We start from the raw sequence: 57,671 nt of genomic DNA, 5'->3' as shown, positions 1-57,671 counted from the left end.
GGCCGCCCCAACAGCACCCGCTCGGTGGTCGCCTACCAGGAGGCCAACGACTCGGTCGGGCCGAAATGTCATCCGTCGACCCAGTGGAGCGGCGGTGCCTACGGCGACGCGTCGGCGTGGTCGGCGCTCGGTCCGCTCGCGTTGATGTGGAATCGCGGTCTGGCGGTGGTGATCTCCGACATCGGCAACGATGCCGACCCGAAGCCGCATGGCGTCTTTGCCGGCCGGTACGCGGGAATGGCCCTGCTCAACGGGCTGCGCGCGGCGTACCACGTCGGGGCCGCCGGGTTGAACCCGGCCAAGCCGGTGGGGATCTTCGGGGTCGCCGGCGGTGGTGTCGGGGGTGCCTTCGCCGCAGAGTACGCGAATCACTATGCGCCGGAGATCAACCTGAAGGCGACGATGGTCGAGGCCCTGGCCGCCGACCAGAAGAACTTCATCACGTTCGCCGACGGCGCACTCGGGTCCGGTTTCGTGATGGCCACCCTGCTCGGGCTGGAAGCGCAGTATCCCGAGATGCGGATGAACAGTCATCTCAATCCGGCCGGGCGTGCGCTGGCCGACTACTACCGGGCGAGTTGCCAGACCTATGCCTACTTCATGGCGCCGTTCCTGCCGATGCGATTGCTGTTCAACGGAAATCGGTCACCGGCCGACATTCCGGCCTTCCAGCGGGTATACGCGCAGAACAACCTCGGATACGGCGACGCACCACGCGGCAAGATGCTGGTGACCTCCTGTGCCAGTGACGACTCGTTCATGGTGGTGACCCCGGCCTCCGACTCGAAGAAACTGGTGTCGCGCTACGCCGCCCAGGGAGCCGATGCGCAGTACTACGGGCTGCAGTGCGGCATCGACACCTTCATCACCGACATGTACAAGTGGGGCACCGAGCTGTTCGGTATGCACACCGTCGATTGGCTTGCCACCGAACTGAATTCGTGAATCTCCGTCGCCGACGGCCCGCTCAGTCACGCCGCCGGCCCGCTCAGTCACGCCGCCGGCCCTGCGGTCGCCGGACCGGTCACCACCGAAAGGAAATCCCATGCTCGGAGATCTCGCGCTCGACCCCGACACCATCGCCACCATCGCCGGTCCGATGGCCAACGGGGTGCTCTACATGTTCACCTGGGGAACCGTCTACAACTGGGGCGCCGCGCTGCACGCGATGGCGGTGGCGGCCGGCCTGGCGTGAGTTCCGGCGGGTGTCGTCGACACCCGCCGCCGGTCACGAACCGGACAGGCCGAAGGCGTTCAGGACCGTTGTGGCCCAGATCTTCTGGCCCTCGGCGTTGGGATACACGCCGTCGGACAGCAGCGCGTCGAGCTGTGCCTCGTCGGTGGGGAATGCGGAGTAGACATCGATCACCTGGATGCCCTGGGCGTCCATGGCCGCGGCGAATCCCTCGAGCTGGCCGGCGGTCGATCCGTCGGACTGCGGATTCTGCTTGAACGCCACGAGTTTCGCGTTCGGGTACTTCGCCCGGAGTGCGTCGATGAGCGGCTGGAGTTGCGGTGCGAGCGGCGCCGACGTGTTCTCGGTGTGGCCGAAGTCGAGCATGATCAGGTCGGGAGTGACATCGGGTGCGATCAGGCCGTCGAGGTGGTCCACCGCGTAGGCGGCGGTGAGTCCGGCGGCACTGCCGTTCCAGAACCCGACCTTGCCGTTCGGTCCGTTGCCGAGTCCGATCATCGGTCCGTATGACGAGGTCGACTCATCCCAGAACTTGGTGGCCACCCCCTTGTCGAAGGTGGTCGCGATCGCGGTGCCGAGTTGCGGGGCCCATCCGTTGGGATCGGAGCCGGTCGCATCGCCAAGGAGGACAAGGGTTTTCGACACGGCGGGATCGGCCTGCAGGCTTGCGGTGAAGGCGCGGGTGGCCGATTCGGTGGCCGGGGCGGGTGTCGGCGTACCGGACGTCGGTGATGCCGATGTCTCCGTAGCCGATGTCTCCGTGGCCGAGGTGGCCGAGGCGGATGTGGCCGTCGATGTCTCGGAGGCGGCCGTGTCGGTGCCGGTGTCCGGCGTCGCGACGTTGACCCCGACGATGGAGGCGACCACCACGGCGCCGGCCACCACGGTGATCGCCGGTCCCGCCCACTTGCGTGCCGTCGCCGACTTGTCGCCCTGCGACGCCCTGTCACCCTTCGAAGCCCTGTCACCCTGCGAATGTGTCACGAGATTCCCCCAACGGTCTCCGTCCCGCAACCGAGGTGGATGCGGGGCGAGATCACCCTAACGGCCATCGGCCGTTCGCGCGCATGTCGGCAGCCGTTCACCCGGAACGGCGCCGACAGCGGTCACGAAACAGGTTGTGCCATCAGGGTTTCTGGCACCAGCCGAGCGCGGTGGGCGCCGGGTGTGAGCTACCTCATAGGGGTGTGCCCGGGGTCAGTCGGCGGCCGCCGGCGCCAACCAGATCGCCGAGTTGGCGGGCAACATCACCGGCGCCGACACCTCTCGGCCATGCCACGGGGTGTCGTCGGTGACGACCGAACCGAGGTTGCCCTGGCCCGAACCCTCGTACGCCGCCGAATCGGTGTTGAGCACCTCGACCCACTCACCGGCCACCGGCAGGCCCACCCGGTAGTTGCTGCGGTCGGAGCCGGAGAAGTTGAACAGGCACGCCACCACCGATCCGTCCGAGCCGTATCGGAGAAAGCTGATGACGTTGTTGGCGGTGTCGTTCGCGTCGATCCACTCATACCCTGACGGTTCGGTGTCCTTGCTGTAGAGGGCCGGGGTCGCCTTGTAGATGCGGTTGAGATCGGTGACCAGCGCCGAGATACCCGAATGCAACTCGCCCTCCCATCCGGTCATCTGCTGCCAATCCAGGCTGCGGTCCTCCGACCACTCGCCGGTCTGGCCGAACTCCTGTCCCATGAACAGCAGTTGTTTACCGGGATGCGACCACTGGTAGGCCAGGAACACGCGCACACCGGCGGCCTTGGTGAACGAATTCCCCGGCATCCGGCTCCACAGCGTGCCCTTGCCGTGGACCACTTCGTCGTGCGACAGCGGCAGCACGAAATTCTCGCTCCACGCATACATCATCGAGAAGGTGATCTCGTGGTGATGGAAACTGCGGTGCACCTGGTCGCGTCCCAGATAGCCCAGGGTGTCGTGCATCCACCCCATGTTCCATTTCAGGCTGAACCCCAGGCCGCCGAGATCGGTCATCCGGGTCACCCCCGGCCACGCCGTCGACTCCTCGGCGATGGTGACCACACCCGGGAAGTGTTTGGCCACGGTGGCATTGGTCTCCTGGAGGAACTGCACCGCCTCGAGGTTCTCGCGTCCACCGTAGATGTTGGGTCGCCAGCCACCCGCCGGGCGCGAATAGTCGAGATACAGCATCGATGCGACCGCATCCACCCGCAGGCCGTCGATGTGGAACTCGGCGAACCAGAACAGGGCGTTGGCCACCAGGAAGTTGCGGACCTCGTACCGCCCGAAGTCGAAAATCAAGGTGCCCCAGTCGAGTTGCTCACCCCGCATGGGGTCGGCGTTCTCGTAGAGGGCGGTGCCGTCGAACCGCGCGAGGGCCCACTCGTCCTTCGGGAAATGGGCCGGCACCCAGTCGACGATGACCCCGATCCCCAGCGAGTGCAGATGATCCACCAGGTAGCGGAAATCGTCGGGCGTACCGAATCGGGCGGTCGGCGCATAGTACGAGGTGACCTGATAGCCCCACGAACCGCCGAAGGGATGCTCGGCGACCGGGAGGAACTCGACGTGGGTGAAGCCCTTCTCGATCAGATAGTCACCGAGCTGATCGGCGAGCTCGCGGTAACTCAGACCCTCACGCCAGGAGGCGAGATGCACCTCGTACACGCTCATCGGTTCGCTGTTCGGTGACGACGCCGCGCGCCGGGCGATCCACTCGTCGTCGGTCCACGTGTGGTACGACCGGGTCACCACCGAGGCGGTCGCGGGCGGCACGTTGGTGCCCTGTGCCATCGGGTCGGCCTTCTCCCGGATCACCCCGTCGGCGCCGTGAATCCGGAACTTGTACTGGGTGCCCTCACCGACGTCGGGCAGGAAGACCTCCCAGATACCGCTGCTGCCCAGCGATCTCATCGGCGCGGTGCGTCCGGTCCAGTCGAAGTCGCCGATCACGGCGATACCGTGCGCGTTGGGCGCCCAGACGGTGAACGCGGTTCCGGTCACCTCGCCGTCGGGCGTCGTGTACGACGCGTGCCGGGCCCCGAGGATCGTCCACAGTTCCTCGTGCCGGCCCTCACCGAACAGATAGGTGTCGGTCTCGCCGATGCTGGGCAGAAAACGGTATCCGTCGGCGACGACGAACTGGTTCGTGCCGCCCGCGCCGTCGGGGTAGTCGATGCGATACCGGTAGTCGATGAGGCCCTCGATCGGCACCGCCACCACGAACAGGTCATCGGTCTGTGCCGTCATCGGGTATTCGACACCACCGATGATCGCGGTCACCGACTCCGCGTTCGGCCGCAACGTGCGCAGGATGGTGAATCCGGTGCCCGTGTCGTGGGCGCCGAGGAACGCATGCGGATCCGGGTGCGTCAGCGTGTCGAGTCGGTTCAGATCGTGATCGGAGGCGAACGGGTCGGGCAGGCCGCAGGCGGGGGAGGCGTTGGTACCCGTCGCCGGTTCGGTGGTGGGGGTGTCCGGGTCTTCCGGGGTGTGGGTCACGGTGTCCTCATCGAATCCGGTAGGAGAGTTGTTCTGCGGCAGCATGATCGAGCGGTGGCAAGGCGAGGATGTGGGCGACCGCCCGGGACGGGACGAGTTGGACGAAGTTGGCCTGCCCCCAGGTGTACTCGTCGCCGGTGACCTCGTCGCGGACGTGGAAATGGTCCTGCCAGTCGAAGCCGAGAGCGGGCATGTCCAGCCACAGGGTGGACGACTCGGTGCCGAACGGATTGAGGTTGACCACCACCAGAACGCGATCACCCGAGACGGCATCGATCTTCGAGTAGGCGATCAGTGCCGGGTTGTCGACGTTGTGGAAGGTGATGTTGCGCAACTGCTGCAGGGCCGGATGCCGACGGCGGATCGCGTTGAGTGAGGTGATCCACGGTTCCAGCGACTCACCGCGCGACGAGGCCGCCTTGAAGTCGCGGGGGCGCAGTTGATACTTCTCCGAGTCGAGGTACTCCTCGCTGCCCTCGCGGACCGCCCGGTGCTCATAGAGTTCATACCCGGAATAGACGCCCCAGGTGGGTGCCATCGTCGCCGCGAGCGCGGCACGCAACGCGAACATGCCGGGACCACCGTGCTGCAGGCTCTCGTGCAGGATGTCGGGGGTGTTCACGAACAGGTTGGGACGCGCCTCGTCGGCACGTGCGGCCTGCTCGCGGCCGAATTCCTCGAGCTCCCACTTGGCGGTCTTCCAGGTGAAGTACGTGTAGGACTGCGTGAAGCCGAGACGGCCCAGACCGTAGAGGCGGGCCGGTCGGGTGAACGCCTCGGCCAGGAAGAGTACCTCGGGGTGGCGTTTCTTCACCTCGATGATCAGCCATTCCCAGAAGTTCGGCGGTTTGGTGTGCGGATTGTCGACGCGGAAGATCTTGACCCCCAAGGAAATCCAGTGCAGCGTCACCCGCAGGATGGCACCGTAGATCCCGGCGCGATCATTGTCGAAGTTGAGCGGATAGATGTCCTGATACTTCTTAGGCGGATTCTCCGCATAGGCGATCGTGCCGTCCGGGAGGACGGTGAACCAGTCGGGATGCTCGATCGCCCACGGATGATCGGGCGCACACTGCAACGCCAGGTCGAGTGCGATCTCCATGCCCAGTTCGTGGGCACGTCCGATGAAGTAGGTGAAGTCGTCGGTGGAGCCGAGTTGTGGGTGGATCGCATCGTGGCCGCCGTCGGCGGAGCCGATTGCCCACGGCGAACCCACGTCCTCGGGACCGGCGATCAGAGTGTTGTTGGGGCCCTTGCGATTCACGTGGCCGATCGGGTGGATCGGCGGCAGATAGACGACGTCGAAACCCATGTCCGCGATCCGCGGCAGATCCTGCGCGGCGGTCAGAAACGTGCCGTGGACCGGGTTGCCCTCGTTGTCCCAGCCGCCCGTCGACCGCGGGAACATCTCGTACCACGAACCGAACAGGGCGCGTCGACGATCGACCCAGACGCGGTGGTTGCGACTCTTGGTGACCATTTCGCGCACCGGATTCCGGTGCAGGAGCGTCGCGACCTTCTCCGACAGCGCCGGGCGCACCCGGGCCGCGATCTGCGGTTCGTCCGAGCGCAACATCCAGATCGCCTCTTCGAGGTGAACGCGATCCGACGGTGGGAGCTGATCGTGGGCGACGTCGAGAATCCGGGCGCCGATCTCCAGATCGTTGGCCAGATCGACGGTGCCCTGGCCGGCCTCGATCTTCTTGACGATGCCGGACTTCCAGGTGGTGAAGGGGTCGCTCCACGCCTCGATACGAAACGTCCAGAAGCCCTCGAGATCGGGGACGAATGCCGCGTTGAACTGATCCGGTTCGATCGACGGCGTCATCCGAACCTCGAAGATGCGTCGTCTCGGTCCTTCGATCCGCAGGGTGGCGCCGAGGGCGTCGTGCCCTTCGCGCCACGCCGTGGCGCTGACCGGAACCAATTCGCCCACAACGGCTTTGCCCGGATTCGCGCCTGCCGATACGAGTGGTTGGATGTCGTCGATGCCCATCCGGCCGATCACTCGCGGCTCCCTTCTCACGCAGGCCGCGACTCCGGCCGGATGCGTCGTTGCTGTTGAACACCGTGTTGGGCGCGCCCACCGGCGACCGCGCCTGAACTCATTGTGACGTGGTTGCGGGCCGTGCGTCCGGAGATCAGCGTACGGGCACCGCGGTCAGCCTGCCGAGTGCCGAACGCACCACCGCCGGATCGGTGGTCCGCCAGAACGGCGGCAGGGATGCGGCCAGGTATCCGCCGTAGCCCGCGGTGGCCAGACGCGAGTCGAGCACCGCGACCACACCCCGGTCGTCCACCGATCGCAGCAGCCGGCCGGCGCCCTGGGCGAGGAGCAGTGCGGCATGGTTGGCGGCGACCGAGAGGAAGCCGTTGCCACCGCGGGCGTCGACGGCGCGTTGCCGCGCGGTCGACAACGGGTCGTCGGGCCGCGGGAAGGGGATGCGGTCGATGAGCACCAGACTCAGCGACGGGCCCGGGACATCGACCCCCTGCCATAGTGACAGCGTCCCGAACAGGCAGGTCGCCGGATCCTCGGCGAAACGCCGCACCAGCGTCGAGGTGGTGTCGTCACCCTGACACAGGATCGGCACCGAGCAGCGGTCGGTCATGGCGTCGGCGGCCTCGCGGGCGGCGCGCATCGACGAGAACAGTCCGAGGGTGCGTCCACCGGCGGCGGTGATGAGCTGCTCCATCTCGTCCAGGGTCCGCGGGGCGAGCCCGTCACGCCCGGGTCGAGGCAGATGCCGGGCGACGTAGAGGATCGCCGAACGCGGATAGTCGAACGGTGAACCGGCGTCCATCCCGGTCCATCGCACCGGCCCGGAATCCGATGGCGCCGTCTTCCCGGTGGCGGTGACCTCCCGCGCCGAACCGGTCGATGCCCCGCCGTTGATGTTGCCGGCGTCGATCTTGCCTGCGTCGATCTTTCCTGCGTCGATGTCGTCGGCGGCCGGGGTGTCGGCGCCGCGCCCGGCCGCCGGCAGTCCCCAGGTGGCGGCGAGGGCGTCGAAGGAACCGCCGATCGTCAGGGTCGCCGACGTCAGGATCACGGTCGCGGTGCTGAACAGCGTGGCCCGCAGCAGACCACCCACCGACAGCGGGGCGATGTGCAGCACCGGACGTGTCGTCGCCGACGCTCCCCGTCCGACCCGTTCGGCCGCGACCCACACCACGTCGCGCCGCTTGGCCACGTCGGGTTCGCCGAAGGTGTCGAGCAGGCGGACGATGGTGTCGTGCAAGTCGTCGAGGCCGGTCAGGGCCGCCGACCGCGCGGCGGCGTCCTCACCGCTCATCCCGGTGCCGCGCACCGGCCCGATCGCCGAGCGGGCTGCCCACAGGCGGTCCCGCAACGCGGTCAGCATGGTGCCCGCCGACACCGGCAGTCGCGTCCACTCACCCGGCGGACACTCCTCGAGCAGCGCACCGACCTGGTCGCCGGCGCCGAGCAGTGCGTCGGTGGTCTCCTCGTCGATGAGTTTGCCGACGCGGCGCGACAGGTTGGCCACGGCCGCCGCCGACACCTCGGCGGTGCTGACGGCGGTGATCCGGTCGACGAGCTCGTGCGCCTCGTCGACGATCACGACGTCGTGTTCGGGCAGGATGTTGGCCGGGCTCATCGCATTGATGGCGAGCATCGCGTGATTGGTCACCACGACGTCGACCTGGCCGCTGGCGCGCCGCGCGCGTTCGGCGAAGCAGTCCTCGGCATACGAGCAGTTCGCGGCCCCCAGGCATTCGCGAGCCGACACACTCACCTGCCGCCATGAGCGGTCGGAGACCCCGGGGGTCAGGTCGTCGCGGTCACCGGTCTCGGTGTCGGAGGTCCATTCCCGCAGCCGGGTCACCTCGCGGCCGGTCCGCGACAGTTCGAACGCGTCGAACAGTTCGGTGTCCGGCTCCTCGACGGTGCCCGCGTGAATCTTGTGCAGGCACAGATAGTTGGCGCGGCCCTTGAGGATCGCGAAGGTGGGCCGCCGGCCGAGCGGACCGGCCAGCGCGTCGGCCAGTCGCGGCAGGTCGCGTTCGACGAGTTGGCGTTGCAGCGCGATCGTGGCGGTCGAGACGATGACGGTGTGCCCGCTGGCGACGGCATGACGGATCGCCGGGACCAGATAGGCCAGGGATTTGCCGGTGCCGGTGCCGGCCTGCACCGCCAGGTGTTCACCGACGTCGATGGCGTGATCGACGGCGGTGGCCATCCGCACCTGCCCGTCGCGTCGGGCACCGGACACGGCGGTGACGGCGGCGTCGAGAAGATCGGTCACCGAGGGGAGTTCAGGCATGAGTGAGTCTGTCAGGTGTGTCGCGGCGGTGGACGTCGATGACGGCGGGCTGTGGATGGATGATCAGGATCGGGCGCCACCGTAGAGCAGGTCGCCGGACACCTCGACGCCCGCCGCCCGCATCTCCGCGAGCGCGGCGGCCGCCGTGTCGGCGGCCACCGCGGCGGTGAAGTTCAGCAGCACTCGGGTGCGCAAACCGGCCTTCGCGGCGTCGAGGGCGGTCGCCCGGACACAGTGATCGGTCGCGATCCCGACCACATCGACGGACTGGATGCCCTTGTCGCGCAACCAGTGTTCCAAGGTCACGCCGTCGTCGTCGGCGCCCTCGAAGCCGGAGTAGGCGGCCGAGTACTCGCCCTTGGAGAAGACGTCGGCGACCGTCGAGGTGTCCAGGCCGGGGGAGAAGGCGACGCCGTCGGTGCCGACGCGGCAATGCGGTGGCCACGAGTCGACGAAGTCGGGTTTCTCGGAGAAGTGCGAGCCCGGATCGATGTGGTAGTCGCGGGTGGCCACCACCGTCGAGTACTCGCCGAGGATGGTGTTGATCGCCTGGGCGACGGCGTTGCCACCGGCCACGCCCAGTGCGCCACCCTCGCAGAAATCGTTCTGGACGTCGACGATGATGAGGGCGTCGGCGGCGGTGTCGGAGGTCGGGCTGGACATGGCTCTCCTCGGGGCTGGAGGTCGGACGTCGGACGGAGCTCACACGCGAGTGTGGCTCACCCGGGCGGCGTGGGGAGGACGAAACGGGTCGGGACGGCCGGATCGCCGTGGGACAACCCGAGACCCTCCCAGGGCAGACTCACCAGGCCCCGCGCGAGATGGTCGCGGGAATCGGTCAGCGTCGGCAGCTCGTCGACCGGCTTGCCGTCGCGGACCAAGGGGATCTGCAGATCCCGTGGTACCAGTCCGGGGGCGGCGGGAGCGGGTGTGCCGGTGCGATAGACGAGTTCCTCCACGATCGTCCCGCTGGGCCGGGCGATCCGGATCGCCGTCTTGGCACCGCCCTGCGATTCCTTGTGGCTGGACCGTTTGGCCACCGGGATGCCGTCGACCTCGACGAGTTTGTAGACCATGCCGGCCGTCGGTGCGCCGGAACCGGTGACCAGCGACGTGCCGACGCCGTAGATGTCGACGGGCTCGGCCCGCAGCGACGCGATGGCGTACTCGTCGAGGTCACCGGACACGACGATCTTGGTCTTCGTCGCGCCGAGCGAGTCCAGTTGCGCGCGGACCTGGCGGGCCAGGACACCGAGGTCGCCGGAATCGATGCGGACCGCGCCGAGTTCGGGACCGGCGACGGCGATCGCATTGGCGACGCCCTGGGTGATGTCGTAGGTGTCCACCAGCAGGGTGGTGCCGACGCCGAGCGCCTCGATCTGGGCGGCGAACGCGGCCTTCTCGTCGGGTCCGTCGGGGCCGGAGAATCCGAGGGTGAAGGCGTGCGCCGCCGTGCCGGCGCTGGGCACGCCGTAGGTCCGTGCCGCCTCGAGATTCGACGTCGCCGACAGGCCGGCGATGTAGGCGGCGCGGGCCGAGGACACCGCGGCTCGTTCATGGGTGCGCCGGGATCCCATCTCGATGATCGGCCGGCTGCCTGCCGCGCTCACCATGCGCGCCGCCGCGGAGGCGATCGCACTGTCGTGGTTGAGGATCGACAGGATCAGGGTCTCGAGGAGCACTCCCTCGACGAAGCTCGCGCGGACGGTGAGGATCGGCGAGCCCGGGAAGTACAGCTCGCCCTCGCGGTAGCCGTCGATGTCGCCGGAGAACCGGTAGTCGCGCAGCCAGGCGACGGTGTCGGCGTCGCAGAACTTCTCGATGACCGCGATCTCGTCGTCGCCGAACCGGAAGCGGGCGAGTTCGTCGAGGACGCGACCGGTGCCTGCGACGACACCGAACCGGCGGCCGTCGGGCAGACGCCTGGCGAACACCTCGAAGACACATTGTCGATGGGCGATCGGCTGGCGCAGCGCAGCCGAGACCATGGTGACCTCGTAGTGATCGGTCAGCAGGGCGGTGTTGTCCACGGTGGTGATCCCTTACCCTTGGAGGTATGGCGCCTGACGTATTGCGTGCGCACGAGGCTACTCCGGGTGGTGCGGCGGTCGCGGAACCGACCGTCGCCGAGAACGTCGCCGATCTCGACCGGCCCTGGATGACGATCGTCTGGGACGATCCGGTCAACCTGATGCGCTATGTGACCTTCGTGTTCCAGAAGATCTTCGGCTACTCAGAATCCCGGGCCAATCAACTGATGATGCAGGTGCACACCGAGGGCAAGGCCGTGGTGTCCAGCGGGGATCGCGACAAGGTCGAGTCCGACGTCCGGAAGCTGCATGCGGCCGGCCTGTGGGCCACGATGCAGCGCGACTGCTGAGCGCGGCCGGGATCACACGTGCGCACCTGGAAACGTCAGGGTCGTGGTTCGCGTATGCGGATCTGTTCCAACCTCGACCGCAACGAGGTCGAGCTGCTCACCTCGATGGTCTCGTCGATGATCGATCTCCTGCATGAGCGGGAGTCGAGCGCACCGACCGACGATCTCGCGGAGCTCACCGGAATCCGGACCGGGCATTCCGCGCCGCCGGGCGATGTGACCCTGGGCCGGTTGCTGCCGGACTTTCATCGGCCCGATCAGGAACGCGAACTGGCCGCCGACATGGTCAACGGCGATCTCAACGCGGCGCTGCGCAGCATCAACGAACCCAAGATCATCGACGCGAAGATGGCCGCGGCCAAGACCCTGCTCGATTCGCTCCCGCCCGGCGGTGGCGACATCGCACTGACCGAGGCGCAGGCGCTGGACTGGCTGACCGCACTCAACGACGTGCGACTCGCGCTCGGCGCGATGCTGGGGATCTCCGAGGACACCCCGGATCAGTTGCCCGAGGGCCATCCGCACGCCGCGCATCTCGACGTCTACCACTGGCTCACGGTGATGCAGGAACTCCTGGTGGAGTCGTTGATGTGAGTGCCGCGGCCCCTGCCGGTGGCCCCGGCGACGTGCCGGTGAGCCGTCGGGGAGATCGCCTCACCGACGTCGCCGGGATCACCGTCGGCCATCATCATCGCCTCGACGACGACGTCGTCGTCGGCGGAGATCGGCCCGGCGATCGGCCCGGGTCGGGCTGGGCCACCGGGACCACGGTCGTCCGCATCGCCGGTCCGGACCCGCGGGCCGCGGTGGACGTGCGTGGTGGTGGGCCGGGGACGCGTGAGACCGACCTGCTCGACCCGTCCAACACGGTGACCGTCGCCCACGCGATCGTGCTGACCGGCGGCAGCGCCTACGGGCTCGCCGCCGCCGACGGCGTGATGGCCGAGCTGGAACGTGCCGGTGTCGGACTGCCGATGGACATCCACGGCCACGTCGTGCCGATCGTGCCGGCGGCGGTGATCTTCGATCTCCCGGTGGGCGGCTGGGATCGTCGTCCCGACGCGGGATTCGGCGCGGCCGCGACACGCGCGGCGGCGCAGGGCTTCGCGATCGGAAGTGTCGGAGCCGGAACCGGCGCCCGCGCCGGCGGCCTGAAGGGTGGTGTGGGTACCGCGAGCCGGGTCATCGACGCGGGCCCGGCGGCCGGCGTGACGGTCGGTGCGCTGATCGTGGCCAATCCGGTCGGGACGGTGATCGATCCGGCAACGGGATTGCCGTGGGGCATCGGCGTCGCCGATCTCGAGCGGTTCGGTCTGCGGCAACCGACTCCGGCGGACATCGGTGCGGTGGCCGACATCGCCTCCAAGGCAACGGTTCTCAACACGACGATCGGCGTGGTGGCCACCGATGCGGCACTGAGCCCGGCGTCTCTGCGACGGATGGCGGTGGCCGCGCACGACGGCCTGGCCCGCGCGATCGTGCCGGTGCATTCACCGCTGGACGGCGACACCATCTTCGCGGTGTCCACCGGGGCCCGCCCGGTGGAACCGTCGCCGCTCATCCCGCCGGGGATGAACCCCGAGGCCGCCGTGCTCACCCAGGTCGCCCAGGTGGCGGCGGAGGTGACGCGCGATGCGGTCTGGCAGGCGGTGATCGCCGCGCGGCCGGTGGCCGGCATTCCCGCCTACGCAGACGTGGTGCCGTCGGCATTGCGCTGACGGCACCACGAGTGCTGGATGGGTCGGGGAGTGTCAGTCGTGCCCGGTGGTGCACACCCAGGTGTAGATCTCCCCGCCGCCCGCGGCGTAGAGCGCGTTGGACTGGGCGGTGTAGAGGCTCGAGCCGCGTCCGTAGCCCCAGTAGTCCGGCGACGAGGCGACCGCGCCGCAGCCGTTGACGAAGTCGACGACGACCTTGCAGCCGTACCCGCACGCGCCGAGCGCAGCGGCGTCGGCCTCGGCGTAGGAGTCGTAATCCCAGGCGCGGCCGACGGTGCCGTCGGAGATGTTCAGCGCGATGGCGCCGTAGTAGTTGCCGTACGCGTGGGCCGGTGCGGTCTCCAGCGCGGCGGGGGCGACGACGGCCGCACCCACCGCGCCCACTGCGGCCGCAGCGGCGACGAAGCGCTTGCGAATGGTCATGGCTTTCTGCCTTTCGTGGGTGGGTGTCAGGCCGGCACGCGGGAGGCGTCGGCCGGGTTCGGCGGTGTCGAGGCGCTCGGCGTCACGATCTGCGACGGCTTGCTCACTTCGACGGTGTCATTCCACTTCGACAGCGTGATCGTCATCGACGAGTTGGGGACCGGCGTGATGGCCACCCGGGCGAGCTGATTGTCGGCGGTGATCCACACGGTGATCGGGACCTGCGCATTCTGATTGGCGGTCACGTTGACCCCGGTCAGCGGTGCCAGGGTCATCGCCGCGACGGTGCCGGTGACCTGGGTGGCCTGCACCCCGTCGACCTCGGCCGCACCGGTCTTGGTCGGGTTCTGGATCTGCCGGAGAAGATTCGCCAGCCCCTTGTCCGGATCCAGTACCACCGACACGTCGTAGATGGACCGGCCATCGCCGTAGTCCACGAATCCCTCATCACCGATATCGGCGTAGAGATGCTCGTCGACGTAGACGAACGGGGCCTTCACCTCGGTGGTACCGAGCAGCACGGTCGCGGTGCCCTTGGCCGCCATCTGCGGCTTGGTGGTGACGTCGGCCTCGACCGCCTTGGCGGTCAGATTGGGGATGGTCCCGGTCACCACCAGGTTCAGGTGGGCGCCGGTCAGGGCGGCGGTCGAGTCGGCGGCGGCACTGACCAACGCGGCCGGATCGGTGATCGTCGAGGTGGCCGTCGTCGAACCCGACGAACCACTCTCGGAGCCCGACGAACATCCGGTCAGGGCGAGGGCGGCGGCGATACCCGCCGCGACGGCTGCAGTGGCAACACGCTGGGCACGTTGCATGAAATGGCACTCCTTTTCTGTGGTCCCCGAGGCCGGTGGTCGATGTGAGAATCCGGCACCGCAGATCGAGGTAGGCACACGCTACAACGGGCCCCTGCAGGTCAACCCCCTTTGTGGATCGGATGGATGACATGCGTTCGGAGGACGGGTCGGCGAGGTGATCGGAACGGGTGATCGACTCACGCGGTGACGTCGAGAGGCCGTCGATTCGTGGTCGCACGGAATAGCCCGGTCGCCGGCGTCGTTGATGTCCGGCGGACATTGCCTGCCCGCCGGGGCGGGCCCGGAGGATCGCGGCGGAGGACGAGTCGGTGTTGAGGATCGGTCGGGACCTGGTGGATCAGATGATCGCGCACGCGCGCGCCGATCACCCCGACGAGGCGTGCGGCGTCATCGCCGGCCCCGAGGGTTCCGACGACCCGCAGCGGTTCATCCCCATGGTCAACGCGGAGCGCTCGCCCACCTTCTACCGATTCGATTCGCTCGAACAGCTCAAGGTGTGGCGCGAGATGGACCGCAATGACGAGGAACCGGTGGTCATCTACCACTCACACACCGCGACCGAGGCATATCCCAGCCGCACCGACATCTCCTACGCGAGTGAACCGAACGCCCACTACGTCCTGGTGTCCACCCGGGAGCCCGATACCGCGCAGGTGCGCAGTTACCGGATTCTCGACGGGGTGGTCACCGAAGAAGAGATCGAGATCAGGAGCTGAAGAACATCATGGCCGTCACCGTTTCCATCCCCACGATCCTGCGTACCCACACCGGTGGTGAAAAGCGGGTTGACACAAGCGGATCCACCTTGTCGGAGGTGTTCGACAATCTGGAGTCGGCCAACCCCGGCATCCGCGACCGTCTCGTCGCCGACGGCAAGCTGCACCGTTTCGTCAACGTCTACGTCAACGACGAGGACGTCCGTTTCTCCGGCGGACTCGACACGTCGATCGACGACGGCGACGAGGTGACCATCCTGCCCGCGGTCGCCGGCGGAGCCGGAGTGCGGTTTCCGGCCGGCGGAGCACGCTGAGGCGTGGCGCGCTACGAGTCGCTGATCGCCTCGGTCGGCAACACCCCGCTCATCGGTCTGCAACGGCTCTCGCCCCGGTGGCACGACTCCGACGACGGCCCGCATGTGCGATTGTGGGCCAAACTCGAGGACCGCAATCCCACCGGTTCCATCAAGGACCGTCCGGCGTTGCGCATGATCGAGCAGGCCGAACGCGACGGTGTGCTGACGCCGGGCGCGACGATCCTGGAGCCGACGAGCGGAAACACCGGGATCTCGCTGGCGATGGCAGCGAAGCTCAAGGGCTATCAGCTGATCTGCGTGATGCCGGAGAACACCTCGGGGGAACGTCGATCACTGCTGCGGATGTACGGTGCGCAGGTCATCTCCTCGCCCGCCGCGGGTGGTTCGGACACCGCGGTCCGGGTGGCCAAGGAACTCGCGGCCGACCACGACGACTGGGTGATGCTCTACCAGTACGGCAACGAGGCCAATTGGCTCGCGCACTACGAGGGCACCGGTCCGGAACTGTTCGCCGATCTGCCCGAGATCACCCACTTCGTCGCCGGTCTGGGAACCACCGGAACCCTCATGGGGGTGGGGCGGTATCTGCGTGAGCGGGTGCCGGGCGTGCAGATCGTGGCGGCCGAACCCCGCTACGGGGACGAGGTCTACGGCCTGCGCAACATCGACGAGGGCTTCGTCCCGGAGTTGTACGACGACACGGTGCTGACGCGTCGGTTCTCGGTGCAGGGTGTCGACGCGGTGGCGCGGGTGCGCGAACTCATCGACACCGAGGGGATCTTCGCGGGCGTCTCCACCGGCGCGATCCTGCAGGCGGCGCGCGGCGTCGCACGGCAGGCCATCAAGAAGGGCGAACGCGCCGACATCGGGTTCGTCGTCCCCGACGCGGGATGGAAGTATCTGTCGACCGGGGCGTACGACGGTAGCCTGGAGGAGGCCGAACAGGCCCTCGAGGGGCAACTCTGGGCGTGAGTCCTGTGATGGCCGCCCGCAATCGGTGAATGAGGAGGACATGACCGTCACACCGCCGACCGCGACCCCACGCGCAGGCCGACCGCTGTGGCAGCGATCGGCCATCGTCATGGCGGCCATCGTGGCCCTGCTGGTGGTCATCGAGGCCATCGACGCGGCCACCCGCTATCAACTCGATGATGCGGGTATCGAGCCGCGGCAGATCGACGGTCTCGACGGCATCCTGTGGGCCCCGTTCCTGCACGCCGATTGGGAACACCTGTGGGCCAACCTCATTCCGGGCATCGTGCTCGGCTTCCTGGTGCTGATGACTCGGCGGTTCCTGATCGTGACGGCCATCGTGTGGGTGATCTCGGGACTCGGGGTGTGGCTGATCGCGCCGCCGTACACGATCACCGTCGGTGCGTCGGGGATCATCTTCGGCTGGCTGACCTTCCTGCTCGTGCGCGGCCTGTTCAACCGGGACTTCTGGCAGGTGTTGCTGGGTATCGGTCTCTTCCTCGTCTACGGCTCGGTGCTGTGGGGAGTGTTCCCCGGCACGTTCGGGGTGTCCTGGCAGGGGCATCTGTTCGGGGCCATCGGCGGTGTGGTGGCCGCCTGGTACCTCGCCGACCGTGACCGCCGACGCCCGAATCGTGGTGCCGGGACCACACCGGGGGTGACGTCATAACCGCATCATCGACGCCCGACGCTCCGATCGGCATCTTCGATTCCGGCGTCGGCGGGCTCACCGTCGCCCGCGCGATCATCGACCTGCTGCCCGACGAGGACATCGTTTACATCGGGGACACCGCCAACGGCCCGTACGGTCCGCAGACCATTCCGCAGATCCGCAAACACGCTCTCGCGATCGGCGACGACCTCGCTGAGCGCGGCGTCAAGGCCATCGTCATCGCGTGCAACACCGCGTCGGCGGCGTGCCTGCGTGACGCCCGGGAACGCTATGCCCCGATCCCCGTCGTCGAGGTCGTGCTTCCCGCGGTACGACGTGCGGTGGTGGCCACCAAGACCGGGCGGATCGGGGTGATCGGCACCGAGGCCACGATCGCCTCGCGTGCGTATCAGGATTCGTTCGCCGCGGCCCGCGACGCGCAGATCACCGCGGTCGCCTGTCCGAGATTCGTCGACTTCGTCGAACGCGGCATCACCAGTGGGCGACAGATCCTCGGTCTGGCCCAGGGATATCTGGAACCGCTGCAGGAGGCCGACGTCGACACCGTCGTCCTGGGGTGTACGCACTATCCGCTGTTGTCCGGGGTGATCCAGTTGGCGATGGGTGACGAGGTCACGCTGGTGTCGAGTGCGGAGGAGACGGCCAAGGATTTGTTCCGGGTCCTGACCGAGGGTGACATGCTGCACCCGCATTCCGATCGCGAGGCCGAGCGGGTCTTCCAGGCGACCGGTGATCCCGAATCGTTCGCCAAGTTGTCCAGCCGTTTCCTCGGTCCCACCATCGGGGCGGTGGCTCGCATCTGAGGAATGTCGACACCGATTCGCCGGCCCGCAACCGACTTGTGCCCGATACCTGATCACCATGCCATGCGCGCATGGCATGGTAGGAACATGCGTCTCACGGTCCTCGGGTGCTCGGGAAGTGTGGGCGGGCCGGGGGCGGCCTGCTCGGGGTACCTGTTTGCCGCGCCGGGTGAGCAGCCGGTGCTTGTCGACTGCGGGCCCGGGGTGTTCGGTGAACTCATGAGGGTGGCCGATCCCGACAACATCGCGGTGGTGCTCAGCCACATGCACGCCGACCATTGTCTCGATCTACCCGCGATGCTGGTGTGGCGTCGCTACGCCCCACCCGGTCCCGCACCGGAGAAGGCGCCGCTGTACGGCCCGTCGGGTGTTGCGACGCGCATCGGTGCGGCGTCCTCGGAATATCCGGGCGAGATCGACGACATCAGCGACACCTTCGACGTGCACGAGTGGAGCGACGGGATGGAGATCACCCTCGGTGGCCTGCGTATTCAGGCGCTCGCGGTTGATCACCCGCCGGAGACCTATGGGATGCGGATCACCGGACCGGACGGGCATGTGGTGGCCTTCAGCGGTGACACCGGCCCGTGCGACGAACTGATCGACGTCGCCACGGACGCGGACCTGTTCCTGTGCGAGGCGTCGTGGACCCATGACCCGGCCACCCGTCCCGAACACCTGCACCTGTCGGGTATCGAGGCGGGAGAGGCCGCGACGAAGGCCAACGTGAAGACGCTCGCGATCACCCACGTCGCGCCGTGGTGTGACGCCGAAACCATTCTCGCCGAGGCCCGGAGCACGTTCTCGGGACCGGTCGAGCTGGTGCGGCAGGGCCAGATCTTCCACTTCTGAGCCGGCGCGTGGGGGGCGTCGTCGGTGTCTGCGGCGATGTCTACAGTTGGTGAGGTGACCACACGCGCTGACGGCAGGGCCGACGACGAACTCCGACCGATCACCATCACCCGCGGATTCACCAGCCATCCGGCTGGATCGGTGCTCGTGGAATTCGGCGAGACCCGGGTGATGTGCACCGCGAGCGTCACCGTCGGCGTGCCGCCGTGGCGGCGTGGGTCGGGACTGGGGTGGCTCACCGCGGAGTATTCGATGCTGCCCGCGGCCACCCACGAACGGTCTCGCCGGGAATCAGTCAAGGGCAAGATCGGTGGCCGCACGCACGAGATCAGCCGGCTCATCGGACGCTCCCTGCGTGCCTGCATCGACCTGGCCGCGTTGGGTGAGAACACCATCGCCCTCGACTGCGACGTCCTGCAGGCCGACGGCGGTACCCGCACCGCGGCGATCACCGGCGCCTACGTCGCCCTCGCCGACGCGGTCACCTGGCTCGGTGCAGCAGGCAAACTCAGCGATCCGCAGCCACTGTCGTGCATGATCGCCGCGGTCAGCGTCGGGGTCGTCGACGGCCGGGTGCGTCTGGACCTTCCCTACGAGGAGGATTCCCGCGCCGAGGTCGACATGAATGTGGTCGCCACCGACGCCGGCACGCTGGTCGAGGTGCAGGGCACCGGCGAGGGTGCGACCTTCCCGCGGGCCACCCTCGAGAAGTTGCTCGACATCGCCGAGGTGGGTACGGCCAAGCTGTTCGAGGCCCAGCGGATCGCGCTGGAACAGCCCTACCCGGGCGAGCTCCCGACCTGATGGCGAATCGGATTCTGCTGGCGAGCCGCAACGCCAAGAAGCTTGCCGAACTGCAGCGGGTCGTCGACGCGGCGGGGATCGTAGGACTCGAGGTGATCGGACTCGACTCGGTGCCCGACTACCCCGAAGAACCCGAGACGGGCGCCACGTTCGAGGAGAACGCGCTGATCAAGGCACGTGCCGGGGCGCGGGCCACCGGCCTGGTCTGTCTCGCCGACGATTCGGGGCTGTCGGTGGATGCGCTCAACGGGATGCCCGGGGTGCTGTCGGCGCGGTGGAGCGGCCGCCACGGCGACGATGCCGCCAACAACGACCTGCTGCTGAATCAGATCGGTGACGTGCCCGACGAGCGTCGCGGTGCCGCGTTCGTCTCCGCGTGTGCACTCGTCGCGCCCGACGGTTCCGAAACCGTGGTGCGAGGGGAGTGGCGTGGCACGATCCTGCGTGTCCCGAGGGGCGCCAACGGCTTCGGTTACGACCCGCTGTTCATCCCCGACGACGCCGTCGCGGCCGGCCGATCGTCGGCGGAACTCTCTGCGCAGGAGAAGGATTCACTGAGCCATCGCGGAAAGGCGTTGGCGCAGTTGGTTCCCGCGCTACGAGGCCTGGCCGCCGACTGATCTCTACAGCGTCTCGCCGCCTATCCCGTACTGCGCCTTCACTTCCTTGGTCCGGATGTGTTCGACGTAGAAGGACAGGAACGGGATGGTGCCGGCGATGGCGGTCACCAGGATCTTGCCCAGCGGCCAGCGCACCTTGATGGCCAGGTCCACCGCCAGGATGAGGTAGACGAAGTACACCCACCCGTGCACGATCGGGACGAAGTCGAGGGCGGCGACGTCGAATCCGTACTTGAGGATCAGTTCTGCGACGAGTAGCAGCAACCACAGACCGGTGATCCAGGCGAGAATGCGGTACCGCAGGAGCGCTCCCTTGACCTTCTCGATCGGTGCGGCCGCTGGTGCGACGTCGGTCGCGGATTTGTCGCTCACTGAAATGGGATCCTCACTTCTCGGATGTGTCGGTATCGGCCGGCGGCACGGTCTCGCGCAGGGCGGCGTGGGCGTGGTCGGCGGCGTTGAGTTCGGCCAGGTATTGGTTGTACTCGCGCAGCGACGGATCGTCGTCGTCGGCCCGGTCGCGCTGCAGGGTCGACGCACTGGGGATCGTCGGACGCTCGGGCAGGATGCCCTCGGGGATCTCGGTCGCGGCCTTGTTCTCGGCAATCTTCTGCGCCTCGTCCGGATCGCTCTCGAGGACCACGAAGCGGCGGTACGCCCAGACGAAGGCGAACCCGAAGGCCGGCCACTGCAGCGCGTATCCGAGATTCTGTTCAGTGCCACCGCCGGACTCGTAGGTGTCCCACTGCCACCAGGCCAAACCCAGGCAGGCGATTGCCGCGGCGACCGCGAGCACCAGGAGTGCGGGGCGGTGACGACGACGGCCGGACTGCGTAGACATACCTACGACGGTACCTGGCCTGCGCCGATGCTCTGCCGGGCGGTCGGGGTGATCTGCGTCAACGGTGACGCCGACGCTCGGGCTGATGCGGTTCGCGGGAAGTGCAGACGGTAGGCTGTGCTCGCAGCACGCGCGAGTGGCGGAATTGGCAGACGCACTGGATTTAGGTTCCAGTGTCTACGGACGTGGGGGTTCAAGTCCCCCCTCGCGCACCAGCATTCACCTCGGTCGGTGACCCCTATGGCGAGGAACCTCGGCGTTGGTCTCAGTGCGCCGCGTCGTACGCGTCGACGACGTTGCGAGGTAGGCGACCCCGGGCGGAGACGGAGTATCCGTTCGCAGTGGCCCACTCCCGGACCTGCGCCGGGTCCGGCGTGGTGGATTGGCGTCGGGTGGGCGGATCGATGCGTGTCGCGGTGGGGTGACGTCGACCCCCGACGCGGGTGGAGACGGCGAGCAGTTTGGCGAGCGGGACCCGTCCGTCCTCGATCTTCGCGAGGTTCACCTTCGAGGTATCGAGCCGGTAGACGACGCCCGCCCAGGACCACATCACACTGCGTGCATCGTCGACACCGAGGGGTTTGCCATCGAGGTCGTCGACGAACGAGGTCACCTTCACCCTTGCCACGTGATGCACGTTAACACATGGATAATCCGATGTCGCGAATCCGGGAAAGGAATCGACGTCAGCCTCACGTGAGGCGACGCGGCTCCGTCGCCTCAGGTGAGGCTGGTGTGCCCGACGACGCGCCATTCGCCCGCCGCCTAGTAGGTCGTGTACCCGTTCGGTTCGACCACTTTGAGCACCCCGCCGTTCTCGATGGTCAGGTCCGCGGACTCGTACTCGTGATCGCGGCCTCCGGTCAGGACGAGCTTCACATTCTGCGCCATGGCAGTCGAGCCTAGAGTGACCGATGGTCGCCCGCCCTGCGAGCGAACGGTTTTGTCGGTGGCCGTCTCTACAATGATGGTCAGATCGAAGAGAGCTTCGACGGTCATCTTGTTCGAGGGGGCGAGGAGTGAGCAGCATTCCATGGAGCGCGCGGATTCGTGGGGATGTGCGCGATGCGTTGCTGAAGCAGGGGCCGTCGCCGTGGCCGGGTCTACCCAGCTCGTTTCTGTTCGGGGTGGATCCGGATCGGTTGGATCAGCATTCGATCAACGAGGTGCTGGTCGCGATGACCGAACTGGACCGCTGCCGTTCCTATATGGCGTGGCTGGACTCCTACTTCACCGCGTATGTGGTGAGGTGTCTGACCGACCGCCCGTTGGACGAGTCGGCGGAGTACGCGCAGATCACGGCCGAACACATCTCCCGGACCCGGAATCTGGCAATGGTGACCACCCGCAGGCTGGTGGATGAGGCGATCGTGATGGCCACCCGCCTGCCCAAGACGGGGCGGGCATTACTCGAAGGCCGGATCAGCCACAGTCAGTTCCGGACCCTGATCGATCGCACCAACCTGCTCGATCCGGGACCGGCCTTGCATCCGAACACCGCCCTGGTGGACGCGGCGATCGCCGAGCGGTTGTTCAGCCGCCAGGGGCAGTGGCCGGCGACGAGTTTGCGGGACATGGTCGACAAGATCGTCTTCCAACACGCCCCGGACGCTGTCCGGGAACCGCGGAAGCGGAACCTGGACAAGCGGGCTGTGTTCACTCATTTCGAGGGCGACGGGACCGGGGAGATCACCGGGACCATGTCCGCGGAGAACATCACGATCGCGGAGAAGACGATCGCCGCCCTGGCCGATTGTGCCTGCCGGAAGGATCCGCGGACGCGGCGGCAACGTCAGGCCGATGCCATGTACTCGTTGTTGTCGGGGACGCAGTTCGCGTGTGAGTGCGGGCGTGAGGACTGTTCCGCGGTGATCCCGGAGCCGGGCTGTATTCCGGATGTGCAGATCGTGTTGCACGTGATTGCCGATGAGACCACCGCTGCGGCGATCGAGGAACGCCAGCGACAACAAGAACAGCACGAGCAGGAGCAGTCTGCGGCCGCCGACAGCGAATCCGATAGCAGTGCAACCGAATCCGTGGTCCAGTCACGGCGTCCGGAACCGGAACCCGAGTCGATGCCCACACCTGAGCCGGTCGTGGAGGCCGACGCGGGTGCGGCACAGATGTCGCTACTCGACGAGAGCGGTCCCTCTGACGCGGACACTGCAGACGTGGAACAGGCACCAGAACCCGAGTCTCGCACCGAGCCCGAGCCCGAGTCGGACGCCGACGTGGGCGTGGCGCGGATGTCGTCGCGTATGGAGAGTCCTGAGGTGAACGCTTCTGACGGCGAGGGCACTCCCGATGCGGCCGTCGTCGACACCGGCGGCGACTCATGCGGTGAGTCGCCCTTGTCCGGCGCTCAGAAGTTCATTCAGCGGTTGCGCCGCGATACCGCGCGCTCCAGCGAGGACGCCATCGAGTGGTTGGTGAACGCGGAACGCCGAGCACAGGAAACGGCGGCCACCGGCGCGGACACCGCACCCACCGACACCGAATCAGGCTCTGCCGAAACAGTTTCGGCCGACGACACGCCTCTCGGCGGCAACCTCGGCTACCTCGTCGGGCAGGGCGCGGTCATCCCCGAACAGTTCCTCGATCTGATCAGCCGATACCCGACCACGATCCGACGACTGGTGCCCAAGGGCGTCGATCCCGAGGACGTCGAACTCCCGTCGGCGTTGCCGTCAGATCCGTACCGACTGTCGACGGCATTGGACACATTCATCCGCATCCGCCACGGCGAATGCGTCATCCCCACCTGCCGGGATAGTGCCTTCGACGGCGACTGCGATCACGTACACGAGTACGACCACGAGCACCCCGACCGCGGTGGGCAGACCACCCCCGACGGGCTGAACGCGAAGTGCCGTGGGCATCATCTGCAGAAAACGCACTCCCGGTGGCTCGATGACCAGTACCGCGACGAGAACGGCCGACTGGTCACGATTTTCACCACCCCGGAAGGACTCAACATTCCGGGGCCGGCGGAAACCCTCGAAGACTTCTTCGGCGGGCTACGCCGTTACCGGTTCGCCGATCCACCCGCGGCGCCACCGACACCTCGGGAACCGGGAGTCATCCCGACCAGCAAGCGGGATCGGCTCGCCGCGAAATACGAACGGCGACGCCGTGAACGCGAACGCAACCGGGCCCGCATCACCGACGGCGTCGACCCGTTGAACCCGCCACGCCCGAGACGACGCAAGAAGCGATACCCCGTCGTTCCCGATGACGGCGCACCACCACCCTTCTGAGCGTGGGGCCGCAACCGCGGTCGGTTCGGGGTGTGGTTAGCCGATCCCCGGAATCTGAATCGGCAGACCGGGTATCGGCTGCCGGGTGGTCGTGGTCGACGCGGCGCCGCGGTTCGGCGTGCCCGACGGCCGAGTACTCGACGGCGTGCTCGCACGGGAGCCCGCACGCCTGGTGGCGGTCGGCGTCGTCGTGCTCGCCGACGGCAAGGTGGCGTTGTCGCGGTTGAGCTGCGCGCCGCGCCCGGTGCCGGTGGTGTCGTCCTCGGTGAAGCACATCGAGCGAATCACGTTGTGGAAGTTGACAAGTCCATAGGTCAGCGGGAGCGCGGCGACGGCGCCGATGGCCCGAGTCGGGGAGAGGAAACCGACGGTCGGACTGCCGAAGATCTCACCTTCGGCGAGACCGCCCACCGTGGTGAACAGATACAGCGACAGGTAGTACGAGTAGTACGCGGCGGTCAGCGACTTGGTGACGGTGAGGTCGGCAACACTGACCGTCTCCAGCGGGTTGTCCCCCTGGTCGAGGTTGTGCTTGAGGCCGATGACGATGTCCAGTGGTGCACCACCGACGTAGGGGATCAGGCTGCCCAAGAGTGAGGCAGCGCCCTCGAGCTGTGTGAAGTCAGCGGGATCGGCAGGAATCAGATTGTGCGGAATCCGAGTTGCCTTCATCCGCGCCAGGATCGCATCGGTTTCGTTCGCTATCTGCGCCTTCTGTGCCTCGGTGGTCGCGGTGCTCTGCACGTAGTCGCGGGTGCGGGTCACGATGCGGCTCAGTGGGACATTGCCCACGGCATCACAGGTCTCGTTGTCGGCCAGCGAAAGCTGATTGGCCACGCTTCGCACGACGGTGGGGATGTCGATGTCGTAGGTGACGTCCTCGCTCGGACGGCCGGCCTCGGCTCGCTGGTCCTCGGTCACCCGAGCCACGCACTGGTTCATCACCATGTTCGAGATGGCCTGATAGACGTACTGCGCACCGAGGGCCCCACCCTGGACCGCGATCTGCAGGATCGTGTTGTAGGTGAAGTACCCCTGGAAGCTCTCCAAACCGCTGATCGACGACAGCGGGCTGCCCAGATACGGCGTCAACTGCAGCGCGAACTTCGTCGGCGCGATCACCGTCGCGAACAGGTACAGCCAGGCCGTCTCAACCGCCTGGGCGAGAGTGATGTTGCCGACCGGAATGGCCTCACCCTCCCGGCCGTCCTTGATCTTCAACAGCTGCATGACCATCCACTGCGAGATCGGTCCGCGGTACTTCAGCGACGGATCGTCGGTGTCGGCGCCGAGCGCCATCGGGTTGTCGGAGATGGCCAGGGTGGAAACGTTGAGCCGCTTCATATCCCGATGCGCGGCATCGCGGGCGGCGTAGGCATTGGCCCGCAACTGTGGCGGCAACGAGGGGAGAAGTGACTCGAAGAGCGAGTCGTAGACCACCGACATCGTGGTGAACTCGCCGCTCACGCACACGGTGGCCTGACCGCGGTTCTCATCCAGCGGCCGCAGCAGTGACCGCGGGCTCGCCGCGATCCGATCGATGCGCTCCTGGAAGGTCTCGGCGGGTTTGGGTACCGGCGCCTTCGGCGGTGTGGTCTGCTTGGCGACCGGCGTGGGGACCGGGGCCAGGGCCGGGCTCAGGACGGCGGCCGACCCGTTCGACGTGAATGCGCCGGCCGAGAACACCGTCAACGTGGCAACTGCGGACACCCGGACAAACCACGTCTTGCCCCGCCCCGACCGCTGACTCTGCGTCGAACCCACCACTGCCACCTGCACTCCTCAGCCTCCCCGGTGCGCTGGGAGGACACCGGACGAGCCGTCCACGCGCACCACGACACCGTCGCCACGCAACCTCACGACGGTCACAATCTGAGGGAAAAATTAGCATAACCTTGCCTAAACGAAAGGATCGTGAGCAGGATCACTGTCGCAACCGGTAACGCCGACCGTCAACGTTGGTTGACGGTCAGGGCCGAGACGTGCAGGATGACAGTCATGCAGACAGGAATCGATGCCGGGGATTCCGGCGACCCTGACAATCCGGTATCGGCGTTGGCCGCGGTTGCCGACCGTCGCCGGCAACTCGCGCGCGACGAAGAGGTCGCCGTGCGCCGCGCTCGGACAGCAGGTCTGTCCTGGGCGGAGATCGGCGTCGTACTCGGTGTGTCCAAACAGGCGATGCACAAGAAGTATCGGCGGGTCGGCTGATGAGTGATCTCCCGCTGCAATCGAAATCCGTCGTCGATGCCCTGGGTGCCGACCTGCGACGGGCGGGGTACACCGCCGACGGGGTGTCGGAACTGCTGGGCGCAGAGGCGAATGAGGCATTGGGTCGCGGAGTCTGGTGGCCCGCGCTGCGTGCCACCGGTGCCGGGAACGGACGTCCCTCGCTCGCTGCGCTGGTGCGACTGTTTCTCCTGGGATCGGATGAGCCGGAACCTGCTATGGCACAGGCTTGTCCGACGACAGGCGTCGAGGGTCTCATTACCGCGGGCGTGATCGAACGCGTTGCCGACGGCCGCGTGCGTGCAGTCCTGGACATCCGGCCGCACGCCGACGATGTCCGGGATTATCTGGTCGTGTCCGACCAGGATGCGGCCATGCGGTCCGGGCCGGTGGCACACGACCACGTCCTGGGGATCGGTGGTGCGTCGATCTCGTTGGCGCGTGCGGTGATCCGTGATCCGGTCGAGACTGCGCTCGACCTCGGTACCGGGTGTGGGATTCAGGCACTGCACCTGGACGCGCACTGCGAGTCGATCGTGGCCACCGACACCAACCCGCGAGCGCTCGCCCTGGCCGCGGCCACCGCGCGTCTCAATGGGATGACCTGGGACCTACGGGCCGGCAGCCTCTTCGAGCCGGTGGCCGGTGAGCGATTCGACCTGGTGGTCTCCAATCCGCCGTTCGTCGTCGGGGCGGGTGGCCAGGACTACATCTACCGTGATTCGGGAATGGCCGGAGATGCGCTGTGCGCAGAACTTATTCGGCAACTCCCGGACCATCTGACCGACGGTGGCACGGCACAGCTGCTGGCGAACTGGATTGTCCGTGACGGTACGGACTGGCGCGACCGGATCGTGGGCTGGCTCGACGGGACCGGACTCGACGCCTGGGTGGTGCAGCGTGAACTCGCCGACCCGATCAGCTACATCTCGCTGTGGCTCTCCGATGCCGGCGAAGACCCGGAGCAGATCGCGCGCCGCGGGTCGGACTGGCTGGACTGGTTCGCCGAGGAGAAGATCACCGGGATCGGGATGGGCGTGATCACCCTGCGCCGCAACGGTCGTCGCACTCCGGATCACACCATCGAGGAGATCACCGGCGCGGGTGAGGAGGTGACCGGCGAGGAGGCGCGTGCCTTTCTCGATCGGCGCGACTACCTGCTCGGGCACGACGACGCGCATCTGCTGGCGGCGCGGTTGCGGACCGCGCCGATCTTCCTCGAATCGCAGTCACTACCCGGCGACGACGGCTGGCAGGAGATCGGGTCGTCGGTGCGGCGGCCCGGCGGGCCCGGTGCCGTTCTCGGCGTCGACGAGGTGTCCCGCGCACTCCTGGCCGGGTGTCGCGGACAGGTACCCCTCGGCACGCTGATCGATCTGCTCGCCGGCGTCCACGACGTCGACGCCGACGCGCTGGCGCAGGCGGCGCTCCCGGTGATCCGCGAGGCGATCGGCCGCGGAATCCTCTTCGAGACACGCTGATCCGCCGGCCGACACTCTGGGCGGAATGTCGTGTTCGGCGGCAATGGTCACCCAGTGTTCACTTCGTGTGCGACCGCCTGATGCCGAGTGATCCATCGCGCTTCGTGAGGTGAGTGCGACAGCGGTACGACGGGTCGATCGGAGGAATCATGGTGCGTCCGAAGTGGACAAGGATCATTGCTGCGGCGGTGGCGGCGGTGGCATTGGTGGCGCCGACGGCGGCGACGCACGCCCCGGCCGCCGCCGCTCCCGCATGCACGTTCACCTCGACGGCCGTCCCGATGTCGACGGGATTCACCGCGGCACAGAAGTCCGACCCGTTCACCACCGCGGCACCGGCCAATCACATCGCCATCCTCGACGGGTTCTCGCACACGTCGCCGCTGATCCGGCAACAGAACCTCGCGGAGACGGTGGCCGTCAACACCACCGCCTCGCCCGCGACCGCGCGGTATGCCGTCGACGACAACTACGCCATCGAGGGTCCGGCCATCTTCAACGCCCTCGGATCGCAGCTGGCGCCGGCCTTCTCGGCAGCGCTGCGGGCCGGACAGCTACCCAAGACCTCTGAACTGCTCCTGGGTGAGGAGTCGATCGCCGGTGAACGCATCAGCACCACCAAGGAGAAGAAGTACTTCCAGTACCCACGCCCGTTCGAGGTTGCGCCCCAACTCATTCGACGGTACGGGGACGGTCGCCCGGACCTGTACACCGCGGTCAAGGGCAGCGGCTCGTATCCGTCCGGACACACGACCTGGGGATACACCCAGGCCTTCCTGATCGCCTCGATGCTGCCGGAGGTCGGTCCGCAGATCCTCGCGCGCGGCGCGGAGTACGGCTATCACCGCATCGTCCTCGGCGTGCACTACCCGCTCGACGTGATGGGCGGCCGGATGCTCGCCCAGGCTACCGCCTCAGATCTGCTCGGCGATCCCGGATTCGCCGCCCTGTTCGCCGCCGCCCGCACCGAACTGCGTGGCGTGCTGCAGGCGCGGGTGGGCGCACCGATCGGCTCCATCGCGGCCTGCCAACAGCCGTGGGAGCCGACGGCGACGGCGCTGGCCGACTACCGGCAGCGGGCGAGCTACTCGTTCCTGCCGACCGGTGACACCGCATCCGCGCTCACTGTGCCGGCCGGGGCGGAGAACCTCATTCGTGCCGCACATCCCGGGCTGAGCACCGCCCAGCTACGAAACATCCTGGCCCGCACCGCTCTTCCGGCAGGCTATCCGCTCGACAAGTCCGGGCCGACCGGAGGGTGGCAGCGTCTGGACATCGCCCGCGCCTGGGTCGCCCGCTGACGCGCGCTACCCGAAGGTGGCGTCGAGAGCCCCGACGAGATCGGCGATCAGATCGTCGGCGTCCTCGAGTCCGATCGAGAACCGCAGATGCCCGAACCTGCGGAACGGCTCCGGATAGGCGGCCACCCGTGGGCCATCGGTGCCGACGTGAACGATGAGCGACTCGTCGTGGCCCAGGGAGACCGCCGAGGTGATCACCCGGAGGTGGGAGACGAAACGATTCTGGGTGGCCGGATCGCCGTCGACCGCGAACGCCATCATCGCGCCGAATCCGCGGCCACCGAACTGGCGTAGGGCGAGCTCGTGCTGCGGGTGCGACGTGAGGCCGGGGTAGGCGACGAAGGCCACCCGGGGATCACTCGCGAGGACCGCGGCGACACGCTCGGCGGTGCGCTGATGCTGGCCGAGCCGCAGCGGCAACGTGATCGAGCCGCGTTCGATGAGCCAGGCGTTGAACGGGGAGATGACCCCGCCGACGTCGACCATCGCCTCGCGTTTGATCTGCCCGATGCGCTCGGCATCGCCGATCACGGCTCCGCCCATGGCATCTCCGTGCCCGTTGATGTACTTGGTCAACGAATGCACCACCAGGTCGGCGCCGTCGTCGAGCGGGCGATACAGCGGCGGCGGGGTGAAGGTCGAATCAACCAGTAGGACGGCGCCGGCGTCGTGGGTGAGCGTCCCGAGGGCGCAGATGTCGGCGACCTTGGTCGTCGGATTGGCGATGGCCTCGGTGATCACCATCCGGGTCCTCGGCCGCATCGCCGCGGCCACTGCGTCGAGATCGGTGATGTCGACGAAGCTCGCCTCGATCCCGTACTTGCGGGGGAGTAGTTCGGTCCACAGCTTCCACGTCGCCTCGTAGGTGGTGTCGGACACCACGACGTGGTCGCCGGCGGCGACGAAGGTGAAGAACACCGCATGCAGCGCCGCGACACCCGAGGCGAGGGCCACGGCGTCCTCGCCGTGGTCGAGGACCGCCAGTTTCCGTTGTAGGGCAATCTGATTGGCGCCCGAATTGCGGGTGTAGAGCAGGTCATCGGTGCCCGACCAGTCGACCGCCTCCGGATTCGGGGGCAGGTGATAGGAGTTGGCCATGGTGATCGGTGTGCGGATCGCGGCGCCCCGGGTGTCGTTGCCGGCGTGGACGGCAGTTGTCATGTCACCGGCGGTGGCGATCACCTCGTCGCGCCCGCCGTTCATGACGGAGATCCGGCGGAGACCGAGCGGCGAACCGACGAATGTGTGGCGGCGGACGCGACACCGACGGGCCGCACCGCCGGTGCGGGCATCTTCCGCGCGATGGCCGTGGTGATCGGCGCGGCGAGAATCGCCGGCAGACGATGCAACTTGTCGACGTGGCAGGCGCGCCGGAACTCCGCCCACGCCCAGCACGCTCCGAACACTCCGACGGCGATCACCGTCATCGACCACGTCGACCACGGCCGATCCAGGATCATGATCGGCACGACGACCAGACCCAACGACTGGATGACATAGGAGTCCAGACTCCGGGAACCCGACAACGCCAACGGTCGCAGCCAGTCGCGATGCCACTGGGCGAGGAAGACGCGGAAGACGCCATAGACCACAGGAACGACGACCCAGGCGCCGACGACTCGCGCCACACCCAGGTCGAGCTTGTCGCCCAGCGCCGGTTCGAAGGCGGTGAGGGGGCCGTCGATCACCAGGAAGTGCATCGCCGCGGCCACTGTGGCGGCCACCAGGACCAGCAGTGGCAGGTGTCGTTCGATCCTGGTCGCGAGGTGCCACCGCCGCCAATTCCACCCGATCGCGAGGGCGGGCACGAACAAGACCTGCCAGGCCGCCCAGTTCTGGATCCGGGGCGCGGTCATGTCGGCGGTGAGATAGAACCAGTCCGGCGGATTGGTCTGGGCGAGTACGTACAGTCCGATCGACGCGGCGACGACCGCCGCCCACCACCCGCGCGCCAGCAGCGGCAGGACGGCGAAGGCGGAGGCCATCAGGACCATGTACATCAGCAGGATGTTCCCCCCGCTCGGCAGGTACGCCATGGTGACCGACGCCCAGATGCCCTCGGCCCACCCATCCACCGGCAGCAGCCAGGTGAGGCGGAAGTAGCCGGCCATCCCCGCGGCCACCGCCACCAGCGCGATGGTGAGCTGGCAGACGTAGAGGACCGCGAGGCGCGCGGCGAGTTTGCCGAAGGCGAACCGCATGCCGTGTGCGTCGATCCAGCCGTGATGGACCAGCCCGAGGATGAACCCGGACACGAGGACGAACACACTCATGCCGTCCACATAGGGGAAGGCATGGGTGGGCATGGCGATCTTGGCGCCGTCGGCGAAGTGGGCGGTGATCATGCTCCAGATCGCCAGGCCGCGCGTCACGTCGATGGCGAGGTCCCGGTTCATCGCCCAGAGATTAGGTGGGCGCACCGCCGTTTCGACGACGGCGCGCCCACCGAGTCCCAATCGTCACATTTGCCACTTCGGTAACAGGAGTCTCACGTGTCCCACGGATGCGGAACCGACCGACGATCAGGTGTACAGGTCGGCGATCGCCATCTTGTAGGTGTCGCTGATGACGTTGCGCTTGAGCTTCATCGTCGGCGTGAGCTCGCCGGATTCGATGGTGAAATCGGACGCGAGGATTTCGAACTTCTTGATGGCCTCGGCCTTGGACACCTTCGAATTCGCCTCCTCGACGGCAGCGTCGATCTCGGCGCGCAGCGCCTCGTTCTTGATGAGGTCGGCCATCGGGGTGTCGGCGGGCAGGTGGTGGCGCTCCAGCCACCCCGGCGCCGCCTCCGGGTCGATGGTGATGAGTGCGCCGATGAACGGCTTGTTGTCGCCGACCACCAGGCACTGGCTGACCAGCGGATGCGCGCGGATCGCGTCCTCGAGCTGGGCGGGGGAGACGTTCTTGCCGCCGGCGGTGACGATGATCTCCTTCTTGCGGCCGGTGATGAACAGGAACCCGTCGTCGAGATGTCCGATGTCGCCGGTGTGGAACCAGCCGTCCCGGATCGCGTCCGCGGTGGCCTGGGCGTTGTGCCAGTAGCCGGTGAACACCACCGGACCCTTGAGCAGCACCTCGCCGTCCTCGGCGATGGCGACGCTGACGCCGGGCACCGGCCGCCCGACCGAACCCACCTTCTGGTGGTCCTCGTTGTTGGCGGTCACCGCGGCGGTCGTCTCCGAGAGTCCGTAACCCTCGTACACCGGGATGCCGACGCCACGGAAGAAGTGACCGAGCCGGGCGCCGAGGGGGGCGCCGCCGGAGATGGCACCCTCGCAGTTGCCGCCCAGCGCGGCGCGCAACTTCTTGTACACCAGCACGTCGAACAGCTTGTGCTGCAACGACAACACCAGTCCGGCCGAACCGTTCTCGGTGGCCTTGCTGTAGGCGATGGCGGTGTCGGTGGCCCGATCGAAGATCGATCCCTTGCCGCCGTCGTAGGCCTTCTGCTTGGCCGAGTTGAAGACCTTCTCGAACACGCGAGGGACCGACAGGATGTAGTTGGGCTTGAAGACCGCGAGGTCGTTGATCAGATTCGGGATGTCGTTGGTGTGGCCGAGGATCACGCCGTTCTCGACACACCCGACGGCCACGACGCGTGCGAAGACGTGGGCCAGCGGCAGGAACAGCAGGGTGGACTTGCCCTCGACCAGACCGGCGCCCACCGCGTCGCGGGTGGCGGCGCACTCGGCCAGGAAGTTCGCGTGGGTGAGCACGACGCCCTTGGGCCGGCCGGTGGTGCCCGAGGTGTAGATCAGGGTCGCGGCGTCGGAGGACAACTGGTTCGCGTGTCGCTCGTCGAGAACGTCGTCCCCGAGCTTCTCGCCCCGCTTGCTCAGCTCGGCCAGTCCGTGGCGGTCGATCACCAGGGTCTCGCGCAGCGGATCGGGGGCGAGGATGACCTCCTGATGCTTGGTGAACTGCGCCTCGGATTCGATGATCAGAAGTGTGGTGCCGGAGTTCTCGACGATGTATTGGACCTGATCGGTGGCCGAGGTCTCGTAGATCGCGACGGTGACCGCGCCCGCCCGCCAGATCGCGTAGTCCAGGACCGTCCACTCGTAGCGCGTCGACGACAGGATCGCGACGCGATCACCGGCCTGCACACCCGAGGCGATGAGTCCCTTCGCGACGGCATCGACCTCGTCGGCGAAGTGCTTGGCCGTCACCGTGATCCAGGTTCCGGACGCGCGCTTCTTGAACAGCGGCATGGTGGGCCGCTGTTCGCGGTAGCGCAAGATCGCATCGACCGTCGTGGCCTTGTCGTCGATGGCGAGGTCGGACGGGGTGGTGTATTCCTGCATGACGCTCCTGGGTGAATACGTGTGGTCGAATACGGGTGATCGAATGCGGGCATTTCGGGCAGACGGTGCGAGTCACATGACCGCTGCGTAGTGGTGAGTGGCACCGAGGGTATCAGTAACCCGGTGGCGCCGATCACAGTGCGCATCGACCGTCGCGAACTCGGAGAAAACCGATGTCAGCACGGCCAAACCGCCGCAGATAAGGACTCTGGCCGTCGCGCGCATTACAGTTATCTCGATGAACGGGACACGCAGACCATGACCGATCAGCCCGACACCGATTCGCCGTCGATCAGCTTCGACGACCTCGACATCGACGACCGCGTACGCAGCGCGATCGCCGAGGTCGGCTATGAGACCCCGTCGCCGATTCAGGCGGCCACCATTCCACCGCTGATGTCCGGCCGCGACGTCGTCGGACTCGCCCAGACCGGCACCGGCAAGACGGCCGCATTCGCCATCCCGATCCTCTCGCGGATCGATCCGGCGCTGCGCCGTCCCCAGGCACTCGTCCTGGCGCCGACGCGCGAACTCGCGTTGCAGGTCGCCGAGGCATTCGGCAAGTACTCGGCGCACATGCCCGACGTCCGGGTGCTACCGATCTACGGCGGCCAGAGCTACGGCGTGCAACTCGCCGGGCTCAAGCGCGGCGCCCAGGTGATCGTCGGGACCCCCGGCCGCGTCATCGATCACCTCGACAAGGGCACCCTCGACATCTCCCAACTCGAGTACCTGGTGCTCGACGAGGCCGACGAGATGCTCACCATGGGCTTCGCCGAGGACGTCGAACGCATCCTGGCCGAGACCCCCGACGACAAGCAGGTGGCGCTCTTCTCGGCCACCATGCCCAGCGCCATCCGCCGGCTGGCCCAGCGGTACCTGCACGATCCGCAGGAGATCACCGTCAAGGCCAAGACGGCGACGGCGCAGAACATCACCCAGCGCTACCTACAGGTGTCCCATCAGCGCAAACTCGACGCGCTGACCCGTTTCCTCGAGGTCGAGTCCTTCGACGCGATGATCGTCTTCGTCCGCACCAAATCGGGCACCGAGGAACTCGCCGAGAAATTGCGCGCACGTGGCTTCTCGGCCGTGGCCATCAACGGCGACATGGTGCAGGCGCAGCGTGAGCGGACCATCAATCAGCTCAAGGACGGCACGATCGACATCCTGGTCGCCACCGACGTGGCCGCCCGCGGACTCGACGTCGAGCGCATCTCCCATGTCGTCAACTACGACATCCCGCACGACACCGAGTCCTATGTGCATCGCATCGGCCGCACCGGACGCGCCGGCCGATCGGGCAACGCGCTGCTGTTCGTCTCGCCGCGGGAACGTCACCTGCTCCGGGCGATCGAGCGGGCGACCCGGCAACCGCTCACCGAGATCGGATTGCCGTCGGTCGAGGACGTCAACGCCCAGCGGGTGGCGCGCTTCGCCGACTCGATCACCGAGAACCTCGGTTCGGACAACCTCGACATGTTCCGCAAACTCGTCGAGGACTACGCGCGTGACAAGGACGTGGCGATGGCCGACATCGCCGCGGCGCTGGCGCTCGAGACCCGCGACGGCGGCTTCCTGATGGCACCCGACCCGCCCGCGGGAGAGCGGCCCGAGCGCCGCGAACGCGCCCCGCGCAAGGGCGGCGGCGGATTCGCCACCTACCGCATCGCGGTGGGCCGCAAACACAAGGTGTCGCCCGGCGCGATCGTCGGCGCGATCGCGAACGAGGGCGGACTCACCCGGGGTGATTTCGGCAACATCAGCATCCGCGACGATTTCTCGCTGGTGGAACTGCCCGACAACCTCGATCGCGAGACGCTGGAGTTGCTGCGCAACACCCGGATCGGCAAGAACCCGATCGATCTGCGCAAGGACATGGGCCCCCCACGTGGTCGGGGCGGCAACAAACGCGCAGGTCAGGGGCAGCGTGGGCGCGACGGTCACAACTCCCGCGGGGACGGCTGGGGTAAGCGGGGTTCGCGTCACGTCGCCGGACGGCCGCGGAACTGACCCACTGACCCGGCGATCCGCCACCGGCGGCTCCGGCGTGTCCGGGTTGAGGCGATGTTGGGCGTTTCGAGATTTTTCCGTAACCTTTGTCGGGGGATCGCGGGCGACCGTGTTCGCGCCCCCCGGTCTGATACATCTCAGCCGTACACATCTCAGCAACATCAGGAGTGAGTCCCCAGTGTCAGTGGTGGATCCCATCTCGGCAGCCGAAGCCATGTCCCACACCCGCCGCGGCGATGCCGTGGTCCTCGACGCGCGCCCGCAGGTCGTGCGGCATCAGGGGAGCCTGCCCGGAGCGGTCGTCGTCGAGCCGACCGACGTCCGCGAGCGCCTCGCGCCCACGCCGTCGGGCACCTTCCCGGTGATCGGTCACCCCGACACCGAGATCAACGTGGTGTCGGTCTCGTCACAGGCGCCCCGCATCGCCGAACAGATCGCCGACCTCGGCTACACCAACGTCCACTACATCGACGGTGGCTACCGGGCGCTGCGCAGCAACCCCGGATCGTAATCGCGCGTCCTGCCGCCCCGGCGGCGGCTTGATAGCGTGATGGGTCAGACCCGACCGGAGGTGACCGACGGCCAGACTCGCCCGGTCATCGGCCGGTCGGACGATCTGCGCAGGAGGACACCACGCTCATGACCGAGGAGGAGCATCGCGCGCACCGCCGCGATCAGGTCTTCGGCCTGCTCGGTTTCTTCCGTGACCTGCTGGCCTCCCGCGGTCATGACGTGCGCGACGTCGACGAGCATCCGGCGGTCCTGCCGGTGGGGACCGGCACCCCGATAGCGGTTCGGTCCGGCGCGGCGGCCGGTCAGCTCGTCGTCGAACTCGGGCCCGATCACGTCGGATACGACAGTCTGTCGGCGATGGTCGACGACCTCACCGAGTCGCCCCAGTCCCGGGAACTCGTGCTGGCCGCCGGCCTGCTGACCGTGTCGTCGCCGGATGCGGCGGATGCGGCCACCCCCACCACCACCACGATCCGCGAGTACCTGCTGACACAGCCGGTGGTGGCCGAGCGCGACCCCGACCGGGGCACGATCCGCGTCGCGGTGGCGGCCGGATCGGTCCCGACATTGCACGACGCACGGCTGTTGTCGTCGGTCGAGGGCATCGACTTCGAGAACACCGCGAAGGTGCGAGCGAAGATCGAGTCGCTGCCCAGCCCGATCCATCCGAAGGCCGACGATCTCCTGCACGATTGGGTCTCGCGTGTACGCACCGACGCGGCGGTGTCGGTCGAGGTGGAGTTCGTCGGAGCGCTGGTGTGCCGGCGACGCAGTCCCGACGCGCTGCTCGACTTCTACGAGACGATCCTCACCGACCTGCGCGATGCGCCCGAGGCGGACATTCCCATCGGGCTGGCCCAACTGGTGGCGCCGATCGAATCCGACGAGCGGCTGGCCGCGCTGGCCGCGTCGGGTGCGATGCCCGCCGAGGATCTCGTCGGCGATGCGCTCTTCCCGCTGCCCGCCAACGTCGAACAGCGCGATGTCTTCGCCCAACTCGGTGTCGACAGCGGTGTCGTCGTCGAAGGGCCACCGGGCACCGGGAAGACCCAGACCATCGCCAACGTCGTGTCGGCGCTCTTGGCCAAGGGACAGCGCGTCCTGGTGACCAGCGAGAAGCCCGGAGCGCTGGCCGTCCTCCGCGACATCCTGCCGCCGGAGTTGCGGGCCCTGACGGTGTCCACCGCCGACATCACCCGCGACCGCTTCGAATCGATGGTCTCGGGTGTCGAGGAGATCGCCGAACGCAAGGCGACCTACGTCGACGGTGTCGGCACCGCCGAGATCGATGACCTGACCGCCCGCCGGGAGCAGGCCATGGCCCGCCGGGAACGCGCGTTGCGCGGACTCTGGGAGCTGCGCCGTGCCGAGACCGAGATCCACGAATGGGTGGCCGGCGACTACCGGGGCACCGCCGCGCAGGTGGTCCGTGACTGCAACGCGCACGCGGCGCGATACGACTGGCTGCCGGGACCCGTCGAGGGGGCACTGCCGCCGCTGGAACCCGCCGAGTTCACCCGGGTGCTGGAGATGTTGCGCACCACCAGGAATCAGCCGTCCCGGCAGGCCCAGCGCTTCGTCGACCTCGACGACTTCCTGCCCGATCCGGCCCGGATGGATCAGATCTGCGCGCGTATCGCCCGTCGCCCCACCGAACCCATGGTCGGCACCGGCTCGCTGATGTCGATCCTGTCCGGCGTCGACAGCGCCCGGCTGATGCGGCTCAAGGGGGTCTGCGATCGCCTCGGCGTGGCCGCGACCGAGGTGGCGGCCTTTCCGCCGGCCATGGTCGACATGGCCGATCGCCTGCTCGCCGGTGAGGCCGCCCATCTGTGGTCGCGCGTCACCACCCTGTCGCCGGTCATCGCCGACGCCGCCCGCCGGGATCGTGATCTCGGCGCGCAGGCGGTCTCGGTCGACGGTGCACGCCCCGGGGATGGCGAATTGTTTGCCGCCGCAGCCGCTTTCCTGCGTGACGGGGGCCGCTGGCGTGGTCGCATGCGGCGATCGGAGGCGCAGCGGGCCGTCGAGGAGTCCGGGGTGGCGGCCACCGTCGACGGTCGGGTACCCACCGACGAACGGTCGTTGCAGGCCGTCGCCGATCACCTCGCCGTGTTCGACGCGGTGTACCACGCGCAGCGGGTGCTCGCCGATCTGCACGTTCCGGTCGACGTCTCGGGAAGTCGGTCATCGCAACTGAATCGGCTGGTCGGACTCGACGAGCGCCTCGGGTGGATCTCGACGTTGTTGTCCGAACGCGACGCGCTGGTGCGCGAACTCGAGGCGATCAGCCCCGGCGGACCCCGACCGCGCAGTGTCGCCGAGGCGGTGGCCGTGGCGCACGACGCCGGTGCCATCGCGGCGGCCAACGATGCACTGCTGGCAGAGAAGGAACTCGGTGACCACGTCTACGCGCTGGCCCCCGAACTGGAGCGTGGGCCGTCTGCGGAGGGGGATGCGCTCATCGCGGCGCTCGCGAGCGCGGACGCAGATGCCATCCAAGCCGCGCGACGGGCCGTGGTGGCGGCCCGGACGCAATGGGAGGACCAGTCGGCCCTGGACCTGCTGATCCTTCGATTACGCAGCAAGGCACCGGAATTCGCGGTCATGCTGGCCGAGACGGCCGACGATCCCGGGTGGGACGGGCGGCTGCGTGAGGTGCGTCGGGCATGGGACTGGCGTCGGGCGCGGACGTGGGCGGAACTGCGCAGCGACCCCGACGGCGAACGGCGCTGGTCGGCGGCGCTCGACGAGTCCGAGGCCGATCTGGTGCAGCTCACCACCCAGTTGGCCGCGGCCCGCGCCTGGCGGGCGTGCCTGTCGCGGGTGACGGTCGCGCAGATCCAGGCGCTGCAGTCCTACCGGGACCACATGATCAACCTGGGCAAGGGATCGGGGAAACACGCACACCGCTTCCGGGCCGCGGCGAGGGAAGCGATGACCGAGGCCGCCGCCGCCGTGCCGGCGTGGGTGATGCCACTGGCCCAGGTCGTGGAAATGTTCCCGGCACAACAGAATTCCTTCGACGTCGTCATCGTCGACGAGGCCAGCCAAACCGATGTCACGAGCGCCTACCTGCTGTGGCTCGCGCCCCGGGTGATCGTCGTCGGTGACGATCGCCAGTGTGCGCCCACCGGCCTGTCGGGCACCACCCTCGACGACGCCTTCGCCGGCCTCGACGCCCACCTGCCCGACCTGCCGCACTACCTGCGTGACGGGCTGACCCCACGGTCGAGTCTGTTCTCCTTGCTGCGCAGCCGATTCGGGCATGTCATCCGGCTGCGCGAACACTTCCGCTCGATGCCGGAGATCATCGGGTACTCCTCGGCACAGTTCTACTCCGACGCGCCGCTGATCCCGGTCCGCCAGCACGGCGCCGACCGACTCGACCCGCTGCGGACCCAACGCGTCGACGGCACCGCGTCCGGGCAGGGCAACACACTGGTGAATGAGGCCGAGGCCGCTGCGCTGGTCGAGGTACTCGTCGAGTGCCTCGCCGACAGTGCCTACGACGGACTGGATTTCGGCGTCATCGCGCTGCAGGGCACCCGGCAGACCGAGGTGATCACCCGGCTGCTGCGTGAGCGGGTGGACGATGCGCAGTGGCGTCGCCGACGGATCCGGGTGGGGACACCCCCGGATTTCCAGGGCGATGAACGACGCGTGATCTTCCTGTCGATGGTGGTCTCCGATCCCGGCGCCATCGCGGCGCTGACCCGGGCCGAATCCCAACGTCGCATCAACGTCGCGGCCTCGCGCGCGATGGACCAGATGTGGTTATTCCACTCCATCGCGCTCGACGACCTCGGCGAGGGCGACCTGCGCAGATCGCTGCTCGGTTACCTCGAGGCCAACCAGGGCCCCGCGATCGATCCGATGCCCGTCGACATCCCGGACGACCGGCGGGTCGAACCGTTCGAGAGCCTCTTCGAGCAGAAGGTGTTCAACATCCTGTCCCGTCGTGGGTACCACGTCACGCCGAAGGTGGTGGTGAACAACCGATGTATGGATCTGGTGGTCACCGGCGCCGACGGTCGGATGGCGGTGGAATGTGACGGCGACGAGTTCGTCACCACCGGTGCGCAGGCACGCTCGGACATGGAACGCGAACGCGAACTCCGCCGGTGCGGGTGGGAGTTCTGGCGCGTGCGTGAGTCGGAGTTCGAACTCGATCCCGACACCGCCCTGGCCGGACTGTGGGATGCGCTCGACCGTCGCGGCGTGAAGCCGGGGTCGGTGCCAACCGGCCCGGTGCGATCCGAAACCTCTTGGCAGCCGATCGATCTCGCGTCAGGGGAGTAGTGTGGGGTCGGTTCTCTCACCGCTGGGACAGGGCGCTCACCAGCGCGGGCAGGGCGGTGGCGGCGGTGGCCCGCAGATGATGTGATGCCAGCGCGGACAGCGCCGAGGGCTCCGGATTGATCTCGACGACCGGCACGCCGGCCGCCGCGGCGCGCTCGGGCAGCGACGCGGCCGGATACACCACCCCGCTGGTTCCCACCACGATCACCAGATCGGCTGCGCGGAAGGCACTTTCGGCACGTTGCCAGGCGTCTTCGGGTAGGGCCTCACCGAACCACACCACGCCGGGGCGGATCCGCCCCCCGCAGACCGGGCAGGACGGCGGTGTCCTCCGGGATGTCGGCGGGGTGTCGGGATCGGAACCGGGATCGGAACCGGCATCGGACCCGTCGAGCATGGCGTCGGGGTCGTACGGCGTGGCGCACTCCGAGCACCGCGGTGCGAAGAGGCTGCCGTGCAGGTGACTGAGCACCGGGGTGCCGGCGCGCTCGTGCAGATCGTCGACGTTCTGGGTCACGATCATCACCGCACGTGCCTCGGGATCGCCGGGATCGTCGAGTCCCGCGGTCGGCAGATCGGCGAGGGCGTGATGGCCGGCGTTCGGCTCGGACCGTCGCACGAGCCGGGCGCGCCACCGATACCAGGCCCACATCAGGTCCGGGTCGGCCTCCCACGCCTCGGGGGTGGCCAGGGAGGCCGGGTCGTAGTTCTCCCACAGCCCCACCTGCGCATCGCGGAAGGTCGGGATACCGCTCTCGGCGCTCATGCCGGCGCCGGAGAACACGGTGATCCAGCGGGCCCGCGCGGTGAGGGCGACCACCTCGTCGAAGGCGGCGGCAGAGGTCGTCACGGCAGGGTGCCCATCGCCTCGCGCAGGATGGCGGCGGTCTCGTCGGGGTTCGGATCGCGGCGCACGAGGAGTCCGCGGACGAATCGGATACGGTCGCCGTCGGCGCGCGGAAGCACGTGCAGATGGGTGTGGAACACCGTCTGGAACGCCGAAGAACCGTCGTTGAGGGCGAGGTTGATGCCGTCGACCCCGAGGTCGGAGACCTTCATCGCGGCCGCGATCCGTCGCCCCGCGGCCCACATCCGGGCGCCGTCGTCGATGCCCAGGTCGGCGAGTCCGTCGGAGTGGGTGCGCGGCACGACCAGGGTGTGTCCGCGCATGATCGGGCGGATGTCGAGGAAGGCGACGACGTGGTCGTCGGCGTAGATCTGTCGTGCCGGCGCGGCGCCGGTCACGATGTCGCAGAAGACGCAGTCGGTCATGATCACCACACCCTACGGGGCAGTCTCTTCGGACATCGGAGGTGGACGCTCGACCCACTCATACGACAACGCGCGCGGACGTGTTTCACCTCACATAACGATTAGATAACAGGGGTGCCCTGACCTGCGGAACGCTCGCTCGGTGCGGCAAAAGCGCCCGTGAACTGCCGCAACCCACGGGGGTGTGGCAGGCCACTCGGTGTACGCCTGTGTTACCCGCGAGATTACCGACCGGTATACCGCGGGGTCAGTTCCGAACATGAGGAATCCCTCACTTTTGTGTGCCATGATGGGTCCCACGAACACGTCGACGGTGCTTCACCGATGAAAGCCGTCGCCCCAAAGGACTTGTGGTGCAGGCGTGTTCAGCACAACAGAGCGACGCGAGGCCAGCCCGAAAGCCAACGGGTGGTGGTCGCGATGACGCACGCCCTGACTCGGCGTCGCCATCGGTCGCACCCCAATCCGGACACAACCCACAGGAGTTCATGTGACCGTCGATCACCACCGCACCGGAAACGCCCGCGCCCAGACCGGGCCCTCGGAGAGCCTGATCGATCGGCTCGAGAACGGCGAGGCCTACGCGATCAGTTTCGGCGGGCAGGGCTCTGCGTGGTTGCCGACGCTGGCCGAGCTGGTGATCGACGCCGATCTCGAACATCGGGTGTCGGCCGTGGTCGAGGCGGCCGAACGACTCGTCGAACCGGTCGCCGACGCGATCACCATGGCGCGCCCCGACGGCTTCCATCCGCTGTCCTGGGTGCACGCCGTCGACACCGGTGAGCAGGTCCCCGCCGACGCCGAACTCGCCGACTTCACCCTGTCGGGTCCCGGTGTGCTGCTGACCCAGCTGGCCGCCATCGAATCGCTGAAGAAACAGGGCCTCGACACCACGAGCGCTGCACCGGTCACCGTCGTCGGCCATTCCCAGGGCTCGCTGGCGACCGGTGCCATCGGTGCCGACGGTCACGTCGCCGAGTCCGGGCAGGGCCTGCTGCTGGCCATCGCCCACCTCATCGGCGCGGCCGGAACCATCATCGCGCGGCGCCGCGGACTCGCCACCACCGGCGAGGGCTCACCCATGCTGGCCATCACCGGTATCCGCCCCGAACGGATCGACGCGCTGCTGCAGGAGTACCGCGCGAACCTCTCCGCCGGTGAACTCGCCGCCGCTCCCGTCGTCGCGATCCGTAACAGCCGCACCTCGGTGGTGCTGTCCGGCGCACCGCGCCATCTGCGCGCCTTCGCCGAGCGCTGCGAGCAGGTCGCCGAGGCCGAGGCCGCCGACCGCAAGCGCAAGGTGATCGGCGGCGCGCCGTTCGATCCCACCACCGACCACCTCCAGGTCAGTGTCGCCTTCCACCACCCCGGGATGGCCGACGCGGTCGATCTCGTCGGCGAATGGGCCGCGCTGTGCGGAATCGACGTCGACCTGGCATTGCGGCACGCCCGTTCCATCCTGGTCGAGCCGGTCGACTGGGTCGCGACCGTGGATTCCGTCATCGACGCCGGCGCCCGGTGGATCCTCGACTTCGGCCCCGGTGACCTCGCCACCCGACTCTCGGCACCGCTGGTCCGCGGTCAGGGTGTCGGGCTCGTGGCCGCGGCACTGCGTGGCGGTCAGCGAAATCTGTTCAGCCCCGGCGGTATTCCCGAGGTGGCACGCCCCTGGTCCGAGTTCGCGCCGACCATCGCCGAGCTGCCCGACGGCCGTCGCGTCGTCGAGACATCCTTCACCAAGCTGACCGGCCGCTCGCCGATGCTGCTCGCCGGCATGACCCCGACCACCGTCGACCCCGCCATCGTCGCCGCCGCCGCCAACGCCGGCCACTGGGCCGAACTCGCCGGTGGTGGGCAGGTCACCGAGCAGATCCTCGCCGACAACGTCGCCACCCTGACCGACCTCCTCGAGCCGGGCCGGCAGGCACAGTTCAACGCACTGTTCCTCGATCCCTACCTGTGGAAACTGCAACTGGGCGGCAAACGCCTGGTGCAGAAGGCCCGCGCCCAGGGCGCCCCGCTCGATGGTGTGATCGTCTCCGCCGGTATCCCCGAACTCGACGAGGCCGTCGCCCTCGTCGACGAGTTCGTCGAGGCCGGACTGCGTTTCGTCGCCTTCAAGCCGGGCACCGTGGAGCAGATCCGCTCGGTCATCCGCATCGCCGCCGAGGTGCCCCACCACCCGGTGATCGTCCAGATCGAAGGTGGACGCGCCGGCGGCCATCACTCCTGGGAAGACCTCGACGACCTGCTGCTGGCCACCTACGGCGAACTCCGGGCCCGCCCGAACATCGTCGTCTGCGTCGGCGGCGGTATCGGCACACCGGAACGTGCCAGCGCCTACCTGACCGGCGCCTGGGCCACCGACCACGGCTACCCGACGATGCCGCTGGACGGCATCCTCGTCGGCACCGCGGCGATGGCCACCCTGGAGGCGACCACCGCACCCGAGGTCAAGCAGTTGCTCGTCGACACCGTCGGCTGCGACGAATGGATCGGCGCAGGACACGCCACCGCCGGAATGGCTTCCGGCCGAAGCCAACTCGGCGCCGACATCCACGAGGTCGACAACGCCGCGTCGCGCTGCGGTCGCCTGCTCGACGAGGTCGCCGGTGACGCCGACGCCGTCGCCGACCGCCGCGACGAGATCATCGCCGCCATGGCGCCGACGGCCAAGCCGTACTTCGGTGACGTCGCCGAGATGACCTACCGGCAGTGGCTGGAGCGTTTCGCGACGCTGTCGGTCGGCGCGGCCGACGCCGATCAGCTGCCGTGGGCCGACATCACATGGAAGCAGCGCTTCGTGGAGATGCTGCGCCGCACCGAGGCCCGAATGAACCCGCTCGACTCCGGTGAGATCCCGACGATGTTCGGCGACGTCGCCAGTGTCGAGGATGCGCATGCCGCGATCGATGCCGTCATCGGCGTCTACCCGGCCGTCGAGGTCGACATCCTGCACCCCGCCGACGTCGCCTTCTTCCTCGATCAGTGCCGCACCCCGGGCAAGCCGGTCAACTTCGTCCCGGTGATCGACAAGGACGTCCGCCGGTGGTGGCGCAGCGACTCACTGTGGCAGGCGCACGACGCGCGCTACGGCGCCGACGCCGTCTGCATCATCCCGGGTCCGGTGGCCGTCGCCGGTATCACCCGGGTCGACGAGCCGGTGGGCGATCTGCTCGACCGTTTCGAGGCGCAGGTGGCCACCGACCTCACCGACGCCGGCGCGCAGCCCGTCGCGATCGACTCGCGCCATCGGGCCGGGCTGGTCGCCGACGCCGGCTCGATCACCACGGTGCTCGAGGCCGACGACGTCAGCTGGGCCGGCCGCATCGTCCCGAGTCCCGTTGCCCGCCTGGGTGATCGCGACCGGTGGACCGTCGTGTCGCCCGAGCGCGCCGAACACGAGACCTCCGGTGCCGTGTTGGAGAAGGTCGACGACGAGCGCTTCGACCTGATCATCCCGATCTCCTCGGCCGCGGTGCGCATCCCGATGCGGATCGACTCGTCGGTGCGCGACGGGGGCAGCCCGCTGGTGCTCGCCGACGATGCCGCCGCCGCGATGCGGGAGATCTTGACCGTCGCCGCCGGTGGGTCGCTGGCACAGGTCACCGACGGTGCCTCCACCACCACCGTGTCGTGGAACCCGGATTCGGTGGCCGACCACGCCGCCGTCACCGGTTACACGATGCCCGCGCACCTGCATCCGACGACGCCGTCGGAGCCCTTCGGTTTCGCGCTTCCCGATACCCTGGTCGGCGCCTGCTGGCCGAGCGTGTTCAGCGTCATCGGCGCGGCCACCACCGACGAGGGCTGCTCGGTCATCGAGGGTCTGCTCGACCTCGTCCATCTCGACCACGTGGTCCGTCTCGTCGGCGACATCCCGACCACCGCAACTGATCTGACGGTCACCGCGACCACCGGAACCGTCGCCGACACCGAGGTCGGACGCGTCGTCGAGGTGGCCGTCGAGGTGCGTGCCGGCGATGCGACGATCGCGACGATGGATGAGCGCTTCGCGATCCGCGGACGCCTCGGCGCCGCCGAACTCACCGACCCGGCGCGGGCCGGCGGAGCGCTCGACGACGAGGGTTCGGCCACCCGCAAGACCCTGCGCGTGGTGACCATCACCGCGCCGTCGCGGATGACCGGTTTCGCCGGCGTCTCGGGCGACCGCAACCCGATCCACACCGACGCCTCCGCGGCCCGTCTGGCGGGTCTCGGCGACCCGATCGTGCACGGCATGTGGTTGTCGGCGGCAGCCCAGCAGGTCGTCACCGCCACCGATGCGAAGAACCCCATCCCGTCCCCGCGTCCGCTGATCGGTTGGACCGCACGGTATCTCGGCATGGTCCGTACCGGTGACGAGATCAGTGTCCGCGTCGACCGCGTCGGACTCGACGCCGGCCGCGAGGTCGTAGAGGTCACCGCCAAGGTCGGCGACGACCTCGTGATGAGCGCCACCGGACTGCTCGCCGCGCCGCGTACCGTCTACGTGTTCCCCGGCCAGGGCATCCAGAGCAAGGGCATGGGGCTCGACGCCCGCTCGCGGTCGAAGGCCGCACGCAAAGTGTGGGATCGCGCCGACAAGCACACCCGCAAGGCGCTGGGCTTCTCGATCCTCGCGGTCGTGCGGGACAACCCGACCACCCTGATCGCCAACGGCACCACCTACAGCCATCCCGACGGTGTGCTGAACCTGACGCAGTTCACCCAGGTCGCCATGGCGACCCTGGGCGTCGCGCAGATCGCCGAGCTCAAGGAGTCGGGCGGTTTCGTCGAGGGCGCCATCACCTGCGGGCATTCCGTCGGTGAGTACAACGCGCTGGCCGCCTGCGCCGGAGTGCTTCCGCTCGAGGCCGTGCTGGAGGTCGTCTTCCAGCGTGGCGAGGCCATGCACCATCTCGTTCCCCGAGATGAGCAGGGCCGCAGCGACTATCGGATGGCCGCGATCCGGCCGAGCCAGTTCGGTCTGGCCGACGAGGATGTCGCCACCTGGGTGAGCGAGTTCGGTGACTCGGCGGGCGAGTTCCTCGAGGTCGTGAACTTCAACCTGCTCGGCTCGCAGTACGCGCTCGTCGGTACGGTGCGTGGCCTCGAGGTGCTCGAGGAGGAGATCGAGCGCCGTCGTCTCGAATTCGGGGGCAAGCGCTCCTTCATCCTGGTGCCCGGCATCGATGTTCCCTTCCACTCCACGGTGTTGCGTGCCGGTGTCCCGGAATTTCGCGGCAAACTCGACGCGCTGCTGCCCGAGGAGTTCGATCCGTCGATCCTCATCGGCCACTACATCCCGAACCTGGTGCCGCGGATGTTCAACCTCGGTCGGGACTTCGTCACCGAGATCGCCGAGTTGGTCCCCTCCGACCCGCTGAATGCGGTTCTCGCGGATTGGGATTCGTGGTCCGCGCAGCCCGCCAAGCTGGCCCGCGTCATCCTCATCGAACTTCTCGCATGGCAGTTCGCCAGCCCGGTGCGCTGGATCGAGACGCAGGATCTGCTGTTCTCCGGCACCGAACGTGACGGCCTGGGCATCCAGCGCTTCGTCGAAATCGGACTGAAGGGCGCGCCGACCCTGTCGGGACTGGCGACCAACACCCTCAAGCTCGATGCCTACGTCTCGGCCACCACCGAGGTCGTCAACCTCGAACGCGATTCGGATGTCATCCTGGCCAAGGACTCCGGCCCCGAACCGGAGGACGAGGCCGACGAGCCGGCCGCCGATGCGGGTACCGAGAGTGCCGCCCCGGCAGCGGCCGCCGCACCTGCCGCCGCGCCCGCCCCGGCCCCGGCCGCGGCTTCCGGACCCCGTCCCGACGACATCTCCTTCGGCCCGGCAGATGCGGTCAAGGCCGTCATCGCGCTGTGGACCAAGATGCGGGTTGATCAGATCGGTGGCGCCGACACCATCGAGGCGTTGTGCGACGGGGTGTCCTCACGCCGCAATCAGCTGCTCCTCGACATCGGTGGTGAACTCGGCCTCGGTGCCATCGACGGTGCCGCCGAGGCCGACATGGGCGCGCTCGCCTCGACCGTGGAGAGCCTGGCCCGCGGCTACCGCCCGCTGGGCACGGTGCTCACCGACGCGGTCGGCGACCAGATCCGCAAGGTCATCGGCCCGACCGGCAAGCGCCAGTCCTACATCACCGACCGGGTGACCGGTGTCTGGCAGCTGGGCCCCGGCTGGGCCCTGCACACCCAGGTCGCGCTCGCGTTGGGCAGCCGCGACGGCGCCAGCGTTCGTGGCGGTGACCTCGGCGACCTGCTCGACGGCGCGGTCGCCAACACCGACGCGCTCGACGGCCTGATCGACCGGGCCGTCGTCGCCGCCGGTGCCGCCCGCGGGATCGCGGTGGCCAAGCCGGCCGCCGAATCCGGCGGTGGGGCCACCGTCGACGCGGCCGCGCTGGGCGAGTTCACCGAAGCGATCACCGGCCGCTCCGGGGCGCTGGCCTCGGCCGCGAACACCCTGCTCGCCAAGCTCGGTCTGATCGAGGAGGTCTCCACCCCGGAGGCCGCCGACGATCCCAATGCCGTGGTGGCACAGCGGGTCAGTGACGAGCTCGGCTCGGATTGGGCGCGCACCGTGGCACCGGCCTTCGACGAGGCCAAAGTGGTGCTCATCGACGACCGCTGGGCCACCGCGCGAGAGGATCTGGTGCGTCTGTGGCTGGCTGACGAGGCCGACCTCGATGTCGACGCGCAGGTCGCACGTTTCGTCGGCGCCGGTCACACCGTCGCCGTGCACGCCGGCTGGTGGCAGTCCAAGGCGGCCGCGGAGGGGCATCCGGTGCATGCCCGCCTCTACGGTGCCATCGCGGCCGCCGCCGAGGAGCCCGGTCAGGGGCAGTTCGCCGATCAGGTCGCCGTGGTGACCGGCGCGAGCAAGGGATCGATCGCCGCATCGGTCGTCGCGGGCCTGCTGGCCGGCGGCGCCACCGTGGTGGCCACCACCTCGCGTCTGGACTCGTCGCGACTGGCGTTCTACAAGAAGCTCTTCCGCGACAACGCCCGCCACGACGCGGCGCTGTGGGTGGCGCCGGCCAACATGGCCGCCTACACCGACATCGACGAACTCGCGGCCTGGCTGGGCGGTGAGCAGACCGAGAACCTGGGCGGGACCACCGCGGTGGTCAAGCCGGCGATGAAGCCGACGCTGCTGTTCCCGTTCGCCGCTCCGCGGGTGGCCGGTGACCTCACCGACGCCGGTGGCCGTGCCGAACTGGAGATGAAGGTGCTGCTGTGGTCGGTCGAGCGACTGATCGCGGGGCTCTCGGAGATCGGTGCCGACCACGACATCGCCGCCCGCCTGCACGTCGTGCTGCCGGGCTCGCCCAACCGCGGCATGTTCGGTGGTGACGGCGCCTACGGCGAGAGCAAGGCTGCCCTCGATGCGCTCGTGACCCGTTGGGGCGCAGAGGAATCCTGGGGCTCGAAGACCACCCTCGCGCACGCTCTGATCGGCTGGGTCAAGGGTACCGGTCTGATGGGCCACAACGACGGCATGGTCGACGCCGTGGAGGCCGCGGGTGTGCGCACCTGGACCACCGATGAGATGGCGGCCAACCTGCTCGGACTGTGCGACTCCGACACCCGTGTCACGGCCGAGGAGGCGGCGGTCATTGCCGACTTCACCGGCGGCCTGGACCCGTCGATCGACCTGAAAGCCCTTGCCGGAGCGGCAGCCGACGCGGTCGAAGAGGCCGACGAGGATGCGGCCGACGCCCCGGTCACCGTCGCGGCCCTGCCCGCACCGGCACGCGCCACCGCGGGGATGACGCCGCAGTGGCCGAGCATCGACGCCCGGCCGGAGGACATGGTCGTCATCGTCGGTGCCGGTGAGCTCGGACCGTACGGCTCGGCGCGCACCCGATTCGAGATGGAGGTCGACGAAAAGCTCTCGGCCGCAGGTGTTCTCGAACTCGCTTGGAACACCGGCCTGATCACCTGGGACACCGCGCCCAAGCCGGGCTGGTACGACACCGAATCCGGTGATCCGGTGGCCGAGGCCGACATCGCCGAGCGCTACCACGACGTGGTCGTCGAACGCTGCGGCATCCGTCGCTACGCCGACGACGGCGCCATGATCGACAACACCTCACCGCTGCTGACATCGGTGTTCCTCGACGAGGACCTCACCTTCTCGGTGTCCTCGGAGGCCGAGGCACGCGCCTTCGCCGCCGCCGACCCGGAACGCACCCGCGTCGTGGCCGACGAGGAGTCCGGCGAATGGCAGGTCACGCGACTGGCCGGCACCGAGATCCGGGTGCCGCGCACGTTCACCCTGACCCGCACCGTCGGTGGTCAGATCCCCACCGGATTCGATCCGACCCGCTGGGGCGTCTCCGCCGACATGGTCGAGTCGATCGACCGGGTGGCGCTGTGGAATCTGGTCGCCACCGTCGACGCGTTCCTGTCGTCGGGCTTCACCCCGAGCGAACTGATGCGCTGGGTGCACCCCGGTCTGGTGGCCAACACCCAGGGCACCGGCATGGGCGGCATGACCTCGATGCGCGAGCTCTACATCAACACCATCCTCGGTGAGTCCAAGGCCAACGACATCCTGCAGGAGGCCCTGCCGAATATCGTTGCCGCCCACGTGGTCCAGTCCTACGTCGGTAGCTACGGTGCGATGATCCACCCGGTCGCCGCGTGCGCCACCGCCGCGGTGTCGGTGGAAGAGGGCGTCGACAAGATCCGGCTCGGCAAGGCACTGTTCGCGGTGGCCGGCGGCTTTGACGACCTCGGTATCGAGGGCATCGTCGGATTCGGTGACATGTCCGCGACCGCGGAGTCGGCCAAGATGGCCGCCCGCGGAATCGACGAGCGCCGCTACTCGCGGGCCAACGATCGCCGACGCGGTGGATTCGTCGAATCCCAGGGTGGCGGAACGATCCTGCTGGCCCGCGGCGACGTCGCGGCGCAGATGGGTCTGCCGGTCCTCGGTGTGGTGGGCTGGGCGCAGAGCTTCGGCGACGGTGTGCACACCTCTATCCCGGCCCCCGGCCTGGGTGCGCTGGGTGCGGCGCGCGGTGCGCTGAGTTCGCCGCTGGCCAACGCGCTCAATGCATTGGGTGTCTCCGCCGACGACGTCGCGGTGGTCTCCAAGCACGACACGTCCACGCGGGCCAACGATCCCAACGAATCCGAACTGCACGAGCGGCTCGCGGCGGCGATCGGCCGGAGCGAGGGCGCGCCGCTGTTCGTGGTGTCGCAGAAGTCGCTGACCGGCCACGCCAAGGGTGGTGCCGCGGCCTTCCAGCTCATCGGGCTGTGCCAGGTGCTGCGCGACGGCGTCATCCCGCCCAACCGCAGTCTGGACTGCGTCGACGAGAAGATGGTCGAGTACCCGCATCTGGTGTGGGCACGGGAGACCCTGCGTCTGGGAGATCGCTTCCCGCTCAAGGCCGGTCTGCTCACCAGCCTCGGCTTCGGTCACGTATCGGGACTCATCGCGGTCGTCCATCCGGAGGCGTTCATCGCCTCCCTGGATCCGGCCGAGCGGGATGAGTACCGTCGCCGGGCCGCCGAGCGGGAGCGCAACGGCAGCCAGCGTCTGCTGCAGGCGATGTGCGGTGGCGAGGCCGCCTACCGTCGTCCGCCGAACCGCCGGTTCGACGAGGCCCGTGACGAGCACGACGCCGAGGCCGACCTGCTGCTGGATCCGGCTGTGCGCCTGGGCACCTCGGGTGCCTACGGCGATGCCGTGTCCGGATCGGGCGTGAGCTGAGACATGGCCGTACTGGGAGTGGGGATCGACATCGTGTCCGTCCCCGAATTCGCCGAGCAACTATCCCAACCGGGTACCACGTTCTCCGACCGTTTCACGGTCGGGGAGCGGCGGGACTCGGCCGCGGGAACCGGCGAGGATGCCCGTCACCTCGCCGCCCGCTGGGCCGCCAAGGAAGCCGTCGTCAAGGCGTGGTCGGTCAGCCGCTTCGCGCGGTCGCCGCTGCTGCCGCTGATCCGGCACAGCGACATCGAGGTGATCACCGACAACTGGGGCCGTCCGGCCATCCGGCTGGCCGGCGAGATCGCCGAGCACCTGCGTGACACCCTCGTGCACGTGTCGCTGACGCACGACGGTCCGTCGGCGGCGGCCGTCGCCATCATCGAGGGAGCCGGCTGAGTAGCGGGTCCATCACCCCCGACGTCCGGGCCGCCACACCGCTGTGGCGGCCCGGTCTTGTCTCACCGTCTCGCCTCACATGGTCGAGGTGGATTCCTCGAGGAGCAGGTATCCGGCGAGCATCCGTTTGAGTTCGCTGACGGTCTCCGGATGATCGTGACCGTCCTGCACGGAGAAGCTCAGCAACGAGTACGCGGTGTGGACGAGGACCTGCGACATCATGTCGCGGCGATCGCGCTGTGACGGGGTCAGCGGCGCGATCAGCCGCGCCACCTGCTCGGCGAGCACCCGCTCGTTCTGCGACGCGGTGGCCCGGGTGGCCGGGGTGGACTGCACTGCGAGCCACACCGCACGCCGGGACGGATCGTCGCGCCACAGTGCGGCGAGGTGATCGAGGAACTTCTCGAGTAGCACCGGCCACTCCAACGACGGGACCTCCGAGGCGAAGGCTGTCAATTCCTCGCGGACGGCGACCGTGTCGAGCCGGTCGAGTTCGCAGACGATGACGTACTTGTTGGCGAAGTACTGATACAGCGTCCCGATGGGAACCTCTGCGCGGGAGGCGATTTCCTCGCACGTCAGTGATTCGAACCCGACCTCGGTGAGCAGATCGCGCGCGGCCGAGAGCATCGCGGAGAACTTGCGTTTGCTGCGTTCCTGAGTCGGCCTCTTGCGGGGGATCAGCGGTTGCGCGGTCATCGTCGGCTACGCGGTCAGTCCAGCTTCATGTCGCGACGGAGTTTGGCGACGTGACCGGTGGCGCGGACGTTGTACTGGGCCAGGGCGATGGTGCCGTCGGCGTCGACGACGAACGTCGACCGGATGACGCCGGTAACGACCTTGCCGTAGAGCTTCTTCTCGCCGAAGGCGCCCCATGCGGTGAGCACCTCCTTGTCCGGGTCGCTCAGCAAGGGGAACGTGAGGCCCTCGGCCTCGGCGAACTTCGCGAGCTTTGCCGGTTTGTCCGGTGAGATTCCGATCACATCGATGCCGGCGCCGTTCAGCTCGGACAGACTGTCGCGGAAGTCGCAGGCCTGCTTGGTGCACCCGGGGGTGGCGGCGGCCGGGTAGAAGTACACAATCACCTTTCGCCCTGCGTAGTCGGCGAGCGAAACCGTATTTCCCTCTGCGTCCGGGAGTGAGAAGGCGGGTGCGGGGTCGCCGACGGCGAGGCGATGTGACTCGGACATGACGCCAGGCTAGCCGATCAACGTCCATGCTCAGCAGCGGTCATGGCGTAGCCTGAGATGGCGCTCACGCCGCAATCGTCCGCGCCGGGAACTTCATCCGGGTGCGGGCGCGTTGTGTCAGCAGTCCCGAACCCGGCCCGGTGCCGGTGTCGGGTGCTGTTCGTTGGGCAATTTTTCCGTTGGTGAGACGTTTTGGAGGACCACGTGGCCGGGGATACCGACCGTATCGAACAGGACATCGCGAAGGCTCGCGAGGAACTGGCCAGCACACTCGACACCCTGGCTGCTCGGGCGAACCCGCAGCGCCTGACCGAGGACGCCAAGAGCGCGGCTCTGGCGTTCGTGAACAAGCCCGCGGTGAAATACGCCATCGCCGGTGTCGGTTCGGTTGTCGTCATTCTCGTCATTCGCAAGGTCATGAGGTGACCCGGGTGCGGGGCGTCAACGCCCGACACGCACTCCTCCTACTCACCGCCGGCGCCGTTGTGACCGTTTTGCCAGGTTGCACGGCGTCGTCGTCGTATTCCGACGCTGTCGGGAATGCGCCGGCGCTGAGTTCGTTGGGGCAGCCGAACATCGCCGTCACCGGGTGGGCCGACCGCCCGGTGAAGGACAACGCCGTGGGGGTGATGCCCGGGGCGCCGCTCACGGTGACCGCCCATGACGGAAGCCTGAAGTCGGTCGTCGTCACCGGCGATGACGGGCCGGTCGCCGGCACCGTCTCCGCCGACGGCTCCACGTGGACCGCGACCAACGCCCTCGACTTCGGCGCCGACTACACGCTGACCGCGGCGGCTCAGGGCATCGAGGGTGCCGGGGCCAAGAAGCTGACGTTCAGTACCGCCTCGGCGGAGTCGACCGCGTCGGCGTCGAGCGTGACCGCCGAGGGGGAGACCGTCGGCATCGGGCAGCCGGTGATGATCAACTTCGATCAGCCGGTCACCAACAAGCTCAACGCGCAGCGGGCCATCCAGGTCACCACCGACCCGCCGGTCGAGGGTGCCTTCTACTGGGTCAACGACTCGATGCTGCGGTGGCGCCCGGAGCACTATTGGAAGCCGGGCACCAAGGTCGGCGTCAAGGTCAACACCAAGGGAATCGACCTCGGTGACGGCGTGTACGGCGACAACAACCTGAGCACCCACTTCACCGTCGGACGCAGCCTCATCGCGTCCGCCGACGACAACACCCACCAGATCACCGTGTCGATCAACGGCAAGGTCGTCCGCACGATGCCCACCTCGATGGGCAAGGACTCCACCCCGACCAACAATGGTGTTTACATTGTGGCCGAACGGGATCCGAGCGTGATCATGGACTCGTCGACCTACGGGGTGCCGGTCAGTTCGCCCGGTGGCTACCGCGAGACGGTGTATGACGCGACCCGGATCTCCTACAGCGGCATCTACGTCCACTCCGCTCCCTGGTCGCTGGGCGACCAGGGCGTCGACGACGTCAGCAACGGCTGCCTGAACGTCAGCCCGGACAACGCCGAATGGTTCCTCAACACGGCACTGCGCGGCGACATCGTCACCGTGAAGAACGCTGTGGGACCGATCCTTCCGGGTGACGACGGTCTCGGCGACTGGAACATCCCGTGGTCGGTCTGGAAGAAGGGCAACGCCTGACGATCGGTGCGACACCGAGCGGAATACGCTCCTGACCAGCCGATTTCATTTCTGGGGCACCGGTCATGTAATGTTTCCTCTCGGTTCGCCAAGCGCCATTAGCTCAATTGGCAGAGCAGCTGACTCTTAATCAGCGGGTTCGGGGTTCGAGTCCCTGATGGCGCACAAAGAGAAGCCAGGTCAGAAGAAATTTTCCTCTGACCTGGCTTTCTCGTTGAGTGGCCGGGTGTGCCAAGAGCGGCGAACGCCGCCCAGGACCTCGGACCGGCACATCCGATAGATCGACTCCGGCGCAACGAGATCCAGGCGCACGCTGAGGGCCGATCGGGCGTCCCGGTACACCAGCCCGCCGCGATCTACCGGCTGGTGACCGGTACGGCGTGGTCTCGCCTGTGTCACCCGATGCGCGAGCAACCAGACGGCCCCGATGCCCGCGTGAGAAGCCCTGGGGATCGTTCGCGACGCTCCTGTCGTCGGATGGGTAGCCTTGCCGGACACCCACCCGGGAGGAGGACCCCATGAGCAGGCAGGATAGGCGTGCCGACGCTCTACGGAGGTTGTCTGCGCGCTACGGGGAGAAGGGCGACGATGCTGCGCTGGCCCGAGCCGCTCTCGATGCCGTCTACGGCAAAGTCCGTGATCGGGGCGAACTGCTTGAGGACACGGCATTCGAGGAAGTCGAAGCCGAAACCGAGCGTATCCGGCGGGAACGTCGTCAGGGCGTACATGCCGGTTGGCCGGAGGTAGCGGATAGTTGACCGTTGTCCTCGTACTGGACACCAACGCTCTCATCGGTGCAGCCGAATCTCGCTCGTCATGTCGGATCAGGGGATGTCGCTCTGCCCGCAGACACGATCTTCGCCACGATGCAGCGGTGCCCAGATCTCGATGATCTTCCCGGTGCCGAATTCGATCACTGGCGTGTGTTCGGGATCGGCGGCGCTGTCGAGCCTGAACGTATTCGGCCGCGGCCCACGCTAGGGCAGTGATTCTTCGGTCGGTGCCTCACGAGGGTGCGCGGGCCGGCAAGGCGCCCAACAGGGTTCAGTGGCGATCGTTGGTCCCCCGGGGCTTCACAGCCTCGCGTTTGCGAACGGCAGGCGACCGTGGCGTTTGCGGAACGCGGCGATCATGGAACTTTCGGCTTCGGCGGTGTCCGCGTCGGGTGTCTCGCGCCACGCGACGAGCAGATCGGCGTGATCGACGAGCTGCCAGATGCGACGCCCGCCTGAGTGCGCGACAGTCTCACCGGCTCCGTACCGGCGGTACTCATCAAGCCGCCGTCGCAGCCCGCGTCGACCCCTCCTGCCGACGTTGGCCTTGCCGATATAGATCACACGGCTCGCCGGTACCCAACGGTCGCGCAGGTCGGCGATCGGTTCGGTGGGGTCGCGGCCCTTCCAATGCCCCGCCGGCGACACGTCGAGGAATTCCGGGGGCACGTCGGTGTCGCGCACCACGACGTAGACGCCCGGCCCACGAGGCACGTCAGCGCTCGGCAGATCGTCGAATCGGACCCAGCCCGAGAACAGGGAGAGATCGATCTCGGGCGGAAGGTCGCCGCCATTGTGGAGCGCGCACATCTGATCATTGAACAACTGGCAGCCGCAGCCCGGGACCGCGGCTCAGATCGCCCCGCGCGGGGCAGTCGGTCAAGGGGGGCCTCTGTCCCGAAGCACGACCGATGGTGGCGTCGCGGCGGCCTCGAAGTCCCGACATCATTGGTTCGATATCCTGCAGCGACGGGTTGGAGTCGACAAAGGGGTTCGGGGTGCTCAGCAAAGCCATCAGATGGTGTGCGCTCCTTCTCGCGGTCGTGTCGCCGGTGGTCTTCGTCGGTTCCCTCATCATGGGCGAGTGGTGGACCGCCGCGATGTTCGCCTTATTTTCTTTCTACGGCGTCCGTGAACTGCGCAACGAGCGGAAGCGGCGCGCGAGACTGGCAGAGTGGCCCCGGGACCGCGTTGCGTCCGCGGTCGGTGAGGTCGACGACCCGATCGAGGCGGCCCGGCAGTTGCGCGAGATCGACCATCGGCTTCGCCTTCTCGACTCGCTGGAGTTGGTCACCCGGGCGAGGTCCTGATCGCTTTCCCGCGGCTGGTCTCCGGTCGCGCGGGTCCTCGTGGCTCAGGTGAGCCGTCGACGGCCCGCGCGAGCATCGACGGTCTGCGCGAAGCGCGAAGGTCGATATCGAAGCGGTCACGGTGTCGTGCCGAGGTTGGCAATCGGCCGATCCGGTCACCACGATGTGGTCATGAGCGACAACGCGAAGACACCGGTCAGCCCGGCGGCCTCCTCGAACGGACTGCCCTCGTGGGCGTGGAAGGCGATCGCCGTCGGCATCCTCGCGGTGCTGCTGGTGATCACCTACTTCATCCTCGCGGCGTTCGCGCCACGGGAGTGGGCGCAGCACATCGGTTCGATGGTCGACGGCAGCATCACCTCGGGCACCGGATACGGCCTCGCGTTCGGATTCGTCTGCACGTTCGTCTCACTGTTGTTGCTGGTGCCGATCTGGTGGACTCGTCGTTGGCGTGGCGGACGGTACTGGGCGATCGGGCTGATCGTCCTCGCCGTGGTGGTGTCGATCCCGAATCTGTTGACGCTGTCGATCGTGGCCGGCAACAGCAGTGCGGCACACGCGGGCGAACGCATCCTCGACGTGGACGGGCCCGGTTTCCGCGGCGCGACCCTGGCCGGCGTGATCCTCGCGGTCGCGGTGTTCGCCGTCGTGTTCGTCCTCGTCGTCCGGATTCGCCGCCGCCGGAACGCGCCATCGGCACCCACCTCGGGGACCGCTCCGACGACGGGTCCGGGCGCCGCCTGACACCGCGTCGCGCTGCGCCTGGGTACCCGGCGAATTTGGTAAGATCGCCCGAAAGCGACATGGACGTCCCGCTCGGTGCGGGGCGTTCATTCATGTCGAGGATCTCTCATCGCGCGAGCACCTCTCGGACGTCATTCGGCCGACAGCGGCGGGCGCGTGGGTGGGACTCCGACATATCCGGTATCTCGTACACTTGGTGCGGGATTGCGGGGATTCCTTCGCTGGTGGTCATGGTTGCAGGTGGGAGAGTTATGGGGATCGGTCGGAATCGCTCGCGGTCATCGGTCGCGGTCGGTGTGCTGTTGCTGGCGATCGTCGCCTTGGTGACGTCGTGCT

The 57,671-nt window shown here is 67.9% G+C and carries 49 protein-coding genes and 2 tRNA genes (2 of these 51 running past the window's edge); 30 read left to right on the top strand and 21 right to left on the bottom strand.

Translation table 11 applies throughout. From position 1 onward, the window contains the following. Together ABLE94_RS05750 and ABLE94_RS05745 are read left to right on the top strand one after the other, a co-directional pair. On the top strand, positions 1–945 hold the 3' portion of the coding sequence (locus ABLE94_RS05750; RefSeq protein WP_348808249.1) for a lipase family protein. It extends 480 nt beyond the left edge of the window; the window shows 945 of its 1,425 coding nt (coding positions 481–1,425); its start codon lies beyond the left edge, outside the window; the stop codon is at positions 943–945. A 100-nt stretch (positions 946–1,045) separates the two neighbouring features. Then, a complete protein-coding gene (locus ABLE94_RS05745) occupies positions 1,046–1,195 on the top strand; it encodes a hypothetical protein (RefSeq protein ID WP_348808248.1) in 150 nt (49 codons plus the stop codon). Positions 1,196–1,228: 33 nt separating this feature from the next. On the opposite strand, the gene ABLE94_RS05740 is transcribed toward ABLE94_RS05745, so the two are convergent. The 6 genes from ABLE94_RS05740 to ABLE94_RS05715 all read right to left on the bottom strand — a co-directional run bounded on the left by ABLE94_RS05740 (position 1,229) and on the right by ABLE94_RS05715 (position 10,943). After that, positions 1,229–2,179: an SGNH/GDSL hydrolase family protein gene (locus ABLE94_RS05740; RefSeq protein ID WP_348808247.1), complete on the bottom strand. Its 951-nt coding sequence runs from the start codon at positions 2,177–2,179 to the stop codon at positions 1,229–1,231. A gap of 213 nt (positions 2,180–2,392) precedes the next feature. Further along, positions 2,393–4,714 (bottom strand): 1,4-alpha-glucan branching protein GlgB, encoded by a 2,322-nt coding sequence (gene glgB / locus ABLE94_RS05735; protein WP_348808246.1) that lies wholly within the window; start codon positions 4,712–4,714, stop codon positions 2,393–2,395. Next, on the bottom strand, positions 4,677–6,677 hold the full coding sequence (locus ABLE94_RS05730; RefSeq protein WP_348808245.1) for an alpha-1,4-glucan--maltose-1-phosphate maltosyltransferase: 2,001 nt from the start codon (positions 6,675–6,677) through the stop codon (positions 4,677–4,679). Before ABLE94_RS05730 ends, glgB begins: the two co-directional genes overlap by 38 nt. 133 nt (positions 6,678–6,810) lie before the next feature. Continuing rightward, a complete protein-coding gene (locus tag ABLE94_RS05725; protein WP_348803250.1) occupies positions 6,811–8,955 on the bottom strand; it encodes an ATP-dependent DNA helicase in 2,145 nt (714 codons plus the stop codon). Positions 8,956–9,018: 63 nt separating this feature from the next. Next, positions 9,019–9,618 (bottom strand): isochorismatase family protein, encoded by a 600-nt coding sequence (locus ABLE94_RS05720; RefSeq protein WP_348808244.1) that lies wholly within the window; start codon positions 9,616–9,618, stop codon positions 9,019–9,021. Positions 9,619–9,674: 56 nt separating this feature from the next. Then, entirely contained in the window at positions 9,675–10,943 is a 1,269-nt protein-coding gene (locus ABLE94_RS05715) for a nicotinate phosphoribosyltransferase (protein ID WP_348803894.1), read from the bottom strand. A 68-nt stretch (positions 10,944–11,011) separates the two neighbouring features. Here ABLE94_RS05715 and clpS point away from each other — a divergent pair, with 68 nt between their 5' ends. The 3 genes from clpS to ABLE94_RS05700 are packed head-to-tail and all read left to right on the top strand — an operon-like array spanning position 11,012 to position 13,053. Further along, positions 11,012–11,335, top strand: a complete 324-nt coding sequence (gene clpS, locus ABLE94_RS05710; RefSeq protein ID WP_348803252.1) for an ATP-dependent Clp protease adapter ClpS — start codon at positions 11,012–11,014, stop codon at positions 11,333–11,335. An 18-nt stretch (positions 11,336–11,353) separates the two neighbouring features. After that, on the top strand, positions 11,354–11,929 hold the full coding sequence (gene aosR, locus ABLE94_RS05705) for an oxidative stress transcriptional regulator AosR (RefSeq protein ID WP_348808243.1): 576 nt from the start codon (positions 11,354–11,356) through the stop codon (positions 11,927–11,929). Beyond that, positions 11,926–13,053: a P1 family peptidase gene (locus ABLE94_RS05700; protein WP_348808242.1), complete on the top strand. Its 1,128-nt coding sequence runs from the start codon at positions 11,926–11,928 to the stop codon at positions 13,051–13,053. Before aosR ends, ABLE94_RS05700 begins: the two co-directional genes overlap by 4 nt. 33 nt (positions 13,054–13,086) lie before the next feature. Here the strand turns inward: ABLE94_RS05700 and ABLE94_RS05695 are convergent, their stop codons facing one another. Both ABLE94_RS05695 and ABLE94_RS05690 read right to left on the bottom strand, forming a co-directional pair. Next, the gene (locus tag ABLE94_RS05695) at positions 13,087–13,476 is read right to left on the bottom strand and encodes a DUF4189 domain-containing protein (RefSeq protein ID WP_348808241.1); all 390 of its coding nucleotides are present in this window, start codon (positions 13,474–13,476) and stop codon (positions 13,087–13,089) included. A gap of 26 nt (positions 13,477–13,502) precedes the next feature. Further along, a complete protein-coding gene (locus ABLE94_RS05690) occupies positions 13,503–14,291 on the bottom strand; it encodes an LppX_LprAFG lipoprotein (protein ID WP_348808240.1) in 789 nt (262 codons plus the stop codon). A 311-nt stretch (positions 14,292–14,602) separates the two neighbouring features. Here ABLE94_RS05690 and ABLE94_RS05685 point away from each other — a divergent pair, with 311 nt between their 5' ends. The 8 genes from ABLE94_RS05685 to rdgB all read left to right on the top strand — a co-directional run bounded on the left by ABLE94_RS05685 (position 14,603) and on the right by rdgB (position 20,051). Next, the gene (locus ABLE94_RS05685) at positions 14,603–15,010 is read left to right on the top strand and encodes a M67 family metallopeptidase (protein WP_348808239.1); all 408 of its coding nucleotides are present in this window, start codon (positions 14,603–14,605) and stop codon (positions 15,008–15,010) included. 8 nt (positions 15,011–15,018) lie between these two features. After that, positions 15,019–15,324 (top strand): MoaD/ThiS family protein, encoded by a 306-nt coding sequence (locus tag ABLE94_RS05680; RefSeq protein ID WP_348808238.1) that lies wholly within the window; start codon positions 15,019–15,021, stop codon positions 15,322–15,324. Positions 15,325–15,327: 3 nt separating this feature from the next. Continuing rightward, entirely contained in the window at positions 15,328–16,299 is a 972-nt protein-coding gene (locus ABLE94_RS05675; protein WP_348808237.1) for a PLP-dependent cysteine synthase family protein, read from the top strand. Between the two features lie 40 nt (positions 16,300–16,339). Further along, positions 16,340–16,969 carry a rhomboid family intramembrane serine protease gene (locus tag ABLE94_RS05670; protein ID WP_348808236.1) on the top strand — a complete coding sequence of 210 codons (630 nt, stop codon included), beginning with the start codon at positions 16,340–16,342 and terminating at the stop codon, positions 16,967–16,969. Beyond that, the gene (gene murI / locus ABLE94_RS05665) at positions 16,966–17,775 is read left to right on the top strand and encodes a glutamate racemase (RefSeq protein WP_348808274.1); all 810 of its coding nucleotides are present in this window, start codon (positions 16,966–16,968) and stop codon (positions 17,773–17,775) included. Before ABLE94_RS05670 ends, murI begins: the two co-directional genes overlap by 4 nt. Before the next feature lie 87 nt (positions 17,776–17,862). After that, positions 17,863–18,627: a cyclic nucleotide-degrading phosphodiesterase gene (locus ABLE94_RS05660; protein ID WP_348808235.1), complete on the top strand. Its 765-nt coding sequence runs from the start codon at positions 17,863–17,865 to the stop codon at positions 18,625–18,627. 54 nt (positions 18,628–18,681) lie between these two features. Then, a complete protein-coding gene (gene rph, locus ABLE94_RS05655; RefSeq protein WP_348808234.1) occupies positions 18,682–19,431 on the top strand; it encodes a ribonuclease PH in 750 nt (249 codons plus the stop codon). Continuing rightward, a complete protein-coding gene (gene rdgB / locus ABLE94_RS05650) occupies positions 19,431–20,051 on the top strand; it encodes an RdgB/HAM1 family non-canonical purine NTP pyrophosphatase (protein ID WP_348803264.1) in 621 nt (206 codons plus the stop codon). Before rph ends, rdgB begins: the two co-directional genes overlap by 1 nt. Before the next feature lie 3 nt (positions 20,052–20,054). Here rdgB and ABLE94_RS05645 read toward each other — a convergent pair whose 3' ends face one another. Together ABLE94_RS05645 and ABLE94_RS05640 are read right to left on the bottom strand one after the other, a co-directional pair. Further along, positions 20,055–20,423: a DUF3817 domain-containing protein gene (locus tag ABLE94_RS05645; RefSeq protein ID WP_348803265.1), complete on the bottom strand. Its 369-nt coding sequence runs from the start codon at positions 20,421–20,423 to the stop codon at positions 20,055–20,057. Positions 20,424–20,436: 13 nt separating this feature from the next. Beyond that, a complete protein-coding gene (locus ABLE94_RS05640; protein WP_348803267.1) occupies positions 20,437–20,892 on the bottom strand; it encodes a transcriptional regulator in 456 nt (151 codons plus the stop codon). Positions 20,893–21,022: 130 nt separating this feature from the next. Here ABLE94_RS05640 and ABLE94_RS05635 point away from each other — a divergent pair. Further along, a tRNA-Leu gene (locus ABLE94_RS05635) sits at positions 21,023–21,107 on the top strand. Between the two features lie 50 nt (positions 21,108–21,157). Here the strand turns inward: ABLE94_RS05635 and ABLE94_RS05630 are convergent. Continuing rightward, a complete protein-coding gene (locus tag ABLE94_RS05630) occupies positions 21,158–21,520 on the bottom strand; it encodes a histone-like nucleoid-structuring protein Lsr2 (protein ID WP_348803268.1) in 363 nt (120 codons plus the stop codon). Between the two features lie 137 nt (positions 21,521–21,657). Continuing rightward, entirely contained in the window at positions 21,658–21,783 is a 126-nt protein-coding gene (locus ABLE94_RS05625) for a hypothetical protein (protein ID WP_348808233.1), read from the bottom strand. 128 nt (positions 21,784–21,911) lie between these two features. On the opposite strand from ABLE94_RS05625, the gene ABLE94_RS05620 reads away from it, so the two are divergent. Then, a complete protein-coding gene (locus ABLE94_RS05620; RefSeq protein WP_348808232.1) occupies positions 21,912–24,149 on the top strand; it encodes a DUF222 domain-containing protein in 2,238 nt (745 codons plus the stop codon). A 36-nt stretch (positions 24,150–24,185) separates the two neighbouring features. Here the strand turns inward: ABLE94_RS05620 and ABLE94_RS05615 are convergent, their stop codons facing one another. Then, entirely contained in the window at positions 24,186–25,922 is a 1,737-nt protein-coding gene (locus ABLE94_RS05615) for a hypothetical protein (protein ID WP_348808231.1), read from the bottom strand. Positions 25,923–26,147: 225 nt separating this feature from the next. On the opposite strand from ABLE94_RS05615, the gene ABLE94_RS05610 reads away from it, so the two are divergent. The 3 genes from ABLE94_RS05610 (at position 26,148) to ABLE94_RS05600 (ending at position 29,160) form a co-directional block, all read left to right on the top strand. Then, positions 26,148–26,360 carry a hypothetical protein gene (locus ABLE94_RS05610; RefSeq protein ID WP_348808230.1) on the top strand — a complete coding sequence of 71 codons (213 nt, stop codon included), beginning with the start codon at positions 26,148–26,150 and terminating at the stop codon, positions 26,358–26,360. Beyond that, entirely contained in the window at positions 26,360–27,859 is a 1,500-nt protein-coding gene (locus ABLE94_RS05605; RefSeq protein WP_348808229.1) for a DUF7782 domain-containing protein, read from the top strand. Before ABLE94_RS05610 ends, ABLE94_RS05605 begins: the two co-directional genes overlap by 1 nt. Positions 27,860–28,008: 149 nt before the next feature. Then, positions 28,009–29,160 (top strand): acid phosphatase, encoded by a 1,152-nt coding sequence (locus ABLE94_RS05600; RefSeq protein WP_348808228.1) that lies wholly within the window; start codon positions 28,009–28,011, stop codon positions 29,158–29,160. Positions 29,161–29,166: 6 nt separating this feature from the next. Here the strand turns inward: ABLE94_RS05600 and ABLE94_RS05595 are convergent, their stop codons facing one another. The 3 genes from ABLE94_RS05595 to ABLE94_RS05585 all read right to left on the bottom strand — a co-directional run bounded on the left by ABLE94_RS05595 (position 29,167) and on the right by ABLE94_RS05585 (position 33,467). Beyond that, a complete protein-coding gene (locus tag ABLE94_RS05595) occupies positions 29,167–30,363 on the bottom strand; it encodes a trans-sulfuration enzyme family protein (protein ID WP_348808227.1) in 1,197 nt (398 codons plus the stop codon). After that, positions 30,360–31,556: an OpgC domain-containing protein gene (opgC, locus tag ABLE94_RS05590; protein ID WP_348808226.1), complete on the bottom strand. Its 1,197-nt coding sequence runs from the start codon at positions 31,554–31,556 to the stop codon at positions 30,360–30,362. The genes ABLE94_RS05595 and opgC overlap by 4 nt, the downstream gene beginning before the upstream one ends. Positions 31,557–31,682: 126 nt before the next feature. Further along, entirely contained in the window at positions 31,683–33,467 is a 1,785-nt protein-coding gene (locus tag ABLE94_RS05585; protein ID WP_348803280.1) for an AMP-dependent synthetase/ligase, read from the bottom strand. A 258-nt stretch (positions 33,468–33,725) separates the two neighbouring features. Between ABLE94_RS05585 and ABLE94_RS05580 the strand changes: the two genes are divergently transcribed. The 3 genes from ABLE94_RS05580 (at position 33,726) to ABLE94_RS05570 (ending at position 40,295) form a co-directional block, all read left to right on the top strand. Next, complete coding sequence (locus ABLE94_RS05580; protein ID WP_348803281.1) at positions 33,726–35,480, top strand: DEAD/DEAH box helicase; 1,755 nt, start codon at positions 33,726–33,728, stop codon at positions 35,478–35,480. A gap of 178 nt (positions 35,481–35,658) precedes the next feature. Further along, entirely contained in the window at positions 35,659–35,991 is a 333-nt protein-coding gene (locus ABLE94_RS05575; RefSeq protein ID WP_348803282.1) for a rhodanese-like domain-containing protein, read from the top strand. A 128-nt stretch (positions 35,992–36,119) separates the two neighbouring features. Beyond that, positions 36,120–40,295 (top strand): PDDEXK-like endonuclease domain-containing protein, encoded by a 4,176-nt coding sequence (locus ABLE94_RS05570; protein ID WP_348808225.1) that lies wholly within the window; start codon positions 36,120–36,122, stop codon positions 40,293–40,295. Between the two features lie 16 nt (positions 40,296–40,311). On the opposite strand, the gene ABLE94_RS05565 is transcribed toward ABLE94_RS05570, so the two are convergent. Then, entirely contained in the window at positions 40,312–41,145 is an 834-nt protein-coding gene (locus ABLE94_RS05565; protein ID WP_348803285.1) for an SIR2 family NAD-dependent protein deacylase, read from the bottom strand. Then, positions 41,142–41,567 carry an HIT family protein gene (locus ABLE94_RS05560; RefSeq protein ID WP_348803287.1) on the bottom strand — a complete coding sequence of 142 codons (426 nt, stop codon included), beginning with the start codon at positions 41,565–41,567 and terminating at the stop codon, positions 41,142–41,144. The genes ABLE94_RS05565 and ABLE94_RS05560 overlap by 4 nt, the downstream gene beginning before the upstream one ends. A 490-nt stretch (positions 41,568–42,057) precedes the next feature. Between ABLE94_RS05560 and ABLE94_RS05555 the strand changes: the two genes are divergently transcribed. Further along, entirely contained in the window at positions 42,058–51,291 is a 9,234-nt protein-coding gene (locus ABLE94_RS05555) for a fatty acid synthase subunit beta domain-containing protein (RefSeq protein WP_348808224.1), read from the top strand. Positions 51,292–51,294: 3 nt separating this feature from the next. Then, positions 51,295–51,690: a holo-ACP synthase AcpS gene (gene acpS / locus ABLE94_RS05550; RefSeq protein WP_348803290.1), complete on the top strand. Its 396-nt coding sequence runs from the start codon at positions 51,295–51,297 to the stop codon at positions 51,688–51,690. A gap of 75 nt (positions 51,691–51,765) precedes the next feature. Here the strand turns inward: acpS and ABLE94_RS05545 are convergent, their stop codons facing one another. Together ABLE94_RS05545 and bcp are read right to left on the bottom strand one after the other, a co-directional pair. Next, entirely contained in the window at positions 51,766–52,389 is a 624-nt protein-coding gene (locus tag ABLE94_RS05545; protein WP_348808223.1) for a TetR/AcrR family transcriptional regulator, read from the bottom strand. Between the two features lie 14 nt (positions 52,390–52,403). Next, the gene (bcp, locus tag ABLE94_RS05540) at positions 52,404–52,880 is read right to left on the bottom strand and encodes a thioredoxin-dependent thiol peroxidase (protein ID WP_348808222.1); all 477 of its coding nucleotides are present in this window, start codon (positions 52,878–52,880) and stop codon (positions 52,404–52,406) included. Positions 52,881–53,084: 204 nt separating this feature from the next. Here bcp and ABLE94_RS05535 point away from each other — a divergent pair, with 204 nt between their 5' ends. The 4 genes from ABLE94_RS05535 (at position 53,085) to ABLE94_RS05520 (ending at position 55,266) form a co-directional block, all read left to right on the top strand. Further along, the gene (locus tag ABLE94_RS05535) at positions 53,085–53,306 is read left to right on the top strand and encodes a DUF3618 domain-containing protein (protein ID WP_348803294.1); all 222 of its coding nucleotides are present in this window, start codon (positions 53,085–53,087) and stop codon (positions 53,304–53,306) included. Continuing rightward, the gene (locus ABLE94_RS05530; protein WP_348808221.1) at positions 53,303–54,508 is read left to right on the top strand and encodes a L,D-transpeptidase; all 1,206 of its coding nucleotides are present in this window, start codon (positions 53,303–53,305) and stop codon (positions 54,506–54,508) included. The genes ABLE94_RS05535 and ABLE94_RS05530 overlap by 4 nt, the downstream gene beginning before the upstream one ends. A gap of 92 nt (positions 54,509–54,600) precedes the next feature. Then, positions 54,601–54,673 (top strand) — tRNA-Lys (locus tag ABLE94_RS05525). A gap of 353 nt (positions 54,674–55,026) precedes the next feature. Further along, complete coding sequence (locus tag ABLE94_RS05520) at positions 55,027–55,266, top strand: hypothetical protein (protein WP_348803296.1); 240 nt, start codon at positions 55,027–55,029, stop codon at positions 55,264–55,266. Positions 55,267–55,581: 315 nt separating this feature from the next. On the opposite strand, the gene ABLE94_RS05515 is transcribed toward ABLE94_RS05520, so the two are convergent. Then, complete coding sequence (locus ABLE94_RS05515; RefSeq protein ID WP_348808220.1) at positions 55,582–56,091, bottom strand: hypothetical protein; 510 nt, start codon at positions 56,089–56,091, stop codon at positions 55,582–55,584. Between the two features lie 101 nt (positions 56,092–56,192). On the opposite strand from ABLE94_RS05515, the gene ABLE94_RS05510 reads away from it, so the two are divergent. The 3 genes from ABLE94_RS05510 to ABLE94_RS05500 all read left to right on the top strand — a co-directional run. Beyond that, the gene (locus tag ABLE94_RS05510; RefSeq protein ID WP_348808219.1) at positions 56,193–56,591 is read left to right on the top strand and encodes a hypothetical protein; all 399 of its coding nucleotides are present in this window, start codon (positions 56,193–56,195) and stop codon (positions 56,589–56,591) included. 171 nt (positions 56,592–56,762) lie between these two features. Continuing rightward, positions 56,763–57,335, top strand: a complete 573-nt coding sequence (locus ABLE94_RS05505) for a permease (protein ID WP_348803299.1) — start codon at positions 56,763–56,765, stop codon at positions 57,333–57,335. A gap of 251 nt (positions 57,336–57,586) precedes the next feature. Continuing rightward, positions 57,587–57,671, top strand: the beginning of a protein-coding gene (locus ABLE94_RS05500; RefSeq protein WP_348803300.1) for a L,D-transpeptidase. 1,124 nt of this gene lie beyond the right edge of the window; 85 of the gene's 1,209 nt are visible here — the first part of the coding sequence; it begins with the start codon at positions 57,587–57,589; its stop codon lies off the right edge, out of view.

The sequence above is a fragment of the Gordonia sp. VNK1 genome, from assembly GCF_040049135.1.
Lineage (GTDB): Bacteria > Actinomycetota > Actinomycetes > Mycobacteriales > Mycobacteriaceae > Gordonia > Gordonia oleivorans.
The sequence above is the reverse complement of the archived record's forward strand: the minus strand, read 5'-3'. Positions and strand labels throughout refer to the sequence as shown.

Coding starts and splice junctions, on each gene's coding strand:
- ABLE94_RS05660 (WP_348808235.1), top strand. CDS start 17,863: ATGCGTCTCACGGTCCTCGGGTGCTCGGGAAGTGTGGGCGGGCCGGGG.
- ABLE94_RS05585 (WP_348803280.1), bottom strand. CDS start 33,467: ATGCAGGAATACACCACCCCGTCCGACCTCGCCATCGACGACAAGGCC.
- ABLE94_RS05670 (WP_348808236.1), top strand. CDS start 16,340: ATGACCGTCACACCGCCGACCGCGACCCCACGCGCAGGCCGACCGCTG.
- ABLE94_RS05515 (WP_348808220.1), bottom strand. CDS start 56,091: ATGTGCGCGCTCCACAATGGCGGCGACCTTCCGCCCGAGATCGATCTC.
- ABLE94_RS05625 (WP_348808233.1), bottom strand. CDS start 21,783: ATGGCGCAGAATGTGAAGCTCGTCCTGACCGGAGGCCGCGATCACGAG.
- ABLE94_RS05520 (WP_348803296.1), top strand. CDS start 55,027: ATGAGCAGGCAGGATAGGCGTGCCGACGCTCTACGGAGGTTGTCTGCG.
- ABLE94_RS05570 (WP_348808225.1), top strand. CDS start 36,120: ATGACCGAGGAGGAGCATCGCGCGCACCGCCGCGATCAGGTCTTCGGC.
- acpS (WP_348803290.1), top strand. CDS start 51,295: ATGGCCGTACTGGGAGTGGGGATCGACATCGTGTCCGTCCCCGAATTC.
- ABLE94_RS05695 (WP_348808241.1), bottom strand. CDS start 13,476: ATGACCATTCGCAAGCGCTTCGTCGCCGCTGCGGCCGCAGTGGGCGCG.
- clpS (WP_348803252.1), top strand. CDS start 11,012: ATGGCGCCTGACGTATTGCGTGCGCACGAGGCTACTCCGGGTGGTGCG.
- ABLE94_RS05640 (WP_348803267.1), bottom strand. CDS start 20,892: ATGTCTACGCAGTCCGGCCGTCGTCGTCACCGCCCCGCACTCCTGGTG.
- ABLE94_RS05600 (WP_348808228.1), top strand. CDS start 28,009: ATGGTGCGTCCGAAGTGGACAAGGATCATTGCTGCGGCGGTGGCGGCG.
- ABLE94_RS05510 (WP_348808219.1), top strand. CDS start 56,193: ATGGTGGCGTCGCGGCGGCCTCGAAGTCCCGACATCATTGGTTCGATA.
- ABLE94_RS05560 (WP_348803287.1), bottom strand. CDS start 41,567: ATGACCGACTGCGTCTTCTGCGACATCGTGACCGGCGCCGCGCCGGCA.
- ABLE94_RS05595 (WP_348808227.1), bottom strand. CDS start 30,363: ATGAACGGCGGGCGCGACGAGGTGATCGCCACCGCCGGTGACATGACA.
- ABLE94_RS05545 (WP_348808223.1), bottom strand. CDS start 52,389: ATGACCGCGCAACCGCTGATCCCCCGCAAGAGGCCGACTCAGGAACGC.
- ABLE94_RS05680 (WP_348808238.1), top strand. CDS start 15,019: ATGGCCGTCACCGTTTCCATCCCCACGATCCTGCGTACCCACACCGGT.
- ABLE94_RS05725 (WP_348803250.1), bottom strand. CDS start 8,955: ATGCCTGAACTCCCCTCGGTGACCGATCTTCTCGACGCCGCCGTCACC.
- glgB (WP_348808246.1), bottom strand. CDS start 4,714: ATGCTGCCGCAGAACAACTCTCCTACCGGATTCGATGAGGACACCGTG.
- ABLE94_RS05690 (WP_348808240.1), bottom strand. CDS start 14,291: ATGCAACGTGCCCAGCGTGTTGCCACTGCAGCCGTCGCGGCGGGTATC.
- ABLE94_RS05605 (WP_348808229.1), top strand. CDS start 26,360: ATGAGTGATCTCCCGCTGCAATCGAAATCCGTCGTCGATGCCCTGGGT.
- rdgB (WP_348803264.1), top strand. CDS start 19,431: ATGGCGAATCGGATTCTGCTGGCGAGCCGCAACGCCAAGAAGCTTGCC.
- ABLE94_RS05720 (WP_348808244.1), bottom strand. CDS start 9,618: ATGTCCAGCCCGACCTCCGACACCGCCGCCGACGCCCTCATCATCGTC.
- ABLE94_RS05505 (WP_348803299.1), top strand. CDS start 56,763: ATGAGCGACAACGCGAAGACACCGGTCAGCCCGGCGGCCTCCTCGAAC.
- ABLE94_RS05580 (WP_348803281.1), top strand. CDS start 33,726: ATGACCGATCAGCCCGACACCGATTCGCCGTCGATCAGCTTCGACGAC.
- ABLE94_RS05715 (WP_348803894.1), bottom strand. CDS start 10,943: ATGGTCTCGGCTGCGCTGCGCCAGCCGATCGCCCATCGACAATGTGTC.
- ABLE94_RS05610 (WP_348808230.1), top strand. CDS start 26,148: ATGCAGACAGGAATCGATGCCGGGGATTCCGGCGACCCTGACAATCCG.
- ABLE94_RS05745 (WP_348808248.1), top strand. CDS start 1,046: ATGCTCGGAGATCTCGCGCTCGACCCCGACACCATCGCCACCATCGCC.
- bcp (WP_348808222.1), bottom strand. CDS start 52,880: ATGTCCGAGTCACATCGCCTCGCCGTCGGCGACCCCGCACCCGCCTTC.
- opgC (WP_348808226.1), bottom strand. CDS start 31,556: ATGAACCGGGACCTCGCCATCGACGTGACGCGCGGCCTGGCGATCTGG.